Source organism: Nostoc sp., assembly GCF_036919615.1.
Lineage (GTDB): Bacteria > Cyanobacteriota > Cyanobacteriia > Cyanobacteriales > Nostocaceae > Nostoc.
The window spans coordinates 115343-173013 of the sequence record NZ_JBALCN010000046.1 but is presented as its reverse complement, the minus strand read 5'-3'; the positions used below and the strand labels follow the sequence as shown (position 1 = coordinate 173013).

Here is a 57671-nt window from a genome sequence, read left to right as displayed (position 1 = left end):
GCCCATGTCAGGTCTGCACCAGTTAAGTTGGCCCCAGTCAAATTAGCTTCTAGTAATTTTGCTCCACATAGCTTTGCTCCTGCGAGATTTGCAAAACTTAAGTTAGCTTCAATCAGCGATGCTTCAATTAATTTGGCTTTACTTAGGTCTGCTTCTCTCAAATCGACATCACACAAAGAAGCACCCAAAAGATTACTACCGATAAATTTCACCCGCCATAAAAAAGTTCCGCACAAATTTGCTTGTGTTAAATCAGCATTAATCAAATTAGCTTCACACAAAGATGCTTCATACAAATTAGCTTCACGTAAGCTAGCTTCCATCAAATTTGCGCCACTTAAATTAGCACGCGTGAGAACACAGCCACACAGATTTGCACCACGCAAATCTGCTCCTATGAAGTTAACACCACTTAAATCAATTCCTTGCAGGTCTATTCCACTCAAGTCACATCTACTGAAATCTCGGCGTTGGAAATATTTATTTGTGATTTGACTTAATATAAATTCTTGCTTATCAGCATAATTTTTCATGGTATTCACCTCTGGGTGTAATTTATCTTAAAGATCAAGTGTGGTAGTTATCCGTATATTGAGAGTACACCCCAAATGGAGATCAGCTCAGTAAATAATCAAAAATAAATTTCCAAAAAATCGCCAATTACCTGAATATAGGCTTTTGAAGTAGTTTTTAAAACAAAAAATGCTGACATAGGTCAGGAAATATTCATACAACATGAGTTAGGAGTCAAGAGGGCTAATCAATAGCGCTCAATCTGTTTGCTCCTCTGCTCCCGCAATGACGCCACTTGCTTTAAGTCGGCAGAGCCGCCCAACGCAGTGGCTCCCCAATGACTAAAATTCGCGTTGTGAAAAAATAAGAATAGCGATCGCTAACAACATGGCACTATAAAGTAAGCCATAGCCAGCATTTGTAATCAGTGCAGTTGTGTCAGGTAGTGCTTGCAGACCATAAATGGCATCATTTTTCAAATCTAATCGAGATAAATCTGGCAAGATGAGAAACAAACCTTGAGTTAGACGTTCCATACCAGGATTGTGGCTAAGACGCCCAACTTGTACTAAATCTTGAGTAATATTTCCGATTAAATATACCGCAAAGGTTAAAACAGTCGCTAGCAGAGAAGCAGTAAAAACACTGAAGGTAATAGCTACAGCAGTGATTAATGATAGCTGTAAAAACAAGAAAATTGCAGCAATTAGAATGCTCTCCATTGGATGAGGAATGTTACCAAATTGCAGAAATACCAGATAAATTGCTGTCATCGTGGCGATCAGTACAGCTAGTACTGCGGATAAACCTAAGTATTTGCCGACGAGAATTTCGCTGCGGCTGACAGGTTTAGCAATTAACATTAAGACAGTGCGTTTTTCAATTTCTTTATTAACCAGTCCTGTCCCAACAAATATCGTCACAATTAACCCGATGGCATTCATCGCCGCCATCCCAAAGTCTAAAAACATTTTGTCTTCAGTCGTAGCTGCAAATTCAGGAAGGACACGGAAGGCAGTGGCGAGTATTAGCGCATAAAAACCAACAATATATAAAATGCGATCGCGTACTACTTCCTGAAACACATTCTTTGCCAATACAAAAATTCTGTTAATAGTCATTTCTCATTTTTCCCTGATCTTCCTCACCGAATTTTAGATTTGAAATTTTTAATTTTGAATTATTTAATTCAATTATCCAAAATTTAAAAATGTCTAATTTAAAAATGTCTGTCCCTGGCGCGTTTTTTAAAATTTGTCTCCGAATTTAAATGCGAGAACAAATCTAAAATCCAAAATCCAAAATTGAATCACTGCTGTGGAGGCGGTGCTCCAGGAATAAATTTACTGAGGCGATCGCATTCAATTTCTGCAACTGTAATCTTATTCCCTGAATTATTAACTGCTGCAACTGGTTCAATCCGACAAGATTTTTTCAAGTAATAGCCCCGTGGGTTAGAACTCGGGCCTATCCAAATACTTAATAAATCTAATATATATCCAGATTTAGTATTGGCTACACGTGGTTCAACGCGCCATAGTTCCTTCTCTTCATATTTATCCAGGTTTTTTTGAATTACTTCTCTACCCAGAGTTCCTACCCGCTGTTTCGCATCTAACAACCATTTCTCCACTTCCGACCAAGGTCTTTGGGCTATTTGTTCTACTACTATTGGTTGAAGTTTATCTAGAATGACAACGCCGTTTTTGGGGATTTTTACTGGTTCTTCTGTTCTGACAACAAAGGTACTACGTTTAAAAGTATCTGCCTGCAAACTGGGATATTGTCGTAACCAATTATCCATTATAAAGTAAAATTGAATCCAGCAACTTAGTAGCATACTACTAGCAACTAAAATTACGATTCTTTGGCGGTCTTCAGGCTTAGGAATTCGAGCTTTAGCGTCGGTGTCATTTCCTTCAATAAATTCTGGTATTGCTGTAATTAGTGCTGAAAATGTTGGCCAAAAAACTATTGTTCGTGGTGTAATTACATCCTGTTGATTTCCAAATGCAAAAACACTCACTAAAAATCCAGTGATCACTGCCCCAACTGGCATAAAAGTACCAGGAACTCTCAAAGGATCTTCAGTTGTATACCAAGCTGTACCAGCAATTAAAAATAACCAACCGAAAAAGGCAATAATATCTTTGATATAACCTGTAGCAAAGTATGAAAGTATCCAAGAAAAAACACTCAGATAAATAAATGTCTGCCAGGAATAAGCTTTGGGTGGAACTAATACCTTCTTAATTCCCGCATAAAGTCCCTCAGCAAATTTAAAAACCCCAAATACATCTTTAAATAGTGTATTCATGTTCCTCCTTCCACATGATTAATCAATCCCTATTTTATCTGGGAATTAAACCAGTCAATTCTTACTATTTTGAGCGAAACAATAAAATAATTGTGATCAGACTATAACTCAGAGAATTCGCTATTAATGTAGTAGTAACTAAATTGCCACTTTGTAATTTAAGATTGCTAAAACGACGCCATCGCCGCCCCCCAGATGGTTGAGGTTCCTCTTCTTTTTTAGCAAATGTTTCATTTAATGATAGTAGTAAAATTCTTAAAAGGAAAAACTTCATCAAAAAAGTAGCAAAGAAAATTATAAAGGCAGTCAAGATGATTAAAGTTTGTGTCTGTGGAGATTTAAAATTATTAAAGAACATATAGTTAATTAATTCTGATTTTAGCTGGATCGGCAACATTGGTTCTGATGCAAAAAATATGCTCCAACCAATTACACTAGAAAACAGATTGATAGAAATAGCATAAAAAGTGCTAGTTTTTTTGTCAAATTTTAGTCGATAGTGCAAAACATATGCTTCGATGGAGATGGCAATCAGTACAAATAAAAAGTCAAACAGAATTCCACCAATTGGAAAAATCCTGGGAAGCATCCAATTTTCAAGCATAAATGGTCAAGGGCAAGGGTTAACTGTAGAGAGTATAACTGGGATAGTGAGGGTGATGGGGGAAATTATCACATTGTTCTTGTCCTTTAAGTAGCTGATGTGCAAGTATTCCTTTATTGATATTGTTAATACATCATACGGAGACGCTAGAGGGACAGTTTTTCTACTTGAGAGTACAAGACGTTAGGTAAGATTAAAGACTGCCAACGTTATAGCTTTTCAAGAGATGACAAGGAACGGTATTGGTATTCGGACGGCGCAAGTGCGTCAAGAACGGCTCATTGGTCAAATTCACGTTTACGATGGCGTGGGTAAAGGTAAGTCCCAAGCGGCTTTGGGAGTGGTTTTGCGCTCCATTGGCTTGGGGATAAATACGCCTAGCAATTCTAACCGGGTTTTACTGCTGCGGTTTTTAAAAGGGCCTGAACGTGATTATGACGAAGATGGCGCGATCGCAGCTTTGCAGCGCGGGTTTCCCCATTTAATTGACCAGGTTCGCACTGGGAGAGCCGAATTTTTTGGGCATGAGGAAATTACCACCTTTGACCGAGATGAAGCAATGCGGGGTTGGGATGTGGCCAAAGGTGCGATCGCCAGTGGTTTATATTCAGTTGTCGTCTTTGATGAAATTAACCCCGTTCTGGATTTGGGTTTGCTACCAGTGGATGAAGTGGTAAATACATTAAAATTCAAACCCCAAGAGTTGGAAATCATTGCTACTGGACGCGCCGCACCACAAAAGTTGCTCGATATTGCAGATTTGCACTCAGAAATGAAACCTCATCTCCACCCAACAGCCAAAGCCCTCTTCCTTGAAGGTATTGAAATTTATACTGGTGCTGGTAAAGGCAAATCTACTAGTGCTTTGGGCAAAGCCTTACAGGCAATTGGTAGGGGAATTAATCATCCAGGGTCTACCCGTGTATTGATTATGCAGTGGCTAAAAGGTGGTAGTGGCTACACAGAAGACGCAGCGATCGCCGCCTTGCAACAGTCATATCCAGAAGTGGTGGATCATCAGCGCTGCGGTCGAGATGCGATCGTCTGGCGAAATTCCCGGCAAGAATTAGACTACGTAGAAGCCGAACGGGGTTGGGAAATCGCTAAAGTTGCGATCGCCTCTGGTCTGTATAAAACAATTATTCTTGATGAACTCAATCCCACCGTTGACTTAGAACTACTCCCTGTTGAACCCATTGTCCAAGCTTTACTCCGCAAACCCCGCGACACCGAAATCATCATCACTGGCCGCTGTCAAAATCCACCCGCCTACTTTGACTTGGCTAGCGTTCATTCTGAGGTTTACTGTCACAAACACTATGCCAATCAAGGTGTAGAACTCAAACGAGGCGTAGATTTTTAGGCGTTGCTGATTAGTTGATATGCTAGATTTTCTAGAAACATAACAAATTTGTTTACCAAAATGGTAAACTTATATTAGTGTAGTAACGCATGGAAATCACCTTCGCTGACGGCAAACTGCAAAACCTATGCGAACAACAAAAGTTAGCAAAAACAAACTTGGGTGCAAACTGTGCCAAGAAATTAAGAACCCAGTTGGCTATTCTTGGTGCTGCTAGTTGTGTCACAGAATTAGTTAGAGGTCATCCCCATCCCTTAAAAGGAGATAGGGCAGGTAGAATTTGCAGTAAACCTGGAAGGTGGTAAACGACTTGTATTTAAGCCAGATAACGACCCCATCCCCCTTACCGAGGATGGAAGCATTGATTGGTCAAAAGTTACTGCTGTTTGTATTATTTTCATTGGAGATTACCATGACTAAGACAACCCGACCATTCACTCCAGATTGGGTATCTTCTCCCGGTGATGCCATCGCTGATTTATTAGAAGAGCGTGATTGGACACAGGCACAATTAGCAGACCGATTAGGCTACACCACCAAACATATCAGCCTACTGATCAACGGCAAAGCACCTATCAATGAAGAAACAGCCCTGAAGCTAGAACGAGTTATGGGTAGTACAGCAGCATTCTGGCTCAGATATGAAGCTCAATATCGCGCCGCTTTGGCAAGGAAAGAAGAAGAAAACCGTTTAAATGAGTGGACATCTTGGTTAGATCAGTTACCAGTTAAAGACTTGATGAACCAAGGTGTAATTCCTAAGTGCCGTTTAATTGCCAAGAATAAGCCTGGTTTGGTAAAAAAGTTACTGCAATTTTTCGGTGTTGCCTCGCCGTCAGATTGGCAGAATTATTATGCAGGTATGGAAGGTGCTTTTCGTCGGACACGGGAAGAGCAAAGTGATGTTGGTGCTATTTCCACTTGGTTACGGTTAGGGGAAATAACAGCAGAAAAACTAGACTGTCCCAAGTACAGTAAACCAAAATTTAAAAAGGCAGTGCGGGAAATTCGCACTTTGACGGTGTTACCGCCAGAGGAATTTGAACCACAAATGCAAAAGCTGTGTCAGAAAGCAGGGGTTGTGCTTGTTTTAGTACCATCAATCAAGAGAGCGCATGTCAGTGGTGTCGCCCGGTGGTTAAACCCGCATAAGGCACTGATTCAACTTTCGCTTTCCGGTAAAACTAATGACCGTTTCTGGTTTAATTTTTTCCATGAAGCAGCACATATTTTGCTACATGAGAAGGAAAATATTTTTCTCGATGAATGCAATAGTGGGGAAAGTTTGAAATCGGAGCCGGAACGCCAAGCAGATCAATGGTCGCGGGAATTTTTGATTCCATCTGAGTATCAGGGGGAATTAGCAAAGCTTAAATCTGAAACTGATGTGATTGATTTTGCGGAACGTATCGGTATTCATCCTGCTATTGTTGTGGGTCGGCTGCAACATGATCATCTAATTGATCCGTCTTGGATGAATGGTTTAAAGGTGAGTTTGCATTTTCAAGGCATAGAATCAGCAGACGATAATCCAAACCGATATGTTAAAAATAGGGTAGAAATGTGTGAAGTTTAGCGGACTACCGAGAATTTTTGCTTTTGGGTAATAGAATATTTTGCACAAAGCGATCGCGTCCTGCTGTCTTTGCTTGATACAACGCCCCATCCGCTACGGTAATCATTTCTTCCAAGTCAGAACTCGGCTGAGGAATTAGTGTAGTGAACCCGACACTAATGGTAACATGAGGACTAACTTGGGAATTTTTATGAGGAATTGCTAGGGTTCGGACAGCATGGCAAATTCTGTCGGCAACATGAGTTGCCCCCTCAGTGTCTGTGTTAGGTAAAATCACAGCAAACTCTTCTCCACCATAACGGGCAACTAGGTCTCCAGGACGTTTAATAATATCTTTGATGGCTTGAGCAATTTCTTGAAGACAGCGATCGCCTACCCGATGACCATAGGTATCGTTATATAATTTGAAGAAATCTACATCGCAAAGAATCAGGGAAAGAGACTGTTGATCGCGTTTCATACGCTGCCACTCTTGGTTAAAATACTCTTCAAACCGTCGGCGGTTAGCTACTTGAGTTAATCCATCGATAGTAACTAATCGCTGCAATTCCAAGTTAACGGCTTCCAGTTTTTGCTGTAACTGAGATTGCTGAATCAAGCGTTTTACCCGTTGTCGCAAAACTGGCCAGTGAATCGGTTTGTTAACATAATCCATTGCCCCCACTTCAAATGCACGGTCAACTGACTCTTCATCTTCAAGTCCTGTAATCATTAAAACTGGAGTGTGCTTGCTATAATCAAAACGCTGTAACTGAGTGCAACACTCAAACCCATCCATATCCGGCATTATGGCATCAAGGAGTACTATATCAGGGTGCAGTTGGTTAAAAACTGTTATTGCCTCTATGCCATTTTGAGCTTCTGCTATTTGATACCCTTCCCGCTCCAAGAAATGTCGCAATATCAGGCGGATAAAAGGTTCATCATCAACAATTAGAACTAAAGATTTACTTTCTTGAGCATTGGCTTTCATGGTACTTCCTTCACAAGTTCTTTTTGTAAGGCAGTTTTAACTTGTTCGTATTCCTGATATAGTTGTGAGAGCAATTCTAGGCTGTTTTCTAATTTACTCCTGTGTCCTTGTGCTTCTAACACCTTACAAAGCTGCGCCAGAGCGATCGCTCCAACAGAAGCACTGCTGGACTTGAGTTGGTGGGCTGTCTTCCATATAGTCTGGGTATCCTCAGTTGTGATAGCTATACTAATATCTTGCATCAGTCTCGGTGTCTCTGTAAGATAATACTCAATCACTTCAGCAAATGCCACACGATCTCCTGTGACTATATTCCGCAAGGATTGGAGAACTTTAGGATCAATTTTGGCGGTTTTGAATGTCTGGTTTTGCTCTGACTGAAGGATATTTTGCTCAGGTTGCAATTCTAAGCTGATCATTTTACCAAGTTTTACTATGGAAGTGAATTCAGAACTTCTTTGGGGTAGACATTTGCTGAGTGCCTGAGCTAAATCTTGAAGCTGAATAGGTTTGCTAATGTAGTCATCCATACCAGCAGCAAGACAGATTTCGCGATCGCCTCGCATTGCATTGGCAGTTATGGCGATGATATGGGGACGAAAACCTACTTCCCATTCTTGACAGATTTTCCGAGTTGCTTCTAACCCATCCATTTCAGGCATATGGACATCCATCAACACTACGTCATAAGGCTGTTTTTGCAAGGCCTTGAGCACTTCTAGCCCATTGGTTACGACATCTGCCCCATAACCCATTTTCTGTAGCATCAGTAAAACAACTTTCTGATTGACAACGGTGTCCTCTGCCAGAAGAATTTGTAGTGGCAGTCGATGGGCCAAATGCTGATCAACCAAGGGAAAATGAGAAATACTGGCTTGGAGCGGCTCATTACCCAAAACACGAGTAATAACATCGTAGAGTTGAGACTGTTTGACCGGTTTACTCAAAGAGGCAGCAAACTGGACATCATTAAAGTCAGAGGAAGTTTCTACTTTACCCAAAGAAGTCAGAATCACCAAAGGCAGATTTTGACAACCAGATTGCTTGCGGATTTGACGAGCGAGGGTTACCCCATCCATTTCCGGCATTTGCATATCTAAAATGGCAATATCAAACTGTGTTCCCTGGGCAAGTTCAGCTAAAGCTTCTTGACCAGATTTAGCAGCATAAGTTTCCATCTTCCAAGACTCTGCTTGCAAGCTGAGAATTTGGCGATTGGTCAGATTGTCATCCACAATCAACAGTCGCTTGGACGTAAGCTGCACAGGCGAAGTGCTTAATTCAGCTTGTTCTAATTGAGCAGCCACTTTGCTAGTAATGGTGAAGTAGAATGTTGAACCTTGGGAAGAGTCAGGAGATGAGAATAGTTTTCCACTTTCCCATCTAGGGCTAGGATTGCCGCCGACAAACCCCTGGCTTTCCACCCAAAGGGTGCCACCCATCATCTTACTTAACCGCTTGCTGATCACCAATCCTAGCCCTGTACCGCCATATCGTCGAGTCATGGAGACATCAGCCTGAGTGAAGGGTTGAAATAATCGCTCTATCTTCTCTGGTGCGATGCCAATACCTGTATCTTTGATGGCAAATTGAATTTCGTAGAGAAATTGCTCTTTGACAACAGGTATCGGAGACTGGGAAGAAGTTTCTTTATCCAAATCAAGAGTCCCCAGTTCAACAAAAAGTACCACTTCTCCGTTTTCAGTAAACTTTATAGCATTGTTCAGGAGGTTCATCAAGACTTGACGCAGACGAGTCAAATCGCCGATGATCTGAGTGGGAACTTGCGCCTGGATCAGGTAAGTTAGTTCGATATCCTTTTGGGCAGCTTTAGGAGCTAAAAGAAAAATAGCCTGCTCCACACAAGCTCTCAAATCAAAAGGCTGTTCTTCTAATTCCAATTTGCCCGACTCAATTTTGGAAAAATCTAGAATATCGTTGATGATCGTGAGCAAAGCATCTCCGCTACTGCGAACTGTTTCCACAAAGTCTTGCTGTTCAAGGGTGAGGTTAGTATACAGCAGTAAATCAGTCATACCAATAACACCATTCATTGGAGTCCGAATTTCGTGGCTCATCATCGCCAAAAACTCACTTTTTGCCCGATTCGCGGCTTCTGCCTGACGTTTTGCCCGTTCCAAAGCAAAGTTTTTCAAGGTAAGTTCTTCACGTTGGCGCGTTTCTTGTTCCAGTAAGTGAGCCTGTGCTAGAGCAATACCCAGTTGAGCCGCCACTGCTTCTAGTAATTCGATTTCATCTTGTGTCCACTGGCGAAAATAGCTGCACTGATGTAAGCAGATCGCACCATTGGGTTCTCCTTGATAGGAGGTGCGGATTGCCAGCATAGACTTCAGCCTCATTTCTCGGCAGATAGGCTCAGTCACTTGAAGTAAAGAATCAACGTACACATCACAAGAAGCGATCGCACTTTCTTGGGCCATCATCTGCTCGGCATGAGGATTGTTAGTTATGGGAACTTCCAATTTCAACATGGAGCAATAACCAGGAAGTATATTATACTCTGCTACTAGGGGAATTCGGGGAGTGGGGTCGCTAATGTAAGAATGAATCAAACAGCGATCAGATCCAAATGCTTGTCCAATTTGGGTAGCAGCCGTCTGAAAGATTTTGCTAGTATCAAGACTTTGACGAATTTCCTGAGTAATTTGTTCAAGTAGTAGGGTGCGATGCAATTGCCTTTGCAGCGCCTCTTTAGCTCGTTTGTTTTCGGTAATGTCGTGATTGATGCCAACAGTGGCAACAGTTTGCCCCTGTTCATCCTGTAAAGATACTACGGTTGTTTCGCAAATTCCCTCACTGCCATCTTTGCGAATAAAGTGTATTTCCCCTGACCAGCGTCCTTGCTGGTTGACTCTTGACAAAATTTTGGCGCTTAATGTTGCAGCTACTTCCGGCTGATGCAAAATACTGGGATGTTTAGTCAAAATCTCGGCTTTGGTATAGCCAAACATGCTTTCGGCAGCAGGATTCCAGTCAATAATATTTCCGGTTAAATCTGTGATAATTACGCCATCATGCATGTTTTCAAAGGTGAGGGCTTGCCGCCGCAGACTGGCTTCGGCAAGCTTGCGTAAGCTAATATCTGTCTGAATACCAATGAAGTGGCTTAACTTGCCATTTTCGTCATGGATAGGAGAAATACTCAATTCATTCCAAAACAAAGTGCCATCTTTGCGATAGTTGCGGAGAACAACTTTACAACTTCTTCCAGCTTGAATAGATGACCGCAATTCATTGAGTACTGGTTGCTGGCTATCTGTGCGTTGCAAAAATCGACAGTTTTGCCCAATCACATCAGTAGCACTGTAGCCTGTTATTTGCTCAAAGGCAGCGTTGACGTAAATAACCGGATTATAGGCGAGTCTGGCATCGGCAATAATAATTCCATTACTGGTAGCAGCAAGTGCCCTCTCCCTCAGCCTCAAGGTTTCTTCAACCAGCTTCAAATCAGTAATGTCAAACATAAACCCCCTCAGCATAGTAGGAGTTCCTGCTTGGTGAACTACGCTAACAACGTTTCGCAGCCAAACAACTCGCCCATTGGCTGCTAACATTCGGTATTCTAATTCATGATTCTCACACCTAGCAGTTGCTTCTTGGCAAAAACGAACAGATTTTTCTCGGTCATGTGGATGTAGATGATTAACCCAAAAATTTTCCTCGTACCACTCTGCGATCGGATAATTTAGCAAGTCTACTGCTTGCGGTCCAACGTAAATAAATCGCCAAGTCTTCAAGTCTAATTCCCAAGGGATGACTTTGACAGTTTCTAGTAACTGTCGCAAACCATTTTCGCTGGTGCGGAGGGTAAATTCTACCTGTTTCTGCTCAAAAATTCTGTGAGTTAACTCTTGATTTATTGCTGTTATCTGTTGGTTACTTGCTCTCATCGCCAAGGTAAAATAGATTGATAATGTCAGCGTGACAATAACCAATACCCCTGCAATCAATACTAATTGTGTTAATAATCCTGGAATTTGGATTAAGAGTCTGTGCCAGAGTCGGACTACAAAGATTAAGAAGATTATCCCCAGCAATAGCAATAGTAATTCTCGTTTGCAGACAAATTTCACAGTTTTGAACCAGTCATGTCGGTGCTGTTTGACCACTTATTAACCCTCCAGCACTTTCAGTGTTTATTGCACTAACTTTTACTTTTAAGTAATTTAAAATATCAATAGCAAGGGGGCAATTACGGAATTTACTTTTCAGTAAAATTTTCGGATATAATCTTGGTCGAAAAACTTAATAACTTCTGGTTATAATTACCGTTTTTTGATAGCAGTAAATAGTCCCTACTAATACACTGTGGCGTCAGTTTGTCTACCTTTAACAAGGGGATTTTGCCCCAAGTCTTGTTAATTGAGATGATAAGTGGATTTACGCCGTGCCGTACTAGTACATCGGGTGCATATCAAGGATAAAGGTCTATATGGTCGTTGGCAACATCCAGAATTTTTAAGTGAAGCGTGAAAATTGCAATCTGGAGTTGTAAACGATGTCTTTGAGGGGCTACGCCTACGCATTTTTAATTCTTTTATCATGCCTTAACTTTACCACAAATGCGTAGACATTCAGAGGCAGGCTTCCTGTACCCCTACTTTTAAGCAAGCTACACCCATGATCACAAGAAAAGGGTAGTGGGGATTAAAAGCAAGGGTTAAAGGGATTGAATTTTCTTTTTCCCCTTAACCCTTCCCGTTTCACCACAAAAGTGCAAAAGTCCCTTTTGCAAGAGATACTTATTAACAGAGTGAGCATAAAACGCCCGTTATGCGAACACAATTCAGAACGAAAATCTCTTTCCCTGTTCCCTGTCACCTATAAGCTGTTCCCTATTTTCAAGATAGGTTTATCGCCTATACTTATACTTTAAATCACAGCTTCTTGGCGTTGACAATCAAAAACAACCATGTAAGAAGCATTTGGTATTTCCTGAGGGAGGTGCCGCATATAGCCATCGGCATCAGAACGGGTGCGGAAGCGAGCAACAATTTCCTGTTGCGTATTAGGAAGTAGACGAGCGATCGCCCAAGAATTGAGGCGTTCTTTATAGGCAATAGCCTGATTGTCTGATTTGGAAGCTTTGTTATCCGTATTTTCTGGCATAATTATGTTATCCGTATGAAGTTTCATCAAGGGCGTTAATTAGTTTCTAGGTAGGAATGCACTAACGCTTTTTTTAATGCTGCTGCCACCTTGTTATTCGATTATTTATAGATTGTCAACACTTAGCGCTATATTTTAGACCAACTAAGTTGAAACTTTCGGGTGGCTCTGAATCTCAAAGCCTTAATTTGCAATTGTTTCCAGGACACAACAATGCTCAACCAGAAACTTTGGCAATTATTGGGTTTGCATGATTTGTATGCATACACATAAGTAAAGTCCGTATCAGTGGTCTAATGAGCATTAATGTCTAAAAAAATACTATTAATATCTCAAGAAAAAATGAACAATAACGTGCGTAAAATTAATGGGCGCGGACACACTTTTAATTTTCTATAAGTGCGATCAGTAAAACTATATTGGGAGCATTTATGTTTTTTTATAGTTAGTTTATAACACTTAAAATTTCAGAATTTCTTTAAATATTTTTATATCTCAAAGTTCTCAAAGCACTTGAAAACGAGAATAACAGAGAAAAATATTGATTTTGATTTTGATTGGAGGCGGAGCAACTGCTGCTCCGCTCTTGAATTCTTCTTCAATTCTACCTATCTCTTCACCACTCCTTATCTAGTAGGGATTCAAATTCAGCTTGTAAGGCAGTTATATCCGCCAATCTTGCGACTAGTAAATTATCTTTACCAGCATCACTTAAACGTACTTTCCAATAACGAATACTGTCTGAGTTGTTCAACCAAAACTGAATCACAGTATCCACCACTTGATCTAGATTCCAACCCCACTTTCCTGGAACTAATTCCACCGATTCTAGAAACGTATCTAGTGTACACGTATACATTCCTAAATATTCCACGCCTTGGTGGAGTGGTTTTTGCCCATTTTGCTGTTGATGATTAAAAAACTGCAAAAGTGGAGATACTCCGACAATATCAAAAGTGTATTTCATGCTAATACTCTCAGTTTTAAATTACTTGCAGTAAAGCTTTAGTTTTTTTAATATAATGTCTGATAAGTAATTAAAGCATCTAGAAAAAGTATAGTTTTGGTCTATATCATAGGCATTAAACCCCAGTCACAAATTAGCACTAACAAGCCGAGAGTGCTAATGTTTATTTAATGTTTAAATTATTAAGAATGTTTTCAATTTATTATTTTCAAGTGGAATTGATTGTCTCGTTAAGAGTCTCTGACTAGAAATGCCTAAATGAGAGGCTCCGCCTCAAAACTAGCGGCAGAGCTGCAATGAAAGAGTATTTCCAGCCTCTGGCTGGAAACGAGATTTTAAAGGATTTCTGGTATAAATTGCTGCGTTCGATTAAATCGGGTTATTCTTTCTCGATTGACCGTCCCAACAAAGTAAAGAAGTAAGATATTTGTATCGATTAAAATTCCCTTTTGGTGATAACGACGAATTAGGGAATTAATCACATCTTTCATACTTGTCTAATTTTCATTGCTTCTACTTCGCCAGTTTGAGAATTTACCTTAAAAAATTTATATTCTCGTTCATACAACACATGGATAGAAGCAAGAGAGATAGGAATTAAGTCTTCCAATCGGTTTTTAGGAGGTTTTTTAGGAATATCAAACCCTAAAGTAATCAACCAGAAGCTTTATCTTCAGAAAGTTCAACTTCTTCAAGTCTCAAATCTCCTAATGAAGAACCCATCATTTCTTGTAGGGATTTTATGTATTCATAAGCAGCATTCACTGCTGTTTTGATATCAATCATAATCTTGGTTGCTCCCTGACTTAATTTGCCAATTTAATAGCAATATGCTTGGGTTAAGGCTAAAACTCTTTGTCAAAGTCAATTTTTTTAACGTAGACGCATTCGCGGAGCGTCTCGTAGAGAAGCGGCTTGCCGCAGGGGCGCAGAGAAGCCAGTGCGTTGGGCGGGTTCCCCGACTTGAAGCAACTGGCGCGACACAGAGAGAAGGAAGAAATTCTTAACTGAACTTTATTGAATTTAATACCTTTTTATAGTAATTTATCTTTGGCTACTGGTAATAGTCTCAACCTAGCCAGGATTCTAGTATGAAGCATCCAAGTGGATGACTTCTAAGCCTAAAATGGTTCCCAGTTCGCGGGCTAGGGTAGATTTACCAGCACCCCCAGAACCAATAATTAAGATTTTCTTCACCTTAGGTTTGCATCTTCCTTTTCAAGTTGAAAATGGTAAGCATTACTCACCCAAATAACCGTCTTCAGGGCAACTCAATACGCCGCTACAATAGTATCACTAGAAGGATTATTGCCCAAATATTGATATTATGACCACTGTTACGACCGTAAAAACTGAGTATGAAGCGATTATTGGTCTAGAAACCCATTGTCAGCTGAGTACCAATACCAAGATTTTCTCTAATAGCTCTACGGCATTCGGTGCTGACCCCAATACTAACATTGACCCGGTTTGTATGGGTTTACCTGGGGTCTTACCTGTACTCAATGAAAAAGTATTAGAATACGCCGTCAAGGCTGGTTTGGCACTAAATTGTCAAATCGCTAAGTATAGCAAATTTGATCGTAAACAGTATTTTTATCCGGATTTACCCAAAAATTACCAAATTTCTCAATATGATCTACCGATCGCAGAACATGGTTGGTTAGAAATTGAGTTGGTGGATGCTGAGGGTAACCCCATTCGCAAACGTATTGGGATTACGCGTCTGCATATGGAGGAAGATGCTGGAAAATTGGTTCATGCAGGCAGCGATCGCCTTTCCGGTTCTTCCTATTCTCTGGTAGACTACAATCGCGCAGGTATACCATTAGTGGAAATTGTCTCAGAACCTGACCTGCGTTCTGGACTAGAAGCTGCTGAATATGCCGAAGAGTTGCGCCGAATTGTGCGGTATCTCGGCGTGAGTGACGGCAATATGCAAGAAGGATCTCTGCGTTGTGATGTCAACATTTCTGTGCGTCCGGTAGGGCGAGAGGAGTTTGGCACCAAGGTAGAAATTAAAAACATGAACTCGTTCAACGCCATCCAACGGGCGATTGACTACGAAATTGAGCGCCAAATTGCGGCAATCGAAGCAGGCAATCGCATTATCTTAGAAACTCGTCTGTGGGAAGAAGGCACTCAACGCACAATTAGTATGCGGGTGAAAGAAGGTTCAAGCGATTACCGCTACTTCCCCGAACCAGATTTAGCACCAATTGAGGTGTCAGATGCCCAATTAGAGCAATGGCGCAGCGAATTACCAGAATTACCAGCCCAAAAACGCCATCATTATGAAAGTGAGTTGGGGCTTTCGGCTTATGATGCACGAGTGTTAACAGAAGATCATCCAGTAGCAGAATATTTTGAAACTGCGATCGCATCTGGAGCAAATCCGAAAGCTGCTGCAAACTGGATCACTCAAGATATCGCAGCCCACCTCAATAAGCAAAAACTCAGTATTACTGAAATTGCCCTGACTCCCACCAATCTTGCAGATATCATCACTCGCATTGAAACGGGCAAAATTAGCAATGCTCAAGCTAAAGAAAAGCTGCCAGATTTGCTCAGTGGTATTTCTCCTGAAAAAGCCTTTGCTGGTCAAGAGTTAATCACCGATCCTAGTGTACTTGAACCCATCGTTGATGAAGTCATAGCCGCCAATTCCAAAGAATTAGAAAAGTATCGCAATGGTAACACCAACCTCAAAGGTTTCTTTGTCGGACAAGTTCTGAAAAAGACAGGCAAACGTGCTGATCCTAAGCTGACTAATGAATTGGTGGAGAAAAAACTGAACGCCTAATAGTCTGTCAAGTCAACAATGCTTGGTGAAAGGGGCGGGGGAGTAAGAATTTTAGATTTTAGACTTCAGCAACTCTTAGAGACGCTGCGCGTAGCTTGCTTCTCCGTAGGAGTACGCTCAGTCGAACGATTTTAGATTTTAGATTAAATTTCAATCTAAAAGACGCTCGCAGACTCGCTAACACTACGCTATCATCAATCCAAAATCCAAAATTGAATTGCCCAATGCCCCAAGTAAGTATTTTCCCGGTGCTTCTTCACAGAATCTTCACATAAAAACTGGTGGTAACCCGCATACCTAAAATGATATGCTGTGGTAAGTAGATGCACCCTGATGATCTGGAGAGCTGCCTAAGTAGCTCTCTTTTTTATTTTATTTTAGTGGTATTTACGAATAACCTCATAATATTATTAGAAATAATTTAAAAAAATAAGTATTAACCCTTAGATAAGAAATAATAAAGTGTAGTAAATAGATGCACACTGATGATCTGGAGAACGACCTAAGTGGCTCTCCTTATTTTTGCTTTTGTCTTTCGTCATAAGAAAGGTAAAAACAATTATGCCAATCGCCAACTGGTGCATTATTATTGCCATCAGTAAATAAACTCACAACAAAAGGGACTGGGGAGCAGGGGGAGAATAATAACTCCTAACTCCTGTACAGACGCGATTAATCGCGTCTCAACTCCTAACTCCTAACTCAGCACTCTTCCAAAGCACAAATTGAATCCAACTTGATAGTTGTAAGAAAGTATAGCAAAGTGGCTCAGTTAGTAGATATTCCACCGTGCAAATACTCTGATTTAATTCCACCGTTTGATTTTACAGGGAGTCAAGTATGGAAACAGCAGATGTCATTATCATCGGTAGTGGTCAGGGAGGTGTGCCTCTGGCCGCTGACTTTGCCAAAGAAGGCCGTAAGGTTGTTTTGTTTGAAAGAGACATACTGGGTGGTAGTTGTATCAATTATGGCTGCACCCCTTCTAAAGCGTTTTTAGCAGCCGCTCATGCTGCGGGTCGTGTTCGTCAAGCTAAGGATTTAGGGATATATGCTCAAGTTGAGGTTGATTTTCCGGCTGTGATGGAGCGGGTACGTTCAATTCGCAATAGCTGGCATCAAGGAGTTGATAAACGCTTGCATGAAGCAGGAGTGAGGGTGGTGTATGCAGAAGCATCCTTTACTGGGGAGCGAACAGTTACAGGCAGTAATGTCATCGTTCAAGCACCATTGGTCGTTATTAATACAGGTACATCGGCTGCCATACCTAACATTCCCGGTTTAGCAGGCACACCTTACTTAACAAACCGCAATTTCTTTGACTTACAAAAGTTGCCACCACGGCTACTCGTCATTGGTGCTGGTTACATTAGTTTGGAACTTGGACAGGGATTAGCACGTTTGGGTAGTGAAACACACATAATTGTGCGAGGCTCACGCCTCCTGGATCATGAAGAGCCTGATGTGAGTGAAACTTTAGCAGAAGCTCTAAAGCGAGATGGCATTCAAATTCACTTTCATGTCAATACTGAGAAAGTTATTTACAACGATAATGTGTTTACTCTGAAATTAGATAATGGTCAGGAACTCCAAGGTGAGGCACTGTTGATTGCAACTGGACGCAAGCCAAACACCAGTGCTTTGAATGTGGTAGCCACAGGTGTTGAGCTCAATGAACAAGGTTATGTTAAAGTTGACGAGCAATTTCGGACAACATGCTCAGATGTATATGCGATCGCAGATGTTGCTCAACAGCCTGCCTTCACCCATGTTTCTTGGGAAGATTATCGGCGTCTAAAGGCTATCTTGCGTGGTGAGAATCGGACTCGCAACGACCGTGTGTTAGGTTATGCCATATATACTGAGCCACAAGTTGGACGGGTTGGAATGACAATTGCAAACGCTCATGAAAAGGGGATTAATGCTCGCTACGTGACCCTGCCAATGTCCGATATTGCTCGTGCTATTGAGTGGGGGCATGATTTAGGCTTTTACCGAATGGTAATAGATACAGAAACTGATCAGATTTTAGGAGCAACATTGGTTGGTTATGAAGCGGCTGAGATCGTGCATGTATTTCTGTCGCTTATGGAAGCAGGAGCAACTTGGCAATTATTGGAAAAATCTGTTCACATTCATCCTACTTATGGCGAAGCATTGCCCAGTCTTGCACGGTTATTTATTGAATAATTGGCGTTGCTGAATCAGAATATGAATCTAGGACTAGCCCTTTCAAGGTGGGTGGAAATCTTAGTCCATAAATTCTTCTTTAACCTCTTATCTCTGTGTTCTCTGTCCCCTACGGTTAAATAAATTACTTTTAAACCGCTCCAGGCACAGAGAGCGCTGAGAAAAACAATCTTATTTTATGAGTCACCTTGAAAGGGCTAGTCATAGAATCATGCGATTGCCCTTCATGCACTGCCCTTGCAGGCCTACACTATTAAAAATCCTCAGTAGTGTTATCTACTGCCCCAAGCTACCAGTGCAGGACTTGGACGTGACTTTGGCAGCTTGGGTTCAGCAAGTGGGGCAATAGGCAGTTCTTGCTGGAGGTAGGAGGTAGAAACCTTTATATCTAATGCGTGAGTCCTGCATTTTGTACTTACTTAAAAAGCAAACTGCTGTATTAAATGCCAGCATTGTTGTGAGCATCCGGCTTTGTTGCTCCCATATATCGTAACGTAATCCTTTGCTCCTCCCTATTCACAAAACCCACACCCCACAAGCATCGTTTCTCTTGGGAATCTCCTATGTGCTTCGGCATTCGCTCATACTATACTCACCCTTTATGAGGAACTTGTGTGCTGTAATAGAGTGAAGAGTTAAACTCTCTTCTAATGATCAGTTCTCACTTGTATAATTGCAAATATGCCTTCTATTACCTACAATCGCACCGACAGCCAGCAGCCACAAAGCATTACCATTGAAGGTTATGTTGTCCGTCCAGGATTACATATTCTCACCTACGAGCAACTCAAGTTGCTGCGAGAGCAAACACAGCACCATTCTCAGCTTGAATCTCTAGTGAGCCAAGGTGTGATTAAGTTGACTGGCTAATAGCTTTACTATAAAATTGATTCGATTAATCGTGGCCGGGTCAATGCTCTCCTTTGACAATGGGTAGACGCTCCAAGCGGTAACTCAGGAGACATCGCCATTATAGATACTGCGGTTGCTCTCACCAAACATTAGCAATCATCAGCACAGCCAAGTTCACATAACTATACCATCACTCCCAACACCACGGCTTTGGACAACCGCATCTCGAAGGAATTGTCGAGTTCTTCCCCAGCAATCTCCCCTGCTACTCCACCCACAGCAACATACGCTCTCCCCTACCTTTGGGTGAACAGCAGTACTACACCCGACAACCTCCGACATCACCAGCCAGCATTCGGTCATGCGCTTTGTAATTTTGGTAGGAGCCAAAAGCTTGCTGTGACTGGACTGTTGTTTATGAGCGTCACCGATAGTGTTAGCGTTCCTTGCACGTCTGGTAGAGAAGCGGTAGCGAGTCTTCTTTCAAAGGGAGACGCCAAGGGCGAACGAGCGTCACAGCCTGCCTTTGACATCGCATTGCCCCGATAACTGGCGATAGGGTACGCCGACAGATGGGGAGGAGGCAGGGGGGTGCGATCGCTTCTAGTATTAAGAAGAAAGCGCGATTATAATTTTGTCTAAAGCTTTGCTTTCCCCTACTCAATCACTAGCCTCCGAACAAGTGCGATTGTGCAAAGCGCAGCAGCAAATGTTCCCGAAGACCTTTGGAAAGTTATTGTAGTTTTAGATAAGCCGGGACAAGGAATATCTGATGTTACAGAAAATACAATGGCTTTTGCTATAGATATTCCTAATATTGATCCAGCCAAAGACGAGATTACGTAATTTCTGTACAAGAGTTAGAAAATAGATTGCAAAGAGAACCTTTTAACGACTATGACTTTTTATCAAATATTCTAACGGAAATTGAAGAAATAGTTGAAAATAGATCCTGTGCAGAGATTTTAAAGTGGATTAATGGAGCGTCACCAACAGCCGCACTTTTAGCTTGGCTACAGCGAATTTGACCACCACATCCAAACCGTTAACGGCTCCAAAGTATTCATCGGCGACAACTTCAGCGCCACCCTTACGAATGATGGCAGCCACCTCGATTCTAAACTGTATCCCTTCGACCTGATGAACACCTCCCTCTCTCCAGGTGTCGGTAAAGCTGATTGCACTTCTGGATTTACATCAAGCACTACAATAATTACCAATTACAACAAGCAACCAAACTAGCAACTATCTCAACTAGTTCTTCTGGACCAATCGGTTTAGATACATGAGTGTCAAAGCCAGCTTCCAAGGCACGAATCCGAGCTTCACTATCAGCATAGGCTGTTAAAGCAATAGCCGGGACTCGTCCACCATTCTTTGGTTTGAGCGCACGGATTTTGGAGATGAAAGTGTAGCCATCCTCCCCAGGCAACCCAATATCACAAACTAAAACATCAGGTTGCAATTCGGATAATACTTTGCGTGCCTCCGCTGCTGACATCACTGCTATAACTTTTGCTCCATCCATTTCCAATACAGTAGTGATGAAAAAACGAGTATCATTATCATCTTCAACTACTAGGATATCTAAACCAGCAAGAGTTCCAGAAGATTGCATAATAAATGACTTTTTATCTGAAAAGAATAAAGACGTCAGAATTCAACAGAATATGAGTAAGGGCATCATCAATAAGAATAGGTGTGTGCTAAGGGACTTGCAAATTAAAAAGGAAAGCAGCGTATTGCCAGCAGCCGCAGAAGTATCTGCCCCTGTGATAATTACTGAAGTTGACTCAATTTAAATTTTTAATTGCTTATGCATCCTCGCCAAGAAATTACGGAGATGTTTTCAACCTTCGTTCAGTTGGAAAGCGACAGATTCAGCAAATGGTTGATTGATATCAAACTGCGTCGAAGTATCCAAAATTGTTTGGAGTATTCACAAAAAGTCCCTAACTCAGAAAACTTTTGGGCACTATATTGGCATAAGCACTGGCAAGAGCAATCTCATAGCCTTGCCAGAATGCATATGTCTGCTTATTTACAAGAACCAAGTTACTGGACTGCTAAAAAAACAATTGCCAGATTTATACATAGCCAATACAGTCTAGCAGATTACTTTCAAATGGCTAATGCTGAAATCGAAACGATTCTTAAAAACTTTAACCCAAAAAAATCTTCTAGCTTAAAAGCCTACGCGACTATGGCAATCCCCAGCCGGCTAAAAGATATTTTACGCCAACGCAAGGAAGCTGATATTTGCACGAATTGGGCATTGTTACGCAAAGTAAGCAAAAAGCAGTTCTTAGAAGCTCTTTCTCAAGCTGGATTATCACGTACCGTAATTGCCCAATATCGGCTAGCCTGGGCTTGTTTCAAAGAACTGTATGTGCAAAACCAACCAGGAGGTACAAAGGCATTACCAGGAACAGAACGCCAGCTTTGGGAAGCTATTGTCAACCTTTACAACCGCGAACGACAAACTCAATTAACTCAACCTACTGCACAATGCACCAGAGAAAAAATTGAACAGTGGTTAACCCAGGCAGCTATTTACATGCGTGCTTATCTGTATCCACCTATTAGTTCTCTAAATTTAGCAATATCAGAAGATGATGCCACAACAACTCTTGATTTGCCAGATCTATCTTCTGATTCATTAATCGCTGAAATGATCGCCCAAGAAGATACCCAAAACCGACAAAATCAACAATCTCAGATTCAAGCTGTTTTGTTAAAAGCTTTACAAAATCTTGAGGCGAAAACCCAGGAAATACTTAAACTTTACTACCAACAGGGGCTGACTCAGCCACAGATTGTACAACGCCTACAAATGAGTCAGCCTACCGTTTCTCGCCAACTCCTTAAAGCTAGAGAATCCTTGCTAGCAGCATTAATTCAATGGAGCCAAGACACGCTTAATATTTCTGTAACTTGCAACCTAGTTAAAGATATGAGTACCGCTTTGGAAGAATGGTTGAAAGTTAAGTATGGTGAGTCTAGCTGACGTTATAAAAGATGAGGTAGTAAAAATGACTTCTGCTTTTACAGAACCGCAGGAACTATTGTTAGAAATATCACCATCATTACAGACAAGTTCTTGGCAAGAAAGCAAAATTTACGCTACATCTAGCAGTTGCTGGCGTGCTTACATGAATCAAGTTTGCCTTGATGCGTTTTTGAATTGGGTAAAAACTGAATATGTTCCGGAAGCAAGTGTCTGGTACAGTTCCCCTGGTATTCCTGCTTTTTGGGAATTTGTCAATGGCACAGCAATCGTGTTAAAGGAAAAGCGAGTCGTTTTAATTCCCAGCGAGGCAATTGATGATAGCGAGTTAGAAGTTCCTCAAGAATGGGTAGACATTCCCACTTGGGCAGCAGACTATTATTTAGCAGTACAAGTCACACCAGATGGCAAGTGGGTAAGAATTTGGGGCTACATAACCCATCAAGAACTTAAATCATTGGCACACTATGACCAAGTAGATAGGACTTATTGTATAGATGCACGGCACTTAATTAAAGACCTTAATGCTTTTTGGATCACCTACCAATTTTGTGGAACAGAAGAGATGAAAGCTGCGATCGCTCCACTACCACAATTATCGATTGCTCAAGTAGAATATGTGCAGCAACTGTTTAGCAATTCTTCAGTGACATTTTTTAGACTGGCAGTACCATTTACAACCTGGGGAATGCTACTAGAGAATGAACAGTGGCGACAATGGTTGTATCAACAACGACAGCAAGCGCAATTTCCCCAAGTACAAGTGAATCTCAGTCGTTGGCTGGAGCAGATTTACGATGCTTCTTGGCAAGCTATAGAGATATTTTTTGAGCCAAACTCCAGTAGCCTAGCTTTTAATCTCCGCAGTTCTTCTGGGTTAAATCCTGCCACTATCAAACGCGCCAAGCTAATTGACTTGGGAATGGAAATAGAGGCTCAAAAAGTTATTTTATTAGTTGCCTTAATACCAGAGGCTAACCAACAAGTTAGGATTCGCGTGCAGCTACATCCAGCTTGTAATCAACCTTACCTACCTGCTAATATCAAGCTAGTTTTACTTTCAGATCAAGGGGAGATAATTCAACAAGCACAAGCAAGAGTTCAAGATATCTACGTGCAATTAAAACTCTTTGATGGGGAAGTAGGAGAATTTTTTAGCATCCAAGTTGCTGTTGATAGTTGCCAGATCAGAGAAAATTTCGTGATTTAGTTATTAATATCTCGCCTGGGCGGATTTTCTAACAGCCGCGCACAGTCGAGTCGAATTGACATTCATTAGTCATTAGTTAATCACGAATGGCAAAGTTCACTTGACTTATGAGTAAGCTAGTTGTCTTCAGTTTGTTAGGAGGAGATTTAAATAAAGGATTTCCTGTTGTCACAGCTCAACTTTGGCATCATAACCAATTTTTACTCGTAAAATTAACAGGGAGTCTGCCAGCAGTACCAGAACTAAGCGAAGTCTACCGCAGATGGCAGCTACTCTACGAAGCCATCCATCAACGCCTGGGTAACAATCAGCGCATAAAAGTGCATTCACAAGATATAACCAATATTTCTGTGAATGACTTCGATGAAGTGTGTCAACAGCTGCAAGCAAATATCAATGCTTGGTTGAAATTTGAGTCATTTCAGAATATTGAGCGGCAGTTGCGGACTCTACTTAATCGGGATGATGAAATTAGAATTATTATTGAAACAAATATAGTTCTACTGCATCGGTTGCCTTGGCATCTGTGGGATTTTTTTAAAGATTACCCTAAAGCTGAATTAGCTTTGAGCAATCATGAATATGCGTCTCCTCAGGTATTGCCAAAATCTCCTACAGGTAAAGTCAAAATTTTGGCAATTCTAGGCAACAGTGTTGGTATTGATATTGATCAAGACGGCGCTTTATTACAAGGTTTAACAGATGCCCAAACTACGTTTCTTATCGAACCAACACGTAAAGAACTTGATGAGCATCTATGGAATCTAGATTGGGATATCCTATTTTTTGCAGGGCATAGCGCTAGTATTGCTGATGGAGAGATCGGAGAAGTTTACATCAATCAGACAGAAAGTTTAACAATTCCCCAACTTAAAAATGCACTTAAGACAGCAATTAGTAGCGGCTTAAAACTGGCAATCTTCAATTCTTGTGACGGAATTGGTTTAGCACGAAATTTAGCTGATTTGAACATTCCCCAAATGATTGTAATGCGGGAAAGAGTGCCAGATTTAATAGCCCAGGAGTTCTTAAAAAATTTTCTTATTGCCTTTGCAGGTGGCAAACCACTTTATCTAGCTGTGTAAAAAGCACGAGAAAGACTTCAGGGATTGGAAAATAAATTTCCTTGTGCCAGTTGGTTACCAGTCATCTGTCAAAATCCTACAACTGTTCCTACTACGTGGCAAGAACTATGTGGCAATTTTGATGATATTAATTTTGGAGGTCAAGTTCCGATAAAAGGTAAAATTGCGATACCAAAATCTAAACTATGGACTGTACTACTTAGTACTTTTATTGTGGCTGTTTCAACAATAGGTTTGAGATATTTGGGAGTCTTTGAGAAAATTGAACTGCAAACTTTTGACCAAATACTGCGACTGCGACCCAAGGAAGATCCAGATCCAAGGTTGATAATTGTTGAAATCACCGAAAAAGATATTCAATCTCGACAAGAAACAAGACTAGGGCTAAAATCAATTTCGGATAGTACCTTAGCAACATTACTTAAACAACTACAAAAGTATCAACCGCGAATTATTGGAATAGATATTTACAGGGACTTTGCCGACCCCCCGAATAAGTTACAAACAATAAAACTTTCCACAGAAAATAGTAAAGAGAATGTTGTTGTTACCTGCAAAAGCCGCGATAGTAAATATGACTCCCAAGGTGTTAAACCTCCCAAAGAAGTACCTGTAGAACGTCAGGGTTTTGCAGATGCAATTGAAGACCCAGATGGGATCGTCCGTCGCCAAATTATGATGATGGCACAAGAGCCTTCTTCGACTTGTACAACACCTTATTCGCTCTCGTTGCAATTAGCTGCTCGTTATTTATCTTACGAAAATATTCAACCTAGATTTAATGAAGATTATATACAGTTTGGCTCTAAAGTCTTTAAACGTTTAAAAGCAGGTCGCAGTGGTGGCTATCAACAAAAAGTTGATTTAGGCGGAAATCAAATACTTGTCAATTACCGTAATACTGATTATCAAAGAGTTTCCCTTGAAGATATATTGAGCAATAAAGTTGCTCCTGATCTATTTAAAGATAAGGTAGTTATCATTGGAGTGACAGCTAACACTGTCAGCGATACTTGGTCAACTCCCTACAGTACTGCACAGCAAGATTACCAAGAAATACCAGGGGTATTTATACAAGCACAAATGGTTAGCCAAGTTTTGAGCGCAGTTTTAGACAAACGTCCAATTCTTTGGGTTTTGCCTTGGTGGGGCGATATTCTCTGGATATACGGCTGGTCTATAGTTGGAAGTCTGATTGTTTGGCGTGTTCGTTCGCTGTCAGATAAGGGATGTGCCATCTTTGTGACAGTTGTCATTTTATATGGAGTTTGTGCGATCGCTCTTTTAAAACAAGGGTTATGGATACCATTTATTCCCTCAGCTTTTGGTGTAGTTGCAAGTAGTGTTGTAGTTATATTTATTCAAAATCGCCGACAATTTTCCACTACTTCACAATCATTAGTTGAGTAATGTAAAACTATCTTCTATTAATTATAAGAAGAGGTAAAAGTAGCGAGGCTGCAACGAGTAAACTGTAATATAGTGCTTCTCAATTGCATGGAATACAGACCTAACCCCCAGCCCCCTAAGAGCAAGGGAAGGGGAGTAAATTTTAAAGCCTCTCTCTTAAAGGAGAGAGGGATAGAAGTGAAGTCAGAGTGTATTGCATACAAACGAGAAATGCTATAGTGGCGAAGAGGTCAATTGAAACCTTCGTCAACATTACAAATCCGTTATTAACCTTGCCTTGCGGAGCAAGAATTGCAGTACAGTTTCTTCGCGGGTAATAATATCAACTCTGCCATCCATACCCAATTGAATTTGACATTTCTTTGAAGTGCGACCTAATGCAAGTTTTTCTGGCTCAATTGTGACTTCGTAAAAAGCGCCTACAGCAGTTGCTTTGGGGGTAGAGTTTGTATCAGCATTTGCATCGTCTTTTTGCAAACTAACAGCATCTGGGGAAATCGCTTTTACTTCGCCTTTGAGAGTGCCGTAATCGGGATAAGGACAAGCACTAACTCGCATTTGCACCTTTTGACCGATTTTTATCTTACCTTTTTCCTCAGAACCTACAGCTGCTTTGATAACTAAAGGTGCATGACTGGGTACAATTTGGACAATTTCCTCTCCTGCCCGGAGAGTTTGACCGGGGTTTCTCAAATTTAGCTTGGAAATAATCCCGTCTGCTGTAGCGGTAATAGTAGTTTGCTTCAGGTCGATTTCAACTTGCTTGAGTTCGTTCTGTTGGCGCTCTAATTGTTTTTCAGTTTCAATTTTCTCCTTGAGAAGTGTTTGACGTTCTCTTTCTAAGGTTGCTTTATTCACTTCCCCAGAGGCTTTTTCTTGAGCAATGTGTTCAGTTGCAATTGCTACATCTGCATTGCTTGGGTTGAGAGCTGCTTGAGCGCGATCGCGTTTAGCAATAGCCCCTAAAACAGCTTGTTTTAGCCGCTCATTTGTTTTTTCTTGGGACTGATAAGTTGCTTTTTGCGCCTGTACAGCTTGTTCTTGCTGTTTCACAGCCAACTGTACTTCTTCTAGTTGATCGCGGGATAATGCCCCTTGTTTGGCGGCACTTTCATAGCGGTTTTGCTTTGATGTCGCTGCTCCTAAAGCAGCCTCAGTACCGTGGAGATTAGCTAGTGCTGATTGTAACTGTGCTTGCCCTGCATATAATTCTTCTTGGGCCATTTTGACGTTGGCTGATGCTTCTTGGAGTTCAGTAATACTAGTAATATTTTTGTCTTGATGATCGCGATCGCGTCCCTTAAATTCAGCTTTTGCAGAGGCGATAGTCCGATTAGTGCGATCGCTTTGGGCTCGAATTTGACTATCTATTGCATTAATTTGAGGAACGGTTTGAATTAGTTGTAACCTAGCTTGTTGAATATTGGTTTGCAGCTCGTTTTTTTTGGTTTGCAGTCGAGAGTCATCAATAGTGGCAATTATATCTCCTTTTTGCAGGGTTTGATTTTCTTTAACATAAATCTGCATTACCTGTCCTTCTGTCGCAGCCTGCACAATTGGCAATTCACCCGCAGGACGGACAACCGCTTGCCCTTTGACCGTAACCTTATATTTAACAAGCGCAGCCACAGGAACAGCTAACGACAACACAAACAGGATAATTAGTCCGCCAAATGTAGTCCAACGGCTAATTGGTGGGAGAAACTCGTTATCTTGAACTAAGGGTAAAAAACTTTTTTGAGAGTTACTAATCATAAGTACTGAATATATGTAAAATGCCCAATAACCATTAACTAATTCCGAAGAACCAAAGAAGATTTAAAACCATTTTTATCAGGATAAATCTCATCAATAAAGCTTAAATGCTCTCCAGGAATATGACGTAATTCTTCTGGAGTACCTTGAGTTTTTAAGCGTCCATTTTCAAGCAATACAATCCGATCAGCCCTTTTGATAACTTGAGGACGGTGGCTAATCATAATTGTGGTTTTGCCTTGACGATGAGTAAGTAATCTATCCAAAACTTGGGTTTCACTTACTGGATCAAGAGCACCTGTGGATTCATCTAAAATTAATATAGCTGGGTCAGTAACAATGGCTCTAGCTATAGCTAATCTCTGCTTTTGTCCGCCAGAAAGATTTGCACCAAATTCACCTAAAACAGTTTGATATTTATCGGGTAATTTGCTAATAAATTCATCTGCACCAGCAATTTGGCAAGCTTTGACTATCTCCTCAAAACTAATGTTGGGATAACTGAAGTGAAAATTATCAACAATCGAGCGGCTCCAAAAATGAGGTTCTTGGGGAACTAATACGACTTGCTGCCGCAAACATTCTAAAGATAAATCTTGCTGGTTGTATATGCCATAACGAATATTACCAGATTGGACTTGATATAAACCAGTAATTAATTTACCAAGAGAGCTTTTGCCACAGCCCGATTGACCGATTAAGGCTATTACTTGACCACCAGGGATAGTTAAAGAAAAGTTTTCTAACAGGTCAGTTCTACCAGCATGGTGGAAGTTAATTTGAGAACAAATAATATCTGCATTGCCAGGAATTTCTGCCCAAGGTTTTTTAAAGTCATTTTCATCTTCTGGGGTAGCATCTATCACTTCTGTCAAGCGTTGAACGACAATTTGAGCAGTAATAAATTGATCAATTAGCCCGACTACTGACGATAAAAAGCCAAGAAAGCTGCCACTCATACCGCTGTACGCCAGCAGCTGACCGATGGATAATGTCTGATTAATCACTAAGCTAGAACCTAACCAGAGTATGCCAATACTCGTCAATTTGGAAAGAATACTCGTGACTGTGCTGCTGTAAAGCCCCAACTTCATCGTAGTCCAGCCTAAGTTAGCAATGCGACCAAAATTTGTCTGATACTCTTGCCAAGCTTGAGGAGTCGCTTGGGTAGTTTTGAGGACTTGAACACCGCGAAAGGTTTCGACTAAAAAGCCTTGATTTTCCGTACCTTTAACGATGAGGCTGCGGGTTTTCTGGCGCAAGGCGGGAAGAAAAAGCAGGTTGACAAGAGTGACGATCACAAAGGCGGCGAGGGAAGCGAGAGTCAGTTCCCAACTATAGAAGAGCATGAAACCCAAGGAAACCAGAGCCACAAAAAATTGACTGGGTAAACCAAGGACAATTTGGGAAACTAGATTATTGATGATATGAACATCAGCAATCCGGCTAACGACTTCTCCACTGCGACGTGCTTCAAAATATGATAGGGGTAAGCGTAACAGTTTTCGCCCGTATTCTAGAATTAGCCCGTATTGCAACCGTTGACCAAAATGACCAATTAGGTGAGATTGTACCAAACCAATGGCATTTTGAATTAGGTTCATGGCAATGGCGCCAATTGCCACCGTTGTTAGCAGTTGGGTATCTCCCCGCACTAGCACGTCATCGGTCAACAGTTGCATCATTAAAGGGGAGGCGAGGGACAATAGCCCGATCGCAAAGTTGATGGCGATCGGCTGAATCAAAAGATTGCGATAGGGCAATATCCGGGCAATAAAGCGCCCAAAACCGCCAATTTTATCTGATGATTGCTCATAGAAGCGGCTATCGTCTGGCATCAGCAGCAACATCACACCATCACTCCAACCCGCCATTAACTCTTTTATACTGAGATAACGGATACCAAATGCCGGGTCAGAGATAATACATTTTTTCCCCTTTAGCCCGTAAAATACTACCCAGTGGTAGCCTTTCCAGTGAATGATCGCAGGCAAAGGAACTTCATTTAATTTCTCAAGTACTTCTGGAGCGGCTTGGACTTGACGAGCATGGAATCCCAGTGTTTCTGCTCCCCGTCTCAAACCTAGTAACGTGGTTCCCCGCGAACCAGTGCCTACTGCTTCTCGCACGCGGTTCATGGCAAAGGTGCGTCCGTTGGAAACAGTGGCAAGGCTTGCAGCACCACAATCTTCTTCACTGTGTTGCAATATGCTGTGGTATTTCATTGTTCAATGATTAAAGTAAGTAAACAGTGAATAGTTATCAGTCAAAAGTTAATAACTACTAACTCAGTTATTGATATTCTTAAAGTAACTGATAGCTAAACACTGTTAATACTATCTGAGAAATGTATACTCGAAGGTAGCTTTACGATTGCGTAAAATTCCTTTATCTATCGTGTAGGATAGTTAAATCTATCCTACACGCTGGAGGGAAGTTATACTGTCGTTTACAATTCCCTCTGGGAGAACACCGTATGCTCCTGGTCCGTAATTCCCCTCATACCCCCTATACTGATCGTCTTGATAGAAGTTCCATGTACCCCGAAGAATCACAAAAGATGAGGTTACATCGTTGAAATCATCACCAACGTTGCTAATACCATCGCCAATTGATGCATTAATCGCCAGAGGTCTATCGCCGTTAAATTCTCCATCTCTAAACAAAATTATATCTGGGTCGCTGCCGCCAGTATAGGCTACACCACCACTACAGGTAGCAGCCACCCGATCGTTAAGCTCCTTCACTGCGCTGAAACTCAATTGGGCTAATGTTTGATTGTTCATATCTACTCCATTGTTGTTGATCTTAGACATTGTTGATCTTCGAAATTTCAAGTTGGAGCTTGAAATGAAGGTTAAGCTGGTTTGGCTTCGCCTTCTAATTCTTAATTGGTAGCAGTGAGTTGATTTTATTCACGCCTGAGAATTACAGGTTTTTGGCTTCACCTTCTGATTCTTAATTGGTAGCAGTGAGTTGATTTTATTCACGCCTGAGAATCAGAAGTTTTTTCGCCTTGCCTTCTGATTCTTAATTGGTAGCAGTGAGTTGATTTTATTCACTTGATTCAGTAGTGCCAATTTGCTATGCTCACTTGTGCATCAGTTGATTTTGCTGACACTTATACTCTTGATTGAGGCTTCCAAGCTAAATTTCCTTTTCTAGAGGAGAGTGCAATGTCTTTTAGAGCTATGCGTTTGGACTGGTGGCAAGGTCTAGGAATTGCGGTTGGGAGTGCGATCGCTTTTTATGCAAATATCTCAGTTGCCCAAATCACCCCAGACGGCACTCTGCCAAATAATTCCAGTGTCAGATTAGAAGGTAATACCAGGATTATTGAGGGTGGAACCACAAGAGGTGCTAATCTGTTTCACAGCTTTGGGGAGTTCTCTGTTCCCAATGGCAGTACTGCTTTCTTCAATAATCCACTGGATATTCAGAACATCCTGACACGAGTAACAGGTAAGTCTAACTCTGAGATTAATGGCTTAATCAAATCTAACGGCATAGCCAATCTGTTTCTAATTAATCCCAATGGGATTATTTTTGGTAAAAATGCTAGTTTGGAATCGGCGGTTCCTTTGTCGCCACAACAGCCAATGCCATTGGGTTTGGCAATTTGGGAATTTTCAGCGCCTCAAATCCAGAAGCACCTTCACCCTTGTTAACAGTAAATCCAAATGCCTTACTATTCAATCAAATTGCAACTTCCCTGATTCAAAATAGTTCAACTGCGCCAGCACCAGAAGATCCAGCGGGTCTTGGAGTATCTGGTTTAGATGTTGAAGATGGAAAGAGTTTGTTGCTAGTAGGCGGCAATGTCAATATGGATGGTGGTCAATTAAATGCTTATGGTGGTCGAGTCGAATTGGGAGGATTAACAGCCCCAGGAACTGTGGGGCTAAATGTGGATGGCGAGAAATTAGGCTTGGACTTTCCTGCTTCTAGTACACGAGCAGATATATCTTTGACTAATGGCGCTGGTGTATATGTACAAGCTACTGGTGGTGGTAACATTGCAATCAACGCCCGGAATTTAAAAGTTTCCAGAGGAAGTTTTCTTCAGGCTGGTATAGGGCAAGGTTTGGGGTCAGCTAGCAGTCAGGCGGGAGATATTACAATTAACGCTACTGAGTCAATTAAGCTGAACAGTGGAAGCATTATTAACAATTTAGTGCAATCTCAAGCAGTAGGTAAGGGTGGTAATATCAACATCACCACTGGGTCGCTTTTTCTTTCCGATGGCTCTCAAATCGATACCGATACATTAGGACAAGGGGATGCAGGTAATGTGAATATCAATGCCCGTGATACCGTCTCCTTTAATGGGGTAAGTAAAGATGGATTTGATGCCAGTGGAGTAATTAACCAAGTCTTTAATGACGCATCTGGCAAGGGAGGTGATATTAACATCACTACTGGCTCGCTTTCTCTCACAAATGGCGCTCGACTTAATGCTAGCACCTTTGGTATAGGGAATGCAGGTAATGTGAACATCAATGCCCGCGATCTCGTGTTGCTTGATGGTGTAGGTGCTAGACGAAAACTCAGTAGCATAATTATTCGTGTGGGAACGGAAGAAGCTCAGGGCAATGGAGGTGATATCAACATCACCACTAAGACACTTTCTCTAACAAATGGTGCACAAATTAGTGCCAGTAGTGACGGTAAGGGAAATGCTGGTAATGTCACGATTCAAGCAAGTGATGCCGTCTCCTTAAATGGTAGTTTTCAACTTAACAGCAGCGGTGTATTTACTGATGTAGGCAGGACTGCCTCTGGCAAGGGTGGTGATATCAATATTACGACTGCATCCCTTTCTCTTCAGAATAGTACTCAACTAGTTACCAGCACCGCAGGAATAGGAAATGCGGGTAATGTGAAAATAAATGCTCATGATAATGTCTTTATCGATGGGGTAGGTAGTAATGGACTGTCCAGTGCTATCTTTAGCAATGTGCTAATACCTGAGGCAAAAGGCAATGGTGGCAGCATCGATATCAGCACTAGGGCACTGTTAGTAACAAATGGTGCTGTTATGTCTACTAGCACCAGAGGAAAAGGCGATGGAGGTAACATCATCGTTAATGCCAATACTTTAGAAGCATTTAACGGTGGACAATTGATTACTAATAGCCGCAGCAATGGTAAGGCTGGTAACATAACCTTGAATGTGACTGACAAAATCACCTTTTCTGGCAGCGATCCCAAATATAATACTCGTCTTGCTCAATTCAGTAAGGGTGTATTTGAGCTTGCAGATGCTGTAAGTGGGGCGTTTGCAAGTACGGTAGAGAATTCCACAGGTCAGGGGGGAAACATTACCATTACTACCGGGCAGTTGAATGTCCAAGATAGTGCTAAAGTAACTGTAAACAGTGCAGGAGGTGGAAATGCAGGTAATGTAAATATCTTTGCTAGCTCCATTCGTTTGGACAATGGCACTCTCAGCGCTAACACGCGCAGCATTAACACTGATCCTAATCAACCACAGGCAACTATCACCTTGCAAGTGAAAGATTTATTATTACTAGGTCGTGGCAGCAATATCACGACTAACGCCCAAGGAGAAAATGTCATCGGCGGCAACATCAATATTAATGCCGATGTCCTAGCTAGCTTTGAAAATAGCGATATTACTGCCAACTCTGATAACTTTCGTGGCGGTAATGTCAGAATCAATACTAAAGGTATCTTTGGCATTCAGTTTCGGGATATACGTTCCCCAAACACAAGTGATATCACCGCCACCGGGGCAACTCGCCAGTTGAGCGGTAATGTGCAAATCACTACACCTGATACTGACCTCACTCGCGGCTTAGTCGAACTCCCCACTAATCTAGTTGATGCTTCTAAGCAAATTTCCACCGCCTGCACTCCTGGAACTCGGCAATTCCAAAACACATTTGTGGTAACAGGACGTGGTGGACTACCCATGAGTCCCACTGAACCATTACAAGATTCAAGTACTGTGTCTGCGTGGGTGAAATTAAGACCAAAATTAGAAAACTTGGTAAATACAACGCCTGTGCCAAAATCAACAGCAGTTTCAACTACTCCCATTGCTGCTACAATTCCAATTGTGGAAGCTTCTGGCTGGGTAATTGATCGCAATGGAAACATAGAACTATTAGCACAAGTTCCTCAACTTAACCCCCACAGCCCTTGGCAAACACCAGCTTCCTGTGCTGTCTCTCAGGGAGGTGTGAAATATGGCAAAACTTCAATTACTAAAGCGAGTAATTAGATTTGCGATAACTCCCATAGTCCTATTTACCCTTGCTGTTTTCCTGACTATTATCCCTAGCACATTTGCTCAACAACAAAAGACAAATTCACCAGACGGGTTTCACATCCAAACCAATAAACCCCTAGCCACAACGCCACAGCAACTTCTTGACCAAGGAGAAGCGCTTTATCAAGCTGGACACTTTACTAAAGCGGTAACTGTTCTCCAACAAGCTGTCCGTACTTCTCAACGAGAAAGCAATAACCTTGCACAAGCCGCAGCGCTGACTAACCTCTCTCTTGTATACCAGCAACTCGGCTCGTGGAAAGAAGCTTATGCAACTATTGACAATAGCTTAAATTTACTTGGCTGGGATGAGATAAATCAAAAGTTAAATGTCAATAATCCAAAATCTGAATTGTTAGAAATTCTGGCACAAACTCTAAATATTCAGGGCGAATTGCAACTAGCACAGGGACAAACTGATGCATCTTTTCAAACATCACAACAAGCAGAGCAAGTCTGGAAGAAATTAGGTGACAATGCTGGAGTAACGCGCAGCCGGATTAACCAAGCACAAGCTCTACGAGTTGCTGGTTTTTACCGCCGTGGCTTAGATATATTAAATGAAGTATCCCAACAATTAATTTCCCAACCTGACTCACTTGTAAAAATAACAGCTTTGCGATCGCTTGGTAATGTTTTACAACAATTAGGCGAATTTGAGGATTCCCAGAAAATCTTACAACAAAGCTTAGAAATCGCTCAACGTCTGCAACTGCCTCTAGAAATTAGTTTGACGGAATTTAGCCTCGGTAATACTGCTCGGTCGTTAAGTAATATTAAAGATGCGATCGCTCATTATGAAAATGCTGCCAAAATTGCACCAAACCCTCTGGCCAAAGTTCAAGCCCTGATTAATCAGCTGAGTTTGCTTGTGGAAAACGAACGCATCACGGAAGCAAAGTCATTAATACCCACAATCCAATCTCAACTCCCCAATCTGCCTACCAATCAAACTGGTATTTATGCACGGATCAATTTTGCTCAGACTTTCACCAAAATTGGTAACAAAAAAGACATTGCAGAGATTTTGACAAGTAGCGTTCAGCAAGCCAAAATAATCGGCGATGAACGTGCCGAATCCTATGCACTAGGCAGCTTGGGAGAAGTTTATGAGCAGAACCAACAATTGCCAGAAGCACAGGATTTGACCCAGCAAGCGTTGTTTATCGCTCAAAAAATTGATGCCTTAGATATAGCTTATCGCCTTGAGTGGCAGTTAGCACGTTTACTCAAAGCACAGGGAAATATCCCAGCCGCCATATCTGCTTATGATGCGGCAGTAACAACTCTTCAGTCTCTTCGCCGCGATTTAGTTGCGGTTAATCGAGATGTGCAGTTCAATTTTCGCGATCGCGTAGAACCCATTTATCGGCAGTCTGTAGAGTTGCTTTTACAAGAGAAAGGGCAAGGAAAGCCTGATTTAGACAAAGCACGTCAGCGAATAGAAGCCCTGCAACTAGCAGAACTCGACAATTTTTTCCGAGAAGCTTGCTTGAGTAACCAATTTGTGGTATCGGACAAAGTAGTAGACCGCGACAACCCGAATACTGCTATTTTCTACCCGATTATTTTAGATAACCAGTTAGAAATTATTATCAAACTTCCCAAGCAACCGTTGATGCATAAAACTTCTAAAGTCAACCGTCAGCAAGTAGAGGAAGTTATTACAAAAATACGAGAGACAATAGTCGAACCTGATGCTCATCGACAATTTCAAGCAGTTTCTCAACAGCTTTATAACTGGTTAATTAAACCAGTTGAAACAGAGATCAAAAATAGTAAAGTGAATACTCTAGTCTTTATCCCAGACGGGTTATTGCGAAATATCCCGATGTCTGCATTATATGATGGCAAAGAATATTTAGTCCAAAACTACTCTATAGTCGTTAGTCCAGGACTGCAACTATTTACTCCTAAACCTCTAGAACAGAAAAAATTAAATGCTCTTGCTGGAGGACTATCGCAACCACCCAAAAATGAAAAGTTTGCACCGCTTCCCAACGTTAAGGTTGAACTGAAATTAATTCAGGAATCAGGCATATTGACAACGACATTATTGGATAAAAATTTTACCAGTACAACTTTAGCAAAAACCATCAACGCTAAAGCTTTTAAAATTGTTCACTTGGCAACTCATGGGCAATTTAGCTCTAAAGCAAAAGACACTTTTATCCTAGCAGCTGATGGACGCATCAATGTGAGTGAATTAGATAGCTTGCTCAAAAGTAGAGAGCAAAAACGAACAGAGCCAGTTGAATTACTTGTTTTGAGTGCTTGCGAAACAGCAGCAGGAGATAACCGAGCTGCGTTGGGATTAGCAGGAGTTGCCCTGCGTGCTGGTGCGCGGAGTACTTTAGCCTCCCTATGGCAAATTGGCGATAACTCTACAGCTTTGTTTATTGATGAATTTTACCACCAGTTAATGACTGGTAAAACTACGGCAGAAGCTTTACATTTTGCTCAATTAAAACTACTTGAATCTCCCGAATACAACCGTCCAATGTACTGGGCACCCTATATACTAGTTGGTAATTGGTTGTAGAGATTTAGAATTATTGACGGTTGGTTGAATTGACTATAGGAGCCTTAGCAATATTATCTAAGTTGACTGATTGCAATAAACTTTTCCAATCTTCTTCAACAGATGCATCATTAGGATTGGAAAGGCGTATTTGTGCCAGCATAGTTAAAGCGTCAAACCAAATACCTTCTTTTGCATAGATTATAATCTTCTGTCGGGGATTAGTTGTTGCTTCCAATTGCTGCATAACACGAAAATCTAAATGGATTCTTTGAATGTCTCCTTCTACATATATAAGAACGCTCCCTGTCTGCTGCTTGCAGTGGAGTTTTAAATACCAGTGATATGTTTTAGCTACTTCTAAAGATGTAACAGTCTCAGGGAGAGAAATACCAATTACACCAGGCTTTAAAGGTAGGGCGATCGCATTTCTATAAATATCATTTCCTGTATTATCCTGTAAGATAAATTCAGCGATTGAGTTAGTCAAATCTTGAGTGTAGGGAATGTAAAACCAAAACGTAGGTCGTTCAGAGATGGTTAACCCTCCGACAATATCGACAACTGATTTGTCTACCTGGTTATCAATTTTTTGTTCCTTTTGCAATGGTACTAAGGCAGTGAGTGCAGTTGCAACCGCAGGACAATTATCACGACTACCCATTCCTGCTCTACGCCCAAATATAGGACTTAACCGAGGAGGTGTTTTTGGCAAAACGAAAACTGGTCGAGAGGTGCGTCGTTGAGGTGAAGTAAGTGTCCTAACTGGTTGCACAGGTTGCTTGGTAGTTACTGGTTGTTTAGTTTGGGCTGTTACTTCTGATACATACTGGGTAGTGCTGCTCAAAATCAGAGCAATTGTTAAGAGCCATTTCATTAACTTAACAAAGTACGGTTTCTGTTTGTGGCTATCGTCATCATAACGGTCAGTGTGGCATTTTGTTTAACCCGCGTCTGAGAATCGCCCTGTAACGTGAATATAGCAATCACCAAGGCGGTTAGAAAAGAGATGGAACGCAAGAATAAGGGTTATAGCGTTTCTCCTCGATTGCGATCGCTTCCTCAGAGCGAATTAATTTTGGATATTGGTTCACCACTCGCCACCATCCAAAAACCTGATTTCTCCCAAACCCTTATGACTACATTATTTACCAATTACCTTGATATGTGATTAACTAAACCTTGGTGTTGGTAATACTTGTGGAGGCTTGCAATGTCTGGTAGTTGGGATTTTAGTTGTTGGGGTGCAGCGCTAGGTATTGCGATCAGTACCAGCGCTTTGTCTGGAAATTGTGCGATCGCTCAAATTAGCTCAGATCGCACCTTACCCACTAACTCTAACGTTATAAAACAAGGTAACACCTTTAACATCAATGGTGGAACACAAGTCGGCGGCAACCTGCTTCACAGCTTTCAAGAATTCTCTGTCCCGACTGGCGATACTGCTTCCTTTAATAATATTGGGAATATTCAAAACATTATTAGCAGAGTAACAGGCAAGTCTATTTCTAATGTCGATGGATTAATCCGAGCTAATGGTACAGCCAACTTATTCTTAATTAATCCTAATGGGATCATTTTCGGGCCGAACGCTAGTTTAAATATAAATGGTTCATTTGTCGGAACAACAGCAAATGCCATTGGACTGGCTAATGGTGATATTTTTAGCACTAACCCGGTTGAGCCTATTCCAAAAGCACTTCTGAATGTAAATCCTTCTGCTTTTTTGTTTAATCAGATTGCTGCTGCTCCGATCACTGTCAGATCACGTAGAGCTATAGGATTTGCTCCTTCTCTTACTTCTCCAGATCCAGATTTTTTAGAACCTGCTTATCAGGGTTTAAAAGTTTCTAATGGTCGAAGTTTATTACTCGTGGGCGGCAATGTAAGCTTAGATGGTGGAGTTTTACAAGCTCCAGGTGGTCGTGTGGAGTTGGGAGGAGCTTTAGGTTCTGGAGCAATAGGTTTGAATATAGATGACAACAATTTATATTTAAACTTTCCTAATGATCTAGCTAGGTCTGATGTTTCTCTTACTAATGAGGCAATAGTTGATGTATTAGCTGAAGATGCGGGTAACATTACTATTAACGCCCAGAACCTAAATATTTTTAATAGTATCCTTGCAACTGGAATCGTGGGAGAAGGGACAGTTGATTCTCAAGCCGGAGATATTACACTTAATACTACAGAAGCAATGAGAATCGGGCAAACAAATCCGATTAGAACGACTCAATTTATTAATAAGGTTAATTCGGGTAGTACTGGTAGTACGGGTGATATCAATCTTAAATCTGGGTCATTTTTGGTAATGGATTCGGCTGCACTGCTAATCGAAAACTTTGGGCAGGGGAATGCTGGCAAGATATCAGTTCAGGCGAATGGAAATAGTTATTTTACAAATAACTCCATTTTTAGTGCTGCCATACAAGGAAATTCTGGAAATATTTCATTCCAAGTGAACGGCGACCTTTCTTTTCTAAAGAATAGTAATAATAGCGATTTGTTTTTGCTAGGAAATTTTATCTCCGCTGGTACTGTTGGACAAGGAAATGCTGGAAACATATTAATATCTGCTAATGGTAATATTTCTTTTGCTAATACATCGATTGAAAGTGCAACCTCTGGAACAGATAAATTTGGTAGAGGTATTCCTAAACAAGGAAATGCTGCCAGTATTTCAATTCAAGCAAATGGTAATATTTCTTTTGCGGATAATAGCAGTATTGATAACTCTACCACTGGAGACGGAGATGCCGGCAACGTCTTCATTCAAGCAAATGGTAATCTTTCTTTTGTAGATGGTAGCTACATTCAAAGCTCCACCCCTGGAAAGGGGAATGCTGGCAACGTCTTTATTCAAGCAAACAGTAATGTTTCTTTCCTAAATAATAGCTATATCCAGAACTCCACTACTGGAGAGGGAAATGCTGGCAACGTCTCCATTCAAGCAAACAATAATGTTTCTTTCGGAAATGATAGCTATATCTTCAGCATCTCTGGAGGAAAAGGCAAGGCAGGTAATATGCAGATTTTGGCACAATCACTTTCTCTTTATGACGTTGCTGAATTTTTAGCCACAACACAAGGGAGCAAAAGTGCTGGGAATATTCAAATTGAAGCAAAAGATTTTGTTACTATCTCTGGAGTTAGCCCAGAAGGATTCTCTAGTGGCTTGCTTACAAACACAGAGGAAGGAGCAAGCGAGGGTGGTAATATAACAGTCCGCACAGGTGCCTTAAATATATTAGATGGAGCAGTTTTGAGTGCTAAAAGCAAAAGTGACTTTAAGGGCGGAGATATCACAGTTGATGTAAACACCCTTAAGATTAGTGGTGGTGGGCAAATACTCGCAACTGCCTTCAGTGGTGGCAATGCAGGCAGCATTAATGTCAATGCTACTGACAGCATTACTCTCTCTGGCAGTGACCCTACCTACTTTGAACGACTAGCTGAATTTAGTAGTTTTACTGTTGATCCAGTTAGTTCTGCTAGTGGACTGTTCTCCAATACATTTACAAACTCTACTGGGAATGGCGGGACTATAGAATTGAATACAACTAACTTAACTGTAGCTGATGGCGCTCAAGTCAGTGCCAGCACAAGTGGACAGGGAAATGCGGGTAACGTTACCCTTAATGCAAATAGCTTAAGTGCTTTTAATGGCGGGCAACTCCGCACTTCTACCTCTGCCAGTGGTCAAGCAGGTAAAATTACAGGAAATGTTTCAAAAATCTATCTCAGTGGCTCTTTAAGCGGTTTATTCGCTCAGTCAACTGGTACAGGTTCATCTGGAGATATAGCTCTCCAACCTGCAAAGCAAGGACAAAGCTTAACGGCTAATTTCCTTGACGGAGCGCAGATATCAGTATCCACTTCAAGTAGTGGTAAGGGAGGAAATCTTACAGTCCTTGCACCTGAATCTATAACTCTTAGTGGTAGTGGAACTTTGGCAGCCACATCTGAAGGTGATGCTAGTGGAGAAGCTGGAGATGTGCTTCTTGGGACTGAAAAACTAACTATCGCCAATGGAATGCGCGTTTCATCTGCTACTAATTCTACTAATCCCGCAGCTAATGGTGGCAATCTGACTGTGCAAGCTGCACAATTGAACTTAACAGACGGCAGCAGATTAGAAGCTGGGACGACAGGAACTGCACCAGGCGGTAACTTGACAATTCAACCGAATGACAATGGGCAAACCTTAGCTGTAAATTTCACTGGAGGAGCAACGGTATCGGCTGCTAGCTCTGGTACTGGTAAAGGAGGAATCCTGAATGTCACTGCTCCTGAATCTATTAACCTGACTGGTAACGGCTCAGTGATTTCGGCTGAGACGACAGGACAAGGAGCAGGCGGTGACTTGACATTGACAACAGGAAAATTGACAGTTCAGGATGGAGCGAAAATAACTGTAAATAGTGTTGGCTCAGGGCTTGCGGGTGACTTAAAAGTTAACGCTAACTCGATATATCTCAACCACGCTGCCAAAATCACTGCTGACACTACAGGAGGTGGTGGAAATATCTTTGTGCGATCGCCCTTTTTGTTACTACGTAATCAAAGTTCTATCACCACCAATGCCAAAGGCCCTGGTATTCCTGGCGGCAACATCGAAATTGATGCAAAAGATGGCTTCATCATTGCTGTTCCTGAAGAAAATAGTGATATCAGTGCTAATTCTGCTGACTTTCGGGGTGGAAAAGTCGAAATCAGCGCTCAAGGTATCTTTGGCATTGAGGCGAGGAATGCACCAACCGCAAAAAGCGACATCACCGCGACAGGAGCAAGTTCTCAATTTAACGGTACTATCCAACTTAACACACCTGACGTTGACCCCAGTAGAAGTTTAGTACAGTTACCAACAATACCAGTTGACACCGAGATCGCACAAGTTTGCGATAGTCCAGGTTATGCTCAAAGCAGTTTTATCATCACCGGACGCGGTGGTTTGCCTCCCAACCCCACCAAGGATGTTCTGACTCCTGACACAGTGGATGTAGCTTGGGTATCGCTCGATTCTAGCAGCGATCGCAACAGTCCCCCTATCACTATTAAGCCAGTAACAACATCAGAACCTATTGTAGAAGCAAGTGGATGGACGGTAAACGAAAAGGGAGAGGTGGTGCTTACATCCGAATTCAATAAAACCGCTAGTAGTTCATTGCAGAACGCTGTATCTTGCAGTGCTTCTGGATCTCATCAGTAGATGCCGTTGCGATCGCGCAAATCCGGAACAACGAAGTCATATGTCTTGTAGCAATTGTATATATCAAAGCCAGTTCCCTACTAGGACATAAGGTGCCCAGAAATAAGGACTTTTTTCTTTAGCAAATACAGCTAATTGAGCCTGCTGGAGCGCTTGTGCTTTATTGATTCCAGTTTTTAACTCTCGATAAAACTCACTCATGAGTTGAGAAGTAGACTCGTCGTCCACTGACCATAAGCTTGCTAATGTACTGCGTGCGCCTGCTCGCACAGCTATTCCAGCTAATCCTAAAGCAGCTCGCTGATCACCAAGAGCAGTTTTGCAAGCACTCAAGACAAGTAACTCTATATTCCTAGACCTATTATCACTAACCCGCAGTAATGTATCAAATTGTTTAACTTTTAATAATTTATCCCAGGTCAGAAGAAAAGTTCTTTCTGGATCAGAACTAAATTCCCCATGAGTTGCTAAGTGAACCACAGAATAAGGAGATGCTTGCAGTTTATTTCGGAGATTATTGTCAATAAACTTTTGATTTAAAAATTCTTGACTATTAGGAATTTCCGTCTTGATTTCTTTTAATTCCCCTGCGACATTTTTCAGTGGTGAAAATTTTCGCCCTTCTATCGAACGTGCTTCTCCTACTCCAGCAATTAAAGCATTTAACTGCACCTTTTGCAAAGGTTTAGGGTCAAGCAGTTGTAAGCCAGCAGTTAGAGCAATGGCATATTTCTCCATTAAATATTTCTTGTTCTGTTGATCGTAAAGAACCCCCATAGGAATATTTCGTAATTCACCATCTAGCACAAAGACTAAGGTGGTAATACCACTATTAGACAATTCTGCTTGGGCTGGTTTGATTAACCAATCATATATCTTCTGTGATTGTTGCTTTACTTCAGAAGTCGCAGCCACATCAGGCAAATATTTCCGCAGCAAAGCTATAGTATTCTCCACCTTTTCGTGGGATATATTGCTTGTATAGTGATGTAATTGTTGGTTTGGCAAGGTTAAAATAACCTCTAAACTGTTTGACAAAATAATTGGATAGATAATTGCTGCTTTTTTGTCCTGGGTAACCACTTTGTCAATCTCAACAATTGGTTCTAAACAAGGTGAACGAAAGAAGTTGTTCAGTTCTGCTAGCTGAAGTGATTCAACTACCTGACGAGCTTGTTTGAGCTTGTATTGACTGCTCTCTGGTGTATCCTGTTCTAAGTTTTCTGTTCGTAATTGCAATTCAACTAACTCTCGATACACTGGTTCTACACTCTCACGAAAAGAAAACTGAACGTCTTGGCTAGCAGTAACTAAATCACTGCGTAAAGATTCTAGAGTTTTGTAAGCCGCATTGTATGCAAAAATTGCACCTTTTATATCTCCTTGTTGCTTGAGTAAACGCCCCTGCTGCCATTGCCATTGATAAATAATATCTGATGCATTAATACTCTGGGCTATAAACAAAGCTTTTTCAGTTAATGCTAGGGCATCAGATAACTGTTTATTATTTTCATACAACCCACCAAGAAACCCAAGGGCATAAGATTCAGCTCGCGGATCTTTCAAATTTTTGGCTTGCTGTACAGCAGGAGATAAAAGTTGAGCGATATCCAAATTAGAGAGACCACTTATGGTTGTTTGATGTCTTAATTTTTTTAAAATGGATGCAAACTGAATCCGAGTATATATTGAATTCCGGCTAGTAAGTAATTTGTTAATTTCTGATCGGATTTGAGAAGACAAGCTCAAAGCTTCTTTTAACGTATTTTCGTCTGACTTCTGATTGAGAATCTCTACAATTAGACTAAGCTGATTTAGCTGTGCTTTCAGGCGGGTAGTAGGTGGTGCAATTGTAGCTGTTTGCTGATAAAATCTTAAGGCAGCTTGAATCTGTTGTTGAGCAAGTTCTGTGTTGCCTATGCTTAATTGACTTTTACCTTGAGTAAAGGCTGTGTTTCCTAAGCTAAGTAGCGTATCAGCTATAGCCTTTGAAGATTGTACTTGCTTTGCTACAACCAAACTTTGCTCTAAAATAGTTCTAGATTTATCTAAATCACCAACAGACCGCAGGACATTTCCCAAACCAAGCAGCCCAGACGTCTTAATGGATAACTTTGTCAGACTAGTAAGGGTTTGCTCAACTTCTGTTAAGGTCTTCTGTGCTTGATGGTAAAGACCTAAAGCCTGCATAGCTTGAGCAGAGTTAATCCGATTACGAATTAATGTTTCTTTATCACCTATTTGCTGATAAATTTCAGCAGCTTTTTGCCAAGTAGACAATGCCGCCTCAGTTTGTCCTTGCATTAATTGTAACTTTCCTTGTACATCCAAGGCTTGTGCCATAATTGCAAAATAGTCTTTTGAGGTATCCAAACTTGGTAACAGATTGAGGCTTTGGGTAATTGCTTTTTCTGCTTCTGTTACCTGACCAAGTTGCTGATAAGTGAGGGAAAGATTACTCAGCACCATAGCTTGGTTGAGTTTATCTCCACTATTTCTAAAATCGATAGCAGCCTGTTCCAAGACCTTGAGCGCTTCTGCAAATTGTCCTGCTTCGTAGAAAGTTTTACCCTGCTCTACCAAGCTTTGAGTGTGAGTGACTAAGTATTGAATTTTAGTTTGTAGATGTTTGAGATTGGGGTAAGTAAGGTTTGCTAAAACAGGTGGGCTAAAATTACATAGTAGAGATGTTACCAGCGCTAAAAAAGAAAATTTAAAAAATTTAAAAACCCATCGTAATGAGCGGAAAAACACCCAGTATTTTTTTGTCATATTGATTTTAAATATTAATTTGATTGAGTAACACCTTGTTGTGGTTTATCAAGTTTCATAATCGGTACTGGTGCAAGTTCTGATAAGCCAATATCTTTTAATAAAAGTCTCCAATCTTCTACTAAGATGTGTGAGTCTGGATTATTCAGGCGGAGGTTAGCTAAATTTGTTATGGCGTCTTGCCAAAGATGGTTGGCAGCATAAGTAGTATATCGAGTTGATGGTGCTAGATTTAATTGACTTTCAAGTTTAGAAGTTAGCGGCACACGTTGTACCCATGCTTTCACATAATAATAATCTGATATTTTTTGCGGATCACCACAAAAAACTTTAAAATACCATTGATAGTTTTTGTTTGTTTTTAAAGTGTATTGGGAAATTTCCGGTAAGGTAATCCCAAAAACACTAGCCTTTTCTGGTAGTGATAGAGATATTCGATAGATATTTTCGTCATTTTCATCTTGAAGTAAGAACTCGCCAAAGCGAGCATTTAGAGGTAAGTCGGGCACATACACCCAAAAAGTTGGATATTCAGAAATTGTAAGAGTCAAAAAGGATTTTGATTCCTCTGCAATTTCTTCACCAGGTACCAAGGCAGTAATAGGCATATTTAAAGGGGTACAACCATCACGGCTTGTCCCTCCTTTGCGGCGACCAGTAGGTGCGCCGTTATCAGGAAATTTTGGCCGGTCAGAGTACACACGTTTACTGTCAAGGAGTGTATTCCTTGATTTGGCAAGCTGTGCCCAAACTAGCGAAGGGTAACTTGACAGACTAACGAGTATTAAAAGGAAAATCCAAGCAAGTTTCATTAGAAGTATGTCACTTTTGCAAAAGAAATTTAGATGAGAGAGGATAAATTATCTTTGAGCTTTATAATGACGATTAATTCCGAACAAACTGAAGCTTCATAAGCAAACATGGAAAATATTGCCGTAATAATTCAAGTTGCTAATTATGATGGAGAGCGATGCCTGCGGTTCTTGCTAGCCTACGCTGGATGTCAGTTAAGCAATAAAATCCCTTCCAGTCGGAAAATTTGCAGGTATATGCGTTTAGGAAATAATTACCATATTCGAGTTCAGTTATAAACGACCAAAAGTGGTATTTTGGTGAAATTCGTTTTCTTGCCTGGTAGCGCTAGCAATGTAAGTGCGTTAAATGCTTTGCCGTTAAATTTACCGCTCAGTAGTAAAGTATATGCTGATTCAGTATATACCGATTTGGTTATTAGATTAATTTGAATACTGTTTATACCCTGTGAATGATTATATACAAAAAACTATCTTTAAAGTATTAACTTCGCTCAAAATTAAAAATTGTATATTTAACTATAATTAAGGATGATTTTTTTATTATTCTTTTAAGAATATAAAAATCCTGTTTGATTCTGAACAATATTTCAAGTGAAACCCTAATAAAACGGGCCTTTCAGTCTCAGTATATTTTCAAAAATCAAATCGGAGTCCTATATAGCAATCCTATCTGATTTGTGAAAATTACATATCTCTTTCTTCTTTCTTCTCTTTGCGTCCAACTCTTAGAGACGCTACGCGTTGGCAAAGCCTCTCCAAGAGTTGGCGTTCTTGGCGGTTCGTTTCCTTATCTATATTTTTCACGACTCATTTAGGACTGCTATATATGAGCACTATTATAATATATGAAAAATTCGATATAGAAAAAGGTGCTTAGATAGATTACTTCTTAGTTGTATACTTAAATACAACAACTACTTGGGCAACTACTAATGCTAATGCTGATGGGACTAATGGTACCCACCCTGCTTGTGTAAAGATGGCAAAACAAACACCAAAAAGTGTCAACAACATTATTAATCCAGTTATTGCAAGATATAGCGGCTGTCGAATACACCATGCTAGAATTCCTCCCAACAGTGACCATCCCCATACCCAGAAGACTTCAACCCAGATAGGCCACCACCAAAATAGAGGTCGATGATCTAGAACAGCACTGAGAATATGGCTGATCATGTGGGCTTGTACGAATACACCCGGTATCAGCTTTTGATTGAATGGTGCTTTAGCACTAAAAGGAGTTTTCCAATAATCAGTAGTTGTTGGAGCAGTAACACCAATCAAAATAATTCGCTCTTTTAACAACTCGATTAATTTGGAGTTAATCCGGTCATTAAGAACATCTGTGAGAGATATTTGTGCAGCAATGTTTTGAGGAGAAGAAAGCGAACGGTAATTTGCTAGCACTTGAAAACCCGATGCATCTACTCCTTGGTAGCCGCTAGTATGAGATTTTAATTGCTTAAATACAACGTTGCCAATCTGCAAGTTACCTTCTGGGTTGATATATGACTTGATACCTTTAGCCTCCAAATAATGAAGCGCAATTTGGAGGTTAAAAGCATATTCTGCCGCACAGGGAGATGTTAAAGGAGGTGTTAAATGCAAAAGCTGACGGCGGGCTATTTCATTATCATCTGCAACAAAATCACTAAAGCTTAAGCGTTCTTCTGGGACTTCAGGAGCTGCAGGAGTACCTTCTGGCGCATTATCAAGAGGTGCAGAAACTTTGCATACGGAAAAAAGGCGTTTATCTTTTTCTAGTCTAGTTGCTAAATCTGCATTATTGGAGTCTACAGAGAAATCACGATAGATGTCTAAGCCGATAGTTCTTGGTTGATACTGATCTAGTTTTTTTAATAATTGTGCGAGTGCTTCGTCTGATAGTGACCATCGCATATTCATCTTCATGCGGTTCTGATACTGAATATCCCCTTCATCAATAGTGATTATCAAAAAACGCGAATCTGGTTTTTCCTCCCAACGCAGCCCCATCATGTGGTCGAAAGCTTTTAGTTCAGATGACTGCAATAAACCAAGCGATCGCACCCCCATTACCAAACCAGTAATAACCAAACTTGATAACAGCACTACTTGAACACTACGCCACCGAAACTGCGCTTGAGTTCTATATTTATTTATTTGAGGCTTGCTAGTTTCTATTTGTGGGTTGATCAGAAAATCTTTCCAAGCTGGTGGCACTGCCGCTGGATTCTGACAAATGATCGGTAAGCAAACTGCACAAGGATATTGATCTTCAATGCCATGTAATTTTTCCCTTGATTCTCGTACTGCTAAATACATAGACTCGCCACTGGAAAACTTTTTGAGGAAATTTTTTAAGAATTCTTGTGCCACCAAGTCCTGCACTGGCTCCCGCATGACGATGATTTGTGGGATGTGCAAGTCTTCTAGTTGATGTGCTAGTCCTAAGCCATCACAAGAATTAAAAATAGCTAACTGCAACCCCTTGTTTACAGCTTTTTTCAGAGCATACTTTAGCTCATCAATTGTCAAGCAATCTGTTTTATTAATATAAATATTACCGCTCTTACCATCCTCTTGGCTAGAACTATGACCTGCAAAAAATAAAATGTCCCAGTCTTGTTCCCAAAGTTGTTCATTTAACTGGCTGCGCTGTGGTTCTACCAGAAAAGTGGTTTCCGCATCTGGTAATATCTCCAATAGGTTTCTATCTTTATCAATCAAGATTCCTTGACTATTACCCAGAATTGCTAAGATTTTTACCTTCCCTCCAGCAATATCTATTTTTGATTTTGGCAGATACTCATACTCTGGGGCGCTTAAGGCAACTTCTGCTTGAGAGTAATCCTCAAAAAAATCCCATAAATGCCACGGAAGACGACGTAGCCAAGTGTCACTCGTTTTAATTAGTACCCGCACTGGATCATCTAACGTTAGCTGTTTGAGTAATTTCTCTTTCAGTGGGCGAAACGAGTTACAGTTGAGCCAACTATTCATTTGCTGACTTAACTTGTTATTTAACTTGCGACAGTTGTTGAGATGCTCATCAAAAGAACTTCCGACATTAATACTCACGGGTGTAAGGCGGAAGTTTGCTAAACTACGATAGGTTGTTCTCCAAAGCTCATAATCTGCAATGAGCTCTGGCTTTGGGGTCAAATAGCCTTGAACTTCTATACTGGGGCGATTGCCTTCTGCACCAATCTCCAGCGTGACTTTTACCCCCTGACTCAAATCACCATCTAGATTTAAAACAACCAACTTCTGCATGGTTAGCAATCAACTAGTATATGTGCTTAAACAACAAACTTCTCAGTAATATTAGTATCTCCCAACTCTAAGTCAACGCCAAAACGCTCTCCTTTTTGAACATCAAACTCTAGTGTTACATGAGTACTGCCACTTATAACACCAGCTTCCATAACAGTAACGCCTTTTTCATCTAGCACTTTGACGATGAGATTGTTGGGTAAGTAGGCTTGCTCACCTGATGGATATACCTGCAATTTCAGTTGGATTTCTACCGGATTTTTCGGTGTGAGTGTAACAACTAGTGGCAGCGATTGACCAGAAAGATGTATTCCCAAATCAATCAGCTTACCCCGCGTCACTCCGTTTCTATAGCGAAAAGCAAATTGTGGTGTTTTTGGTGCTAAAATTTCTTCTATCGGCTGCCAACCTGCATCAATTATATTTTCTAACCAATAGCTCAACTTGACTTCTTTCGGATTACTTTCGAGTGAATCAAGATATATAAGTAAATTTTCAATAGTCTGTAACTCGTTAAAGAAAAGTTCACCAGCTTTTATTGTTTTAGCAAACCCCACTAGAGTTGCTTGCTGATGCTCTGTGTCTAGTTCAACTACAACTACGCCGATTCTGTCATTCAGTACTTCTGGTGGAATATAGCAAACACTACCAGACCCTACAGGACGACATTCCAAGTGACCCAATCCACTCAACTTTAGGTCTGCCACATCTGCATAATACCGCATGGCTTTATTCCAACTATCGCTAGCCTTTAGCTCTGTAGGAATGTTCATCATTTCCATGTAATCATTTACCGCACATACAGCCAACGTATTAAGATAAACCTGCTTTTTCTTTTCTAATGTCAACTGTTCATCGGCAAACTTGTATGCTATTTTTAGCGATGCTTGGGTAATAGCCACCGGAATGGATTTTTCTTCTAGGTTCTTGGTGCTATGAATCATAAGTTGTCCTTACATTTTATAGATAGTCCTCTATTTTAGATATCTCTGCCTTAATCCAAAATTTCGTGATATCCTTGCTTGAGAGCAAAATTTCGCAAGCGGGGCAAGCATTCACGTTTATAGAAGTTGGGTGCAGTTGATGGGGGTAAGTTGAATTTCTTAGCGATGTCTTTCCATGAGGTTTCTGGAGGCAGGCGCCGCAAGATTAAGATTTGGCAAGTTACGTCAGGGCGTCCTTTAACATAAGTGCTAGCTAAGTCCTTCTCTGGATCTGTAGAGGCCCATTGGTAAGTTTCTTCCAAAATTGGTGGGATTTCGGCAGGAGATGGTAAGCTTTCGATTGTTTTAGTTATTTCTTCAATTCCTAGCATAGAGACAGGAACAATTTTGGCTTGATTTTCTGCTTCCGACGAACGGAAATCTTGCAGTCGCCATTTAAGACAATTGTCTAGCCAAGTGATAACACTACAACTTTGGGGGTTATATTGCTCTGGGTTTCGGCAGAAATATAACCAAGTTTGTTGCAGAGCATCATTATAGTAAGCTGTGTTCTCTTTCCATAGTTTGCCGGATTTCATCACAACTCTAACTATCTCACTAAGTTTTTGCCGCCGCATTAAACTTTTTGCTGGATGCGAACAGGCTTCAGCAACGAGCTGCTGGAGTTGCTGGTTTAGATTACTTACCGCGTGGAGGTTTGTCATAGAGGATCTCCTCGTGAATTACTTGCAGAAGTAGTCTAGAGATCCCTCTAACTGTTTAAAGTCTCAATAAACGAATCCATCATTTGATGTTTAATGCCTGGATCAGTAGAGCTTACTCTCTAGTTATCAAACTCAAGTTTAAGTTTTTCGCAGAAATTTATCAAAAATTTTCTCACTAGTATTTTATTGGGATTTGCCATTATTACATAGACCTAATGTGCCTATTGAATATGTAATTTGATTTTGGTTAAAGTATAAACTTTTGTAATGATACTAAATGGATAGTGGGGCGATGTCTACGATGGGCCGCGCCTACGCCTGCCATGACCACAAAAGGATGGATGCAAAGATTTATTTCACAGTTTGGATGTTTACAAGATTAGTACGGAAAAGCTTAGGTATGTATGACAAAATAACTACATAACTAACTAGTATTAATTTGTATTCAGAAATCTTAGATTATCCCAATAATGTTAACAAATTGCTATCAAGAGGTTAAAAAAACAAATATGTTGGTACTGAGTTGCGTTCAGATTTAGACTCAGTAGCTTGAAAAGTCAGCAGATGAGAGGTAATATTTTGGCTAGCGATCGCACTATTATTTTTTGGTTAGGTCAGGAAACTCTATTAATCCGGTTCAGTAATTCGGGCAGTGTTGACCAGAGAAAAGCTTTCTGTAGGGTAGTAACTGGCGTTGGTTGTTGTGGGTTTATTTTCTACCCTCATTTTTGATTTTTAATTGCTATAGCAGTCTTAAATAATTCGTGAAAAGTTAGCTCCCCGACAACTTTTACGAAGTCGGGGAGCTAGACAACGCAAATTTTCACAAATAATCTGGAATTAGATCTCAATATTTTGTAGATGATCTAAAGTTGATATATTTCTACCAGAATACAACTAATCAGGAAAGTTAATAAACGTGAAAATTCAACAACTGATTACAGAAGCACTTAACTTGCCTAATAATGCTATTTCCTACCATATCAGTCAGGAGTTAGCAGCGATCTATTCTCAGAAAATACTGCTAGAAGGTAGTGATGATTCGTTCAATTTAGAGGAGTACGCTGATGCAAATCTCTGTGAGATTCAAAATGATAGCCATATCCATAACCAAGTACTCACTGGCTGGAATGGCATGGATAACGAAATTTACAAATATACCGAAAATGCCAGTTTTGAGGTGACATGGCAAGCAGAGAAACTCGATGTACTCTTGATGAGTTGGCAGCAAGGTTATTGTAAAATTCGCTATTACTGGATTTTAGCTGACAGCAAAGAATTGGCAGAAAAGTTTTTTACTGCCGTTTGTGATTGGAACGCAGAAATTCGCGACGAGGTTTTAGTTTTTGAAGATGGTTACTGGAACAAGAATCCAGACTTGTTTCAATCTATTCAAGGTGCAAATTTTCAGAATTTAGTCTTACATGGCAATCTGAAAGAAGATATTCAAGATGACTTGATAAACTTCTTTGCCTCGCGCGAAATTTACGCAAATTATGGTGTTCCTTGGAAGCGTGGTATTTTATTTATTGGCTCACCAGGAAATGGGAAAACGCATACAGTTAAAGCATTGATTAATCAAATACAGCAGCCTTGCTTGTATGTCAAAAGCTTTAAGTCGGAGTATGACACTGATAGCGAAAATATTCGGAAAGTATTCAAACAAGCACGGCAGTCTGCCCCTTGTATTCTGGTACTAGAGGATATTGATTCTCTGTTGAGCGACGAAAATCGCTCTTTCTTCTTGAATGAACTTGATGGCTTTGCCGATAATCAAGGGATTGTGACCATTGCAACCACTAATCATCCAGAACGTTTAGATTCCGCAATTAGCGATCGCCCCAGCCGTTTTGACCGCAAATATCATTTTGAACTGCCAGATATCTCAGAACGGCGAGCCTACATTACATTGTGGAACGATAAATTGAAAATAGCAATGCGCTTGTCTGATCAGGCTATCGATCAAATGCTTGCACTCACCGACGGCTTTTCCTTTGCGTACCTAAAAGAACTATTTCTCTCATCAATGATTCGCTGGATGGGAGCAATGGAAACTGGCGGACTAGAAAAAATCATGGTTTCTCAAGTTGCTATTTTGCGAGAACAAATGAGCAGTACAACTGCTAACAAAGAAGCACTCTAGCATGAATCCTCAATCTCCTGACTTGAGAACAAAGTTGTGATCATAATCTGCAAGAGGGCGGTAGGATAGAGGCGGTGTAGTCTGGATCGACAAGAGACGCTGTTTATACTCGTCAAGGATTTGCTCTCTGCCATTCTGTCCAACCTGAGCTGGCGCGTAGGCGACGAACGATGGAAGTACTTGCATCCCGGCAAAGTAAAGTACTCCATGATTAATGGGGAAAAGCTGCTGGTTAATATCGCCATTGATGCCGCTCATACTGTTCATCCCAGCAAATCCGCCAAGCGTAACTGAAATCATTGCTTTTCTACCCTGCAATCCGCCGTTGTTGTATATCCTTGCACCTCGACTATCAGTTCCTCCATAAATCGCTCCTGTTATGAAGACGCGATCAACCCATCCTTTAAGAATGGCAGGCATTGAAAACCACCACATCGGAAATTGCAGCACTACCAAGTCCGCCCAGAATAGTTTTTCAATCTCAGCAACAATGTCAGGGGCAAGTGTCCCATTGTTGTATGCTTTGCCTTGCTCAACCTGCAATTTCAAGAAATCAGGGTCTGCCAGCTTGCTAAAGTCATCTTGATTAGCGACTGCTTTGAAATTCATCGCATAAAGGTCTGAAACTTTGACTTTGTGCCCTTGCTCACTAAGGACTGATATGGCTAAATCTTTCAGAGCGCCATTAAATGATTTAGGTTCTGGGTGAGCATAAACAATCAGAGTGTTCATCTTGCTGTAGTCCGCCACGGTTTCAACAAATTCAAGATAAACTGAGACTAATTTCTTGTATAGTACCTACTTTTTTGTAAGTATCCTGGGTTTTGGAGATTTGCACAGATGGTTGTTAACAAAGAATATCACAATTGCCCAGTTGAAGATGCGATCCAGATTCTCAGTGGCAAATGGAAGATTTTGATTCTTTGGAAGCTAACAGATAAACCAAGACGGTTTGCTGAATTGAAGCGACTGGTAGCCGGAATTACGGAAAAGATGCTGATTCAGCAACTGCGGGAACTAGAAACTGATGGTGTCATCTATCGGAAGGATTATCATCAGATGCCGCTGAAAGTTGAATACTCTTTGACTGAGCAAGGTCAGGAACTCAAGCCTATTTTTGATCAACTCTGGAAGTGGGGAAGTCAGTATGTCCAGAATTCTGTTTAGATTTTTTGCTACCCCAACTCACATCAGCCGGATAGGATAACTAAGTAGGTCGGCGGAAAAATTTGTCGTTGGGATAAGGCAGGAGGGAAGAGGGTTTTAGCCTATTTTCTCTTTCTTAACATAAGTTTGGTTTGATTATCCCAACTTACTTATTTAAGTCCACCAAATAACGAATGGGCAAACAAAGCGGCTTGAGTGCGATCGCGTAAATTCAATCGACTCAGAATATTGGTAACATAATTCTTAACAGTGTTTTCTGAAAGAAACAGCGATTCAGCAATTTCACGGTTATTGGCTCCACAAGCAATTAACCGCAATACATCTAATTCTCTGGGTGTGAGTTGCGCCAATTCTGGAGGGGGTTCCACAGACGGGACAGGTACGGCAATCGGCATGAGTGCTTTCTCAAACAATCCCGGGCCGAGTAGGGTTTGTCCCTTGTAGACGGCTCGAATTGCCAACATTAGTTCATCAGGTTCGGTGTCCTTGAGCAAATAGCCTTTTGCACCCAGCCGCATCGCCTGGTAAACATACTCATCATCATCAAAGGTGGTGAGGACGAGAACCTTAATGTTGGGATATTGTTGAGCGATCGCTTTTGTTGTGGCAACTCCATCCATTACAGGCATCCGGATATCCATTAGCACAATATCGGGTTGCAGTGCAGCAATCACCTCGAGTGCCCGTTGCCCATTCTCCGCCTCACCAATTACCTGCATTTCTGCATTCGACTCAAGCATACTCTTAAGTCCCTGGCGAATAAGATGCTGATCGTCAACTAATAAAATCCGAATCATAGCTAAAACAACAGCTTTGATAGTGGCAAAGAAACAGAAATACAGCAACCTGTTCCTAATTGACTGTGGAGATTTAACTGACCGCCCAATGCAACCGCCCGTTCTCGCATCCCTTGTAGCCCAAACCCGGTTGTATTTTGAGTGGGGTTAAACCCTTTTCCATTATCTTCGATTGACAGATGAATCATTTCAGCGAAAGCCAGTAATCCAACGGTAACACTCGTTGCATTAGCATGTTTGCAAATATTTGTCAATGATTCTTGCACAATCCGGTAAAGGGCTGTGTTTACCTCTGTTGGTAAAGTGTGCGGTAGATCAATTTTACAGTCCGGTTCAATACCTGTGGTTTGCTGAAAATCGGTCAGCAGCTTTTCAATAGCTGATTTGAGAGATTGCCCTTGCAAAGGATTTGAACGCAAAACAGAAAGCGATCGCCGAATTTCCAGCAGCGCCTCAGCCCCCAGTTGCTTTGCCTGTTTGAGAAATATCAATGCTTTGTGATTATTTGATTCCCAGAACAACAGGGTGTTATTAATCTGAATAGTTTGGGCGGCTAGAGTGTGTCCTAACCCATCATGAATTTCGCGGGCAATTCGGTTGCGTTCCTGCAAAGTTGCCTGATCTTCAATCCGTAGCGCATACTGGCAGAGTTGTTGATTGGTTATCTCTAATTGCTGATGGGCAATTTCTAACTGCTCTCGACTTTGGCGCTCTGCAAGCAGTGCATTAATTAATAATAAAGCGAATACTAACGTTAAGCTAAACAATAACATATTACTTAATCGCCAATCCCAGGACATGGCAATTATCTTATCTCGCATAAAATTCTTAGGTTCAATGGGTCTTGACAAAAACAGTGTTCCATGAGACACCAGAGATAAAATCAAGACAACCAACTGTCCCGATCGCTTAAATATAAGACAACTCCGCATCACCAGTACCAGACACAGCAGCAAAAAGGAGCGAGGAGATAAGCTATGTTGAGTTGCTGGTAGCCAAATTAAACCTAATTCCAGGGCTGTATAAAGTAATTTTGTTTCCAGCTTCACCATTGGTAGTCTCAAGCCCATCAAGCTAAAGGTGGCGATCGCGACAACTCGTAGCAGCAACGACCAGGACAACTGAAACGGCAGCAGAACTTCCATGAACATTGCCGTGGCTAATAACAGCCATTCTAGGTAAAGCAACAGACGAAACGATGGGTAGGTCAAGCGAACCATAGAACTGTTCCAACTCAATGGCCTTTGTAACAAAACCATAGGTATTTTCACAATTTTAGGATGAAACTCTTCTTCCTATATAACGAATCTGTCTTTAATATCGATAGAGCCGTTCCGACTGATTAACTATTTCTAAATTAGGAAAAAAGTCACAATTACTTGAGTACTTTTTTACTGGTCAGGTTAGGAATTCTAGCTCATGCACAAACCTATCCTAACTTTTAAGATTAGCTGGTGTGAGTAAAGCAGTAGCTTTTCAAACATCTTCTAAATAGTCATAAACCGAAATTGAGTCAGAACAGTCGTATTACATACAACAAAAACCAGAGAAGTAAATGATTAAAAAACAGATAATTCTACCAACCCTTCTACTTGCAACTATTCTGATTGGAGGAATGACAGGTTGCACCAGTTCTAAGTCTCCAGATGTGTCTCAAGCAGACAACTCTGGGACAAAGGTATCTGATACGACAAACACCGCAGCATCGAATACACCGGAACGTGCTCAGAAGCGCGAAGCAGTTCGCAAGCAAGTTGAGGCAGTTCTCACCCCAGATCAGGTAAAGCAATTGTCAGCGAAATTACAACAAGGTGAAAAAATGCGTAAAGCGGTGTTGAGCCTGAATCTCACGGCTGAACAAAAGACTAAAATTCAGGATATTTTTAAGACTGCCTATCCCCACCGTAAAGGGCAATCCCAAAATAATTCCTAGTAGTTTTATCGGGATATAGCAATCCTAAATCAGTTGTGAAAACTATCGTAGACGCGCAGCAGCTTGCTGCAAGCTACCGCCAACGCGTAGCGTCTCGTTGGCGGAGCCTCTCGAAGAGAAGAGAAGCCGCCAACTCTTGGAGAGGCTCCGCCAACGCGCAGCGTCTCGTAGAAAAGAGCGCCGAGAAAAGAAACAGAGAATTTCATAAATCATTTAGGACTGCTATAGGACTCATAGTTGATTTTTGAAATACGTAGTTCCTCGTTCCCATACAGAGCATGGGAATGAAAGACAGTGGGGTATTCAGTTGCCCACTTCAAGTATTATTGAATTCTGGATTATTCTTCAATAGTTAAAGTATGTTCAAGCAAAAATTGATCATCAAGATAGAACTCGCCGTTATAGCAGCAATCCTGACATTAACTAGTCTCTACGCTTCAAAAGCTCTAGGTAAACCCCAACTTAGCCCCCAAAAACTCGTGGATGAGGTGTGGCAAATCCTAGATAAAAATTATGTTGATGTCAGCTTTAACCATCAAGATTGGAAAGCAATTCGACAGCAGTATATTAGCCGCTCCTATAGTTCCCAGAAACAGGCTTATGGGGCGATTCAAGAAATGGTGGCTAAATTAGGCGATCGCTACACGGAGTTTTTCGACCCTCAGGAATTTCAAGCCCTAAATAATGACCTTTCTGGCAACCTCAGTGGTGTAGGTCTGGAACTGGCAGAGAATGAAAAAACTAAAGCTTTAACTGTTGTCGCCCCGATTGAAGGAACGCCTGCTTTTAAGGCGGGTATTTTACCAGAGGATGTAATTACCGAGATTAACGGTCAAATAACTCAGGGGATGAAAATTCAGGATGCCGTTAAGCGGATTCTCGGCCCGGTGGGAACCAAGGTAGTACTCACAATTCAGCGGGGCAATCAATCGCAAATTTTCAAGCTTACCCGTGCAAATATTGCGATCCATCCTGTAACTTACAATACGAAAACAACGCAAGCAGGTAAGATTGGTTACATTCGTTTACCAGAGTTTACGCAAACTGCGGCTGTAGAGATGCATCGGGCAATTCAAGCATTAGAAAAACAGCAGGTGCAGGGCTACGTCTTGGATCTGCGTTCCGATCCAGGTGGACTGCTGGATGCGAGTTTGCAAATTGCCAGTATGTGGTTGAAGCAAGGGGCGATCGTGTCTTTGGTAAATCGAGACCAAGTTAAAGATAGTTACAATGCGTCGGGACATCCTCTTACCAACAAACCCTTAGTGGTACTGGTCGATAAAGGGTCTGCCAGCGCCAGCGAAATTCTGTCGGGGGCGCTGCAAGATGACAATCGCGCCAGGTTAGTAGGGACTCGCACT

42 protein-coding genes and 2 pseudogenes (2 of these 44 running past the window's edge) are annotated in these 57671 nt (G+C 41.1%); 21 read left to right on the top strand and 23 right to left on the bottom strand.

From position 1 onward, the window contains the following. The 4 genes from V7K48_RS15300 to fraC form a co-directional block, all read right to left on the bottom strand. On the bottom strand, nt 1–533 hold the 5' portion of the coding sequence (locus V7K48_RS15300) for a pentapeptide repeat-containing protein (protein ID WP_335073796.1). 124 nt of this gene lie to the left of the window's left edge; the window shows 533 of its 657 coding nt (coding positions 1–533); its start codon is at nt 531–533; its stop codon lies off the left edge, out of view. 321 nt (nt 534–854) lie between these two features. Next, nucleotides 855–1634, bottom strand: a complete 780-nt coding sequence (locus tag V7K48_RS15295; protein ID WP_334977332.1) for an ABC transporter permease — start codon at nt 1632–1634, stop codon at nt 855–857. A 188-nt stretch (nt 1635–1822) separates the two neighbouring features. Next, entirely contained in the window at nt 1823–2830 is a 1008-nt protein-coding gene (fraD, locus tag V7K48_RS15290; RefSeq protein ID WP_335073794.1) for a septal junction protein FraD, read from the bottom strand. A gap of 64 nt (nt 2831–2894) precedes the next feature. After that, nucleotides 2895–3434: a filament integrity protein FraC gene (gene fraC / locus V7K48_RS15285; RefSeq protein ID WP_335073792.1), complete on the bottom strand. Its 540-nt coding sequence runs from the start codon at nt 3432–3434 to the stop codon at nt 2895–2897. A 226-nt stretch (nt 3435–3660) separates the two neighbouring features. Between fraC and V7K48_RS15280 the strand changes: the two genes are divergently transcribed. From V7K48_RS15280 to V7K48_RS15270, 3 genes are all read left to right on the top strand, one after another. Next, entirely contained in the window at nt 3661–4797 is a 1137-nt protein-coding gene (locus tag V7K48_RS15280) for a cob(I)yrinic acid a,c-diamide adenosyltransferase (RefSeq protein WP_335073790.1), read from the top strand. 89 nt (nt 4798–4886) lie between these two features. Beyond that, nucleotides 4887–5102, top strand: coding sequence for a hypothetical protein (locus V7K48_RS15275; protein ID WP_335073788.1), 216 nt, complete (start codon nt 4887–4889; stop codon nt 5100–5102). A 107-nt stretch (nt 5103–5209) separates the two neighbouring features. Next, complete coding sequence (locus V7K48_RS15270) at nt 5210–6373, top strand: helix-turn-helix domain-containing protein (RefSeq protein ID WP_335073786.1); 1164 nt, start codon at nt 5210–5212, stop codon at nt 6371–6373. A gap of 4 nt (nt 6374–6377) precedes the next feature. Here the strand turns inward: V7K48_RS15270 and V7K48_RS15265 are convergent, their stop codons facing one another. From V7K48_RS15265 to V7K48_RS15245, 5 genes are all read right to left on the bottom strand, one after another. Beyond that, the gene (locus V7K48_RS15265) at nt 6378–7346 is read right to left on the bottom strand and encodes a PleD family two-component system response regulator (protein ID WP_335073784.1); all 969 of its coding nucleotides are present in this window, start codon (nt 7344–7346) and stop codon (nt 6378–6380) included. Then, nucleotides 7343–11476, bottom strand: coding sequence for a PAS domain S-box protein (locus tag V7K48_RS15260; RefSeq protein ID WP_335073781.1), 4134 nt, complete (start codon nt 11474–11476; stop codon nt 7343–7345). The genes V7K48_RS15265 and V7K48_RS15260 overlap by 4 nt, the downstream gene beginning before the upstream one ends. Nucleotides 11477–12239: 763 nt before the next feature. Then, nucleotides 12240–12476: a hypothetical protein gene (locus V7K48_RS15255; RefSeq protein WP_334711485.1), complete on the bottom strand. Its 237-nt coding sequence runs from the start codon at nt 12474–12476 to the stop codon at nt 12240–12242. A 616-nt stretch (nt 12477–13092) separates the two neighbouring features. Then, nucleotides 13093–13443 (bottom strand): hypothetical protein, encoded by a 351-nt coding sequence (locus V7K48_RS15250; RefSeq protein WP_335073779.1) that lies wholly within the window; start codon nt 13441–13443, stop codon nt 13093–13095. Between the two features lie 654 nt (nt 13444–14097). Beyond that, entirely contained in the window at nt 14098–14229 is a 132-nt protein-coding gene (locus tag V7K48_RS15245) for a hypothetical protein (protein WP_335073777.1), read from the bottom strand. 541 nt (nt 14230–14770) lie between these two features. Here V7K48_RS15245 and gatB point away from each other — a divergent pair. The 5 genes from gatB (at nt 14771) to V7K48_RS15220 (ending at nt 20134) form a co-directional block, all read left to right on the top strand. Beyond that, nucleotides 14771–16246, top strand: a complete 1476-nt coding sequence (gene gatB / locus V7K48_RS15240) for an Asp-tRNA(Asn)/Glu-tRNA(Gln) amidotransferase subunit GatB (RefSeq protein WP_335073775.1) — start codon at nt 14771–14773, stop codon at nt 16244–16246. 840 nt (nt 16247–17086) lie between these two features. Then, nucleotides 17087–18436: an FAD-dependent oxidoreductase gene (locus V7K48_RS15235; RefSeq protein WP_335073773.1), complete on the top strand. Its 1350-nt coding sequence runs from the start codon at nt 17087–17089 to the stop codon at nt 18434–18436. A 681-nt stretch (nt 18437–19117) separates the two neighbouring features. Continuing rightward, nucleotides 19118–19306, top strand: a complete 189-nt coding sequence (locus V7K48_RS15230; protein WP_335073771.1) for a hypothetical protein — start codon at nt 19118–19120, stop codon at nt 19304–19306. A 192-nt stretch (nt 19307–19498) separates the two neighbouring features. After that, complete coding sequence (locus V7K48_RS15225; RefSeq protein ID WP_335073769.1) at nt 19499–19837, top strand: hypothetical protein; 339 nt, start codon at nt 19499–19501, stop codon at nt 19835–19837. Nucleotides 19838–19978: 141 nt separating this feature from the next. Further along, nucleotides 19979–20134, top strand: coding sequence for a hypothetical protein (locus V7K48_RS15220; protein ID WP_335073767.1), 156 nt, complete (start codon nt 19979–19981; stop codon nt 20132–20134). Nucleotides 20135–20263: 129 nt separating this feature from the next. Here the strand turns inward: V7K48_RS15220 and V7K48_RS15215 are convergent, their stop codons facing one another. Next, nucleotides 20264–20398, bottom strand: coding sequence for a hypothetical protein (locus V7K48_RS15215; protein WP_335073765.1), 135 nt, complete (start codon nt 20396–20398; stop codon nt 20264–20266). A 103-nt stretch (nt 20399–20501) separates the two neighbouring features. After that, nucleotides 20502–20906, bottom strand: coding sequence for a response regulator (locus V7K48_RS15210; RefSeq protein WP_335073763.1), 405 nt, complete (start codon nt 20904–20906; stop codon nt 20502–20504). A 198-nt stretch (nt 20907–21104) separates the two neighbouring features. Here V7K48_RS15210 and V7K48_RS15205 point away from each other — a divergent pair, with 198 nt between their 5' ends. The 4 genes from V7K48_RS15205 to V7K48_RS15190 all read left to right on the top strand — a co-directional run bounded on the left by V7K48_RS15205 (nt 21105) and on the right by V7K48_RS15190 (nt 26000). Then, nucleotides 21105–22295: a sigma-70 family RNA polymerase sigma factor gene (locus V7K48_RS15205; RefSeq protein WP_335073761.1), complete on the top strand. Its 1191-nt coding sequence runs from the start codon at nt 21105–21107 to the stop codon at nt 22293–22295. A gap of 25 nt (nt 22296–22320) precedes the next feature. After that, a complete protein-coding gene (locus tag V7K48_RS15200) occupies nt 22321–23505 on the top strand; it encodes a DUF1822 family protein (RefSeq protein ID WP_335073759.1) in 1185 nt (394 codons plus the stop codon). A 107-nt stretch (nt 23506–23612) separates the two neighbouring features. Beyond that, nucleotides 23613–24590, top strand: a complete 978-nt coding sequence (locus tag V7K48_RS15195; protein WP_335073757.1) for a CHAT domain-containing protein — start codon at nt 23613–23615, stop codon at nt 24588–24590. A gap of 24 nt (nt 24591–24614) precedes the next feature. Then, on the top strand, nt 24615–26000 hold the full coding sequence (locus V7K48_RS15190; protein WP_335073755.1) for a CHASE2 domain-containing protein: 1386 nt from the start codon (nt 24615–24617) through the stop codon (nt 25998–26000). 252 nt (nt 26001–26252) lie between these two features. Here the strand turns inward: V7K48_RS15190 and V7K48_RS15185 are convergent, their stop codons facing one another. The 3 genes from V7K48_RS15185 to V7K48_RS15175 form a co-directional block, all read right to left on the bottom strand. Continuing rightward, on the bottom strand, nt 26253–27755 hold the full coding sequence (locus V7K48_RS15185; protein ID WP_335073753.1) for an HlyD family efflux transporter periplasmic adaptor subunit: 1503 nt from the start codon (nt 27753–27755) through the stop codon (nt 26253–26255). 38 nt (nt 27756–27793) lie between these two features. Continuing rightward, nucleotides 27794–29980, bottom strand: coding sequence for a peptidase domain-containing ABC transporter (locus V7K48_RS15180; RefSeq protein WP_335073751.1), 2187 nt, complete (start codon nt 29978–29980; stop codon nt 27794–27796). A gap of 189 nt (nt 29981–30169) precedes the next feature. Beyond that, a complete protein-coding gene (locus V7K48_RS15175) occupies nt 30170–30571 on the bottom strand; it encodes a beta/gamma crystallin-related protein (protein WP_335073749.1) in 402 nt (133 codons plus the stop codon). 360 nt (nt 30572–30931) lie between these two features. On the opposite strand from V7K48_RS15175, the pseudogene V7K48_RS15170 reads away from it, so the two are divergent. Together V7K48_RS15170 and V7K48_RS15165 are read left to right on the top strand one after the other, a co-directional pair. Beyond that, nucleotides 30932–34002: pseudogene (locus tag V7K48_RS15170) on the top strand (two-partner secretion domain-containing protein). Further along, the gene (locus V7K48_RS15165; RefSeq protein ID WP_335073747.1) at nt 33968–36592 is read left to right on the top strand and encodes a CHAT domain-containing protein; all 2625 of its coding nucleotides are present in this window, start codon (nt 33968–33970) and stop codon (nt 36590–36592) included. Before V7K48_RS15170 ends, V7K48_RS15165 begins: the two are co-directional and overlap by 35 nt. Nucleotides 36593–36602: 10 nt before the next feature. On the opposite strand, the gene V7K48_RS15160 is transcribed toward V7K48_RS15165, so the two are convergent. Beyond that, complete coding sequence (locus V7K48_RS15160; protein ID WP_335073745.1) at nt 36603–37448, bottom strand: DUF928 domain-containing protein; 846 nt, start codon at nt 37446–37448, stop codon at nt 36603–36605. Nucleotides 37449–37580: 132 nt separating this feature from the next. Here V7K48_RS15160 and V7K48_RS15155 point away from each other — a divergent pair, with 132 nt between their 5' ends. Next, the gene (locus V7K48_RS15155; protein ID WP_335073743.1) at nt 37581–37742 is read left to right on the top strand and encodes a hypothetical protein; all 162 of its coding nucleotides are present in this window, start codon (nt 37581–37583) and stop codon (nt 37740–37742) included. A 42-nt stretch (nt 37743–37784) separates the two neighbouring features. Continuing rightward, the gene (locus V7K48_RS15150; RefSeq protein ID WP_335073741.1) at nt 37785–41780 is read left to right on the top strand and encodes a two-partner secretion domain-containing protein; all 3996 of its coding nucleotides are present in this window, start codon (nt 37785–37787) and stop codon (nt 41778–41780) included. A 63-nt stretch (nt 41781–41843) separates the two neighbouring features. Here V7K48_RS15150 and V7K48_RS15145 read toward each other — a convergent pair whose 3' ends face one another. Further along, the gene (locus V7K48_RS15145) at nt 41844–44552 is read right to left on the bottom strand and encodes a CHAT domain-containing protein (RefSeq protein ID WP_335073739.1); all 2709 of its coding nucleotides are present in this window, start codon (nt 44550–44552) and stop codon (nt 41844–41846) included. A gap of 14 nt (nt 44553–44566) precedes the next feature. Then, on the bottom strand, nt 44567–45364 hold the full coding sequence (locus tag V7K48_RS15140; protein WP_335073737.1) for a DUF928 domain-containing protein: 798 nt from the start codon (nt 45362–45364) through the stop codon (nt 44567–44569). A 255-nt stretch (nt 45365–45619) separates the two neighbouring features. Between V7K48_RS15140 and V7K48_RS35020 the strand changes: the two are divergent. Next, nucleotides 45620–45775: pseudogene (locus V7K48_RS35020) on the top strand (IS982 family transposase); the annotation flags it as partial. A 474-nt stretch (nt 45776–46249) separates the two neighbouring features. Here V7K48_RS35020 and V7K48_RS15135 read toward each other — a convergent pair. The 3 genes from V7K48_RS15135 to V7K48_RS15125 are packed head-to-tail and all read right to left on the bottom strand — an operon-like array spanning nt 46250 to nt 50270. Further along, a complete protein-coding gene (locus tag V7K48_RS15135) occupies nt 46250–48622 on the bottom strand; it encodes a CHASE2 domain-containing protein (protein WP_335073735.1) in 2373 nt (790 codons plus the stop codon). Between the two features lie 26 nt (nt 48623–48648). After that, complete coding sequence (locus V7K48_RS15130) at nt 48649–49566, bottom strand: DUF1822 family protein (RefSeq protein WP_335073733.1); 918 nt, start codon at nt 49564–49566, stop codon at nt 48649–48651. Nucleotides 49567–49616: 50 nt separating this feature from the next. Continuing rightward, nucleotides 49617–50270: a sigma-70 family RNA polymerase sigma factor gene (locus V7K48_RS15125; RefSeq protein ID WP_335073731.1), complete on the bottom strand. Its 654-nt coding sequence runs from the start codon at nt 50268–50270 to the stop codon at nt 49617–49619. 919 nt (nt 50271–51189) lie between these two features. Here V7K48_RS15125 and V7K48_RS15120 point away from each other — a divergent pair. Further along, nucleotides 51190–52413, top strand: coding sequence for an ATP-binding protein (locus V7K48_RS15120; protein WP_335073729.1), 1224 nt, complete (start codon nt 51190–51192; stop codon nt 52411–52413). Between the two features lie 9 nt (nt 52414–52422). Here the strand turns inward: V7K48_RS15120 and V7K48_RS15115 are convergent, their stop codons facing one another. Next, nucleotides 52423–53145: an NAD(P)H-dependent oxidoreductase gene (locus V7K48_RS15115; protein ID WP_335073727.1), complete on the bottom strand. Its 723-nt coding sequence runs from the start codon at nt 53143–53145 to the stop codon at nt 52423–52425. Between the two features lie 108 nt (nt 53146–53253). On the opposite strand from V7K48_RS15115, the gene V7K48_RS15110 reads away from it, so the two are divergent. Then, nucleotides 53254–53580 (top strand): winged helix-turn-helix transcriptional regulator, encoded by a 327-nt coding sequence (locus V7K48_RS15110; protein WP_335073724.1) that lies wholly within the window; start codon nt 53254–53256, stop codon nt 53578–53580. 149 nt (nt 53581–53729) lie between these two features. Here V7K48_RS15110 and V7K48_RS15105 read toward each other — a convergent pair whose 3' ends face one another. Further along, on the bottom strand, nt 53730–54377 hold the full coding sequence (locus tag V7K48_RS15105) for a response regulator transcription factor (RefSeq protein WP_335073722.1): 648 nt from the start codon (nt 54375–54377) through the stop codon (nt 53730–53732). A gap of 2 nt (nt 54378–54379) precedes the next feature. Next, on the bottom strand, nt 54380–55597 hold the full coding sequence (locus tag V7K48_RS15100) for a sensor histidine kinase (RefSeq protein ID WP_335073720.1): 1218 nt from the start codon (nt 55595–55597) through the stop codon (nt 54380–54382). A gap of 335 nt (nt 55598–55932) precedes the next feature. On the opposite strand from V7K48_RS15100, the gene V7K48_RS15095 reads away from it, so the two are divergent. Both V7K48_RS15095 and V7K48_RS15090 read left to right on the top strand, forming a co-directional pair. Beyond that, nucleotides 55933–56310 (top strand): hypothetical protein, encoded by a 378-nt coding sequence (locus tag V7K48_RS15095; protein ID WP_334968203.1) that lies wholly within the window; start codon nt 55933–55935, stop codon nt 56308–56310. Between the two features lie 359 nt (nt 56311–56669). Beyond that, on the top strand, nt 56670–57671 hold the 5' portion of the coding sequence (locus tag V7K48_RS15090) for a S41 family peptidase (protein WP_335073718.1). Its footprint extends 279 nt past the window's final position; only the first 1002 of its 1281 coding nucleotides appear in the window; the start codon lies at nt 56670–56672; its stop codon lies off the right edge, out of view.

What these genes read in the sequence shown, in the direction of transcription:
- V7K48_RS15280 (WP_335073790.1), top strand. Translation starts at nt 3,661, where the DNA reads ATGACAAGGAACGGTATTGGTATTCGGACGGCGCAAGTGCGTCAAGAA.
- V7K48_RS15115 (WP_335073727.1), bottom strand. Translation starts at nt 53,145, where the DNA reads ATGAACACTCTGATTGTTTATGCTCACCCAGAACCTAAATCATTTAAT.
- V7K48_RS15235 (WP_335073773.1), top strand. Translation starts at nt 17,087, where the DNA reads ATGGAAACAGCAGATGTCATTATCATCGGTAGTGGTCAGGGAGGTGTG.
- V7K48_RS15295 (WP_334977332.1), bottom strand. Translation starts at nt 1,634, where the DNA reads ATGACTATTAACAGAATTTTTGTATTGGCAAAGAATGTGTTTCAGGAA.
- V7K48_RS15175 (WP_335073749.1), bottom strand. Translation starts at nt 30,571, where the DNA reads ATGTCTAAGATCAACAACAATGGAGTAGATATGAACAATCAAACATTA.
- fraC (WP_335073792.1), bottom strand. Translation starts at nt 3,434, where the DNA reads ATGCTTGAAAATTGGATGCTTCCCAGGATTTTTCCAATTGGTGGAATT.
- V7K48_RS15185 (WP_335073753.1), bottom strand. Translation starts at nt 27,755, where the DNA reads ATGATTAGTAACTCTCAAAAAAGTTTTTTACCCTTAGTTCAAGATAAC.
- V7K48_RS15210 (WP_335073763.1), bottom strand. Translation starts at nt 20,906, where the DNA reads ATGCAATCTTCTGGAACTCTTGCTGGTTTAGATATCCTAGTAGTTGAA.
- V7K48_RS15245 (WP_335073777.1), bottom strand. Translation starts at nt 14,229, where the DNA reads ATGATTGATATCAAAACAGCAGTGAATGCTGCTTATGAATACATAAAA.
- V7K48_RS15265 (WP_335073784.1), bottom strand. Translation starts at nt 7,346, where the DNA reads ATGAAAGCCAATGCTCAAGAAAGTAAATCTTTAGTTCTAATTGTTGAT.
- V7K48_RS15100 (WP_335073720.1), bottom strand. Translation starts at nt 55,597, where the DNA reads ATGGTTCGCTTGACCTACCCATCGTTTCGTCTGTTGCTTTACCTAGAA.
- V7K48_RS15205 (WP_335073761.1), top strand. Translation starts at nt 21,105, where the DNA reads ATGCATCCTCGCCAAGAAATTACGGAGATGTTTTCAACCTTCGTTCAG.
- V7K48_RS15255 (WP_334711485.1), bottom strand. Translation starts at nt 12,476, where the DNA reads ATGCCAGAAAATACGGATAACAAAGCTTCCAAATCAGACAATCAGGCT.
- V7K48_RS15155 (WP_335073743.1), top strand. Translation starts at nt 37,581, where the DNA reads ATGGAACGCAAGAATAAGGGTTATAGCGTTTCTCCTCGATTGCGATCG.
- V7K48_RS15140 (WP_335073737.1), bottom strand. Translation starts at nt 45,364, where the DNA reads ATGAAACTTGCTTGGATTTTCCTTTTAATACTCGTTAGTCTGTCAAGT.
- V7K48_RS15105 (WP_335073722.1), bottom strand. Translation starts at nt 54,377, where the DNA reads ATGATTCGGATTTTATTAGTTGACGATCAGCATCTTATTCGCCAGGGA.
- V7K48_RS15130 (WP_335073733.1), bottom strand. Translation starts at nt 49,566, where the DNA reads ATGATTCATAGCACCAAGAACCTAGAAGAAAAATCCATTCCGGTGGCT.
- V7K48_RS15095 (WP_334968203.1), top strand. Translation starts at nt 55,933, where the DNA reads ATGATTAAAAAACAGATAATTCTACCAACCCTTCTACTTGCAACTATT.
- V7K48_RS15110 (WP_335073724.1), top strand. Translation starts at nt 53,254, where the DNA reads ATGGTTGTTAACAAAGAATATCACAATTGCCCAGTTGAAGATGCGATC.
- V7K48_RS15250 (WP_335073779.1), bottom strand. Translation starts at nt 13,443, where the DNA reads ATGAAATACACTTTTGATATTGTCGGAGTATCTCCACTTTTGCAGTTT.
- V7K48_RS15125 (WP_335073731.1), bottom strand. Translation starts at nt 50,270, where the DNA reads ATGACAAACCTCCACGCGGTAAGTAATCTAAACCAGCAACTCCAGCAG.
- V7K48_RS15180 (WP_335073751.1), bottom strand. Translation starts at nt 29,980, where the DNA reads ATGAAATACCACAGCATATTGCAACACAGTGAAGAAGATTGTGGTGCT.
- gatB (WP_335073775.1), top strand. Translation starts at nt 14,771, where the DNA reads ATGACCACTGTTACGACCGTAAAAACTGAGTATGAAGCGATTATTGGT.
- V7K48_RS15195 (WP_335073757.1), top strand. Translation starts at nt 23,613, where the DNA reads ATGAGTAAGCTAGTTGTCTTCAGTTTGTTAGGAGGAGATTTAAATAAA.
- V7K48_RS15275 (WP_335073788.1), top strand. Translation starts at nt 4,887, where the DNA reads ATGGAAATCACCTTCGCTGACGGCAAACTGCAAAACCTATGCGAACAA.
- fraD (WP_335073794.1), bottom strand. Translation starts at nt 2,830, where the DNA reads ATGAATACACTATTTAAAGATGTATTTGGGGTTTTTAAATTTGCTGAG.
- V7K48_RS15135 (WP_335073735.1), bottom strand. Translation starts at nt 48,622, where the DNA reads ATGCAGAAGTTGGTTGTTTTAAATCTAGATGGTGATTTGAGTCAGGGG.
- V7K48_RS15165 (WP_335073747.1), top strand. Translation starts at nt 33,968, where the DNA reads ATGGCAAAACTTCAATTACTAAAGCGAGTAATTAGATTTGCGATAACT.
- V7K48_RS15160 (WP_335073745.1), bottom strand. Translation starts at nt 37,448, where the DNA reads ATGAAATGGCTCTTAACAATTGCTCTGATTTTGAGCAGCACTACCCAG.
- V7K48_RS15150 (WP_335073741.1), top strand. Translation starts at nt 37,785, where the DNA reads ATGTCTGGTAGTTGGGATTTTAGTTGTTGGGGTGCAGCGCTAGGTATT.
- V7K48_RS15145 (WP_335073739.1), bottom strand. Translation starts at nt 44,552, where the DNA reads ATGACAAAAAAATACTGGGTGTTTTTCCGCTCATTACGATGGGTTTTT.
- V7K48_RS15200 (WP_335073759.1), top strand. Translation starts at nt 22,321, where the DNA reads ATGACTTCTGCTTTTACAGAACCGCAGGAACTATTGTTAGAAATATCA.
- V7K48_RS15270 (WP_335073786.1), top strand. Translation starts at nt 5,210, where the DNA reads ATGACTAAGACAACCCGACCATTCACTCCAGATTGGGTATCTTCTCCC.
- V7K48_RS15230 (WP_335073771.1), top strand. Translation starts at nt 19,118, where the DNA reads ATGCCTTCTATTACCTACAATCGCACCGACAGCCAGCAGCCACAAAGC.